This is a genomic window from Limosilactobacillus portuensis, from assembly GCF_014838735.1.
Lineage (GTDB): Bacteria > Bacillota > Bacilli > Lactobacillales > Lactobacillaceae > Limosilactobacillus > Limosilactobacillus portuensis.
Map to the genome: position 1 here is coordinate 1 of NZ_JABUXQ010000014.1, position 57,671 is coordinate 57,671.

Annotated in this window: 50 protein-coding genes, 1 other RNA gene and 1 other annotated feature (1 of these 52 running past the window's edge); of the genes, 17 read left to right on the forward strand and 34 right to left on the reverse strand. The window is 40.2% G+C overall.

What is annotated here, in order from left to right; translation table 11 throughout:
• Window positions 1-270: 270 nt before the first annotated feature.
• From HUK49_RS05810 to HUK49_RS05825, 4 genes are all read left to right on the forward strand, one after another.
• Window positions 271-1,614: a conjugated bile salt MFS transporter gene (locus HUK49_RS05810; protein WP_191913005.1), complete on the forward strand. Its 1,344-nt coding sequence runs from the start codon at window positions 271-273 to the stop codon at window positions 1,612-1,614.
• Between the two features lie 92 nt (window positions 1,615-1,706).
• Window positions 1,707-2,996 (forward strand): conjugated bile salt MFS transporter, encoded by a 1,290-nt coding sequence (locus HUK49_RS05815; RefSeq protein ID WP_191913038.1) that lies wholly within the window; start codon window positions 1,707-1,709, stop codon window positions 2,994-2,996.
• Window positions 2,997-3,010: 14 nt separating this feature from the next.
• Window positions 3,011-3,967 (forward strand): choloylglycine hydrolase, encoded by a 957-nt coding sequence (gene bsh / locus HUK49_RS05820; RefSeq protein ID WP_102169216.1) that lies wholly within the window; start codon window positions 3,011-3,013, stop codon window positions 3,965-3,967.
• Between the two features lie 103 nt (window positions 3,968-4,070).
• A complete protein-coding gene (locus tag HUK49_RS05825) occupies window positions 4,071-5,564 on the forward strand; it encodes a glycosyltransferase (protein WP_191913006.1) in 1,494 nt (497 codons plus the stop codon).
• A gap of 97 nt (window positions 5,565-5,661) precedes the next feature.
• On the opposite strand, the gene HUK49_RS05830 is transcribed toward HUK49_RS05825, so the two are convergent.
• The 5 genes from HUK49_RS05830 to HUK49_RS05850 all read right to left on the reverse strand — a co-directional run bounded on the left by HUK49_RS05830 (window position 5,662) and on the right by HUK49_RS05850 (window position 16,357).
• Window positions 5,662-11,478, reverse strand: coding sequence for an LPXTG cell wall anchor domain-containing protein (locus HUK49_RS05830; protein ID WP_191913007.1), 5,817 nt, complete (start codon window positions 11,476-11,478; stop codon window positions 5,662-5,664).
• Window positions 11,453-13,348, reverse strand: a complete 1,896-nt coding sequence (locus HUK49_RS11245; RefSeq protein ID WP_235981010.1) for a YSIRK-type signal peptide-containing protein — start codon at window positions 13,346-13,348, stop codon at window positions 11,453-11,455. The genes HUK49_RS05830 and HUK49_RS11245 overlap by 26 nt, the downstream gene beginning before the upstream one ends.
• A 203-nt stretch (window positions 13,349-13,551) precedes the next feature.
• Entirely contained in the window at window positions 13,552-15,180 is a 1,629-nt protein-coding gene (gene groL / locus HUK49_RS05840; RefSeq protein WP_102168656.1) for a chaperonin GroEL, read from the reverse strand.
• Window positions 15,181-15,235: 55 nt separating this feature from the next.
• The gene (gene groES / locus HUK49_RS05845; protein WP_102168655.1) at window positions 15,236-15,520 is read right to left on the reverse strand and encodes a co-chaperone GroES; all 285 of its coding nucleotides are present in this window, start codon (window positions 15,518-15,520) and stop codon (window positions 15,236-15,238) included.
• A 180-nt stretch (window positions 15,521-15,700) separates the two neighbouring features.
• Window positions 15,701-16,357 carry a redox-sensing transcriptional repressor Rex gene (locus HUK49_RS05850; protein ID WP_191913008.1) on the reverse strand — a complete coding sequence of 219 codons (657 nt, stop codon included), beginning with the start codon at window positions 16,355-16,357 and terminating at the stop codon, window positions 15,701-15,703.
• Between the two features lie 263 nt (window positions 16,358-16,620).
• On the opposite strand from HUK49_RS05850, the gene HUK49_RS05855 reads away from it, so the two are divergent.
• The 3 genes from HUK49_RS05855 (at window position 16,621) to HUK49_RS05865 (ending at window position 21,218) form a co-directional block, all read left to right on the forward strand.
• Window positions 16,621-18,570: an ABC-F family ATP-binding cassette domain-containing protein gene (locus tag HUK49_RS05855; protein WP_191913009.1), complete on the forward strand. Its 1,950-nt coding sequence runs from the start codon at window positions 16,621-16,623 to the stop codon at window positions 18,568-18,570.
• Between the two features lie 223 nt (window positions 18,571-18,793).
• Complete coding sequence (gene proB, locus HUK49_RS05860; protein WP_413230868.1) at window positions 18,794-19,594, forward strand: glutamate 5-kinase; 801 nt, start codon at window positions 18,794-18,796, stop codon at window positions 19,592-19,594.
• Window positions 19,595-19,976: 382 nt separating this feature from the next.
• Window positions 19,977-21,218, forward strand: a complete 1,242-nt coding sequence (locus tag HUK49_RS05865) for a glutamate-5-semialdehyde dehydrogenase (protein WP_191913011.1) — start codon at window positions 19,977-19,979, stop codon at window positions 21,216-21,218.
• A gap of 71 nt (window positions 21,219-21,289) precedes the next feature.
• On the opposite strand, the gene tsaD is transcribed toward HUK49_RS05865, so the two are convergent.
• The 19 genes from tsaD to tadA all read right to left on the reverse strand — a co-directional run bounded on the left by tsaD (window position 21,290) and on the right by tadA (window position 37,593).
• The gene (gene tsaD, locus HUK49_RS05870) at window positions 21,290-22,315 is read right to left on the reverse strand and encodes a tRNA (adenosine(37)-N6)-threonylcarbamoyltransferase complex transferase subunit TsaD (protein ID WP_191913012.1); all 1,026 of its coding nucleotides are present in this window, start codon (window positions 22,313-22,315) and stop codon (window positions 21,290-21,292) included.
• Window positions 22,316-22,336: 21 nt separating this feature from the next.
• Window positions 22,337-22,876: a ribosomal protein S18-alanine N-acetyltransferase gene (gene rimI / locus HUK49_RS05875; RefSeq protein ID WP_191913013.1), complete on the reverse strand. Its 540-nt coding sequence runs from the start codon at window positions 22,874-22,876 to the stop codon at window positions 22,337-22,339.
• Complete coding sequence (tsaB, locus tag HUK49_RS05880) at window positions 22,860-23,585, reverse strand: tRNA (adenosine(37)-N6)-threonylcarbamoyltransferase complex dimerization subunit type 1 TsaB (RefSeq protein WP_102168648.1); 726 nt, start codon at window positions 23,583-23,585, stop codon at window positions 22,860-22,862. The genes rimI and tsaB overlap by 17 nt, the downstream gene beginning before the upstream one ends.
• Window positions 23,586-23,744: 159 nt before the next feature.
• Window positions 23,745-24,740: a UDP-glucose 4-epimerase GalE gene (galE, locus tag HUK49_RS05885; RefSeq protein ID WP_191913014.1), complete on the reverse strand. Its 996-nt coding sequence runs from the start codon at window positions 24,738-24,740 to the stop codon at window positions 23,745-23,747.
• 135 nt (window positions 24,741-24,875) lie between these two features.
• Window positions 24,876-25,841 carry a Ppx/GppA family phosphatase gene (locus tag HUK49_RS05890; protein ID WP_191913015.1) on the reverse strand — a complete coding sequence of 322 codons (966 nt, stop codon included), beginning with the start codon at window positions 25,839-25,841 and terminating at the stop codon, window positions 24,876-24,878.
• Window positions 25,834-28,086 carry an RNA degradosome polyphosphate kinase gene (locus HUK49_RS05895; protein ID WP_191913016.1) on the reverse strand — a complete coding sequence of 751 codons (2,253 nt, stop codon included), beginning with the start codon at window positions 28,084-28,086 and terminating at the stop codon, window positions 25,834-25,836. The genes HUK49_RS05890 and HUK49_RS05895 overlap by 8 nt, the downstream gene beginning before the upstream one ends.
• 1 nt (window position 28,087) lies before the next feature.
• A complete protein-coding gene (locus HUK49_RS05900) occupies window positions 28,088-29,605 on the reverse strand; it encodes an exopolyphosphatase (protein WP_191913017.1) in 1,518 nt (505 codons plus the stop codon).
• A gap of 148 nt (window positions 29,606-29,753) precedes the next feature.
• Window positions 29,754-30,509 carry an acyl-[acyl-carrier-protein] thioesterase gene (locus HUK49_RS05905; protein ID WP_102168643.1) on the reverse strand — a complete coding sequence of 252 codons (756 nt, stop codon included), beginning with the start codon at window positions 30,507-30,509 and terminating at the stop codon, window positions 29,754-29,756.
• 8 nt (window positions 30,510-30,517) lie between these two features.
• Window positions 30,518-31,381, reverse strand: coding sequence for a 16S rRNA (cytidine(1402)-2'-O)-methyltransferase (gene rsmI, locus HUK49_RS05910; RefSeq protein WP_191913018.1), 864 nt, complete (start codon window positions 31,379-31,381; stop codon window positions 30,518-30,520).
• Window positions 31,382-31,391: 10 nt separating this feature from the next.
• Window positions 31,392-31,745, reverse strand: a complete 354-nt coding sequence (locus HUK49_RS05915) for a DNA replication initiation control protein YabA (protein WP_191913019.1) — start codon at window positions 31,743-31,745, stop codon at window positions 31,392-31,394.
• 13 nt (window positions 31,746-31,758) lie between these two features.
• Window positions 31,759-32,763 carry a DNA polymerase III subunit delta' gene (holB, locus tag HUK49_RS05920; protein ID WP_191913020.1) on the reverse strand — a complete coding sequence of 335 codons (1,005 nt, stop codon included), beginning with the start codon at window positions 32,761-32,763 and terminating at the stop codon, window positions 31,759-31,761.
• An 18-nt stretch (window positions 32,764-32,781) separates the two neighbouring features.
• A complete protein-coding gene (locus tag HUK49_RS05925; RefSeq protein WP_102168639.1) occupies window positions 32,782-33,105 on the reverse strand; it encodes a cyclic-di-AMP receptor in 324 nt (107 codons plus the stop codon).
• 31 nt (window positions 33,106-33,136) lie between these two features.
• Window positions 33,137-33,778 carry a dTMP kinase gene (gene tmk / locus HUK49_RS05930; RefSeq protein ID WP_102168638.1) on the reverse strand — a complete coding sequence of 214 codons (642 nt, stop codon included), beginning with the start codon at window positions 33,776-33,778 and terminating at the stop codon, window positions 33,137-33,139.
• Between the two features lie 11 nt (window positions 33,779-33,789).
• Complete coding sequence (locus HUK49_RS05935) at window positions 33,790-34,041, reverse strand: YaaL family protein (RefSeq protein ID WP_102168637.1); 252 nt, start codon at window positions 34,039-34,041, stop codon at window positions 33,790-33,792.
• A gap of 3 nt (window positions 34,042-34,044) precedes the next feature.
• On the reverse strand, window positions 34,045-34,644 hold the full coding sequence (gene recR, locus HUK49_RS05940) for a recombination mediator RecR (protein ID WP_003717549.1): 600 nt from the start codon (window positions 34,642-34,644) through the stop codon (window positions 34,045-34,047).
• Window positions 34,645-34,646: 2 nt separating this feature from the next.
• Window positions 34,647-34,955, reverse strand: coding sequence for a YbaB/EbfC family nucleoid-associated protein (locus tag HUK49_RS05945; RefSeq protein ID WP_191913021.1), 309 nt, complete (start codon window positions 34,953-34,955; stop codon window positions 34,647-34,649).
• A 16-nt stretch (window positions 34,956-34,971) separates the two neighbouring features.
• Window positions 34,972-36,798: a DNA polymerase III subunit gamma/tau gene (gene dnaX / locus HUK49_RS05950; protein WP_191913022.1), complete on the reverse strand. Its 1,827-nt coding sequence runs from the start codon at window positions 36,796-36,798 to the stop codon at window positions 34,972-34,974.
• Between the two features lie 153 nt (window positions 36,799-36,951).
• Window positions 36,952-37,049: signal recognition particle sRNA small type (gene ffs, locus HUK49_RS05955), an RNA gene on the reverse strand.
• A 22-nt stretch (window positions 37,050-37,071) separates the two neighbouring features.
• Complete coding sequence (tadA, locus tag HUK49_RS05960; RefSeq protein ID WP_102168635.1) at window positions 37,072-37,593, reverse strand: tRNA adenosine(34) deaminase TadA; 522 nt, start codon at window positions 37,591-37,593, stop codon at window positions 37,072-37,074.
• Between the two features lie 244 nt (window positions 37,594-37,837).
• On the opposite strand from tadA, the gene nrdH reads away from it, so the two are divergent.
• The 4 genes from nrdH to adhE all read left to right on the forward strand — a co-directional run bounded on the left by nrdH (window position 37,838) and on the right by adhE (window position 44,503).
• Entirely contained in the window at window positions 37,838-38,068 is a 231-nt protein-coding gene (nrdH, locus tag HUK49_RS05965; protein WP_003717545.1) for a glutaredoxin-like protein NrdH, read from the forward strand.
• Between the two features lie 143 nt (window positions 38,069-38,211).
• Complete coding sequence (nrdE, locus tag HUK49_RS05970; RefSeq protein ID WP_191913023.1) at window positions 38,212-40,383, forward strand: class 1b ribonucleoside-diphosphate reductase subunit alpha; 2,172 nt, start codon at window positions 38,212-38,214, stop codon at window positions 40,381-40,383.
• Between the two features lie 105 nt (window positions 40,384-40,488).
• Window positions 40,489-41,508 (forward strand): class 1b ribonucleoside-diphosphate reductase subunit beta, encoded by a 1,020-nt coding sequence (gene nrdF, locus HUK49_RS05975; protein ID WP_102168633.1) that lies wholly within the window; start codon window positions 40,489-40,491, stop codon window positions 41,506-41,508.
• Between the two features lie 364 nt (window positions 41,509-41,872).
• The gene (adhE, locus tag HUK49_RS05980) at window positions 41,873-44,503 is read left to right on the forward strand and encodes a bifunctional acetaldehyde-CoA/alcohol dehydrogenase (protein WP_191913024.1); all 2,631 of its coding nucleotides are present in this window, start codon (window positions 41,873-41,875) and stop codon (window positions 44,501-44,503) included.
• 65 nt (window positions 44,504-44,568) lie between these two features.
• On the opposite strand, the gene menC is transcribed toward adhE, so the two are convergent.
• From menC to HUK49_RS06000, 4 genes are read right to left on the reverse strand one after another with little or no spacing between them, the layout of a single operon-like run.
• Window positions 44,569-45,675 (reverse strand): o-succinylbenzoate synthase, encoded by a 1,107-nt coding sequence (gene menC, locus HUK49_RS05985; protein ID WP_191913025.1) that lies wholly within the window; start codon window positions 45,673-45,675, stop codon window positions 44,569-44,571.
• Between the two features lie 18 nt (window positions 45,676-45,693).
• Window positions 45,694-46,899 (reverse strand): MFS transporter, encoded by a 1,206-nt coding sequence (locus tag HUK49_RS05990; RefSeq protein WP_191913026.1) that lies wholly within the window; start codon window positions 46,897-46,899, stop codon window positions 45,694-45,696.
• An 18-nt stretch (window positions 46,900-46,917) separates the two neighbouring features.
• Window positions 46,918-47,934, reverse strand: a complete 1,017-nt coding sequence (locus tag HUK49_RS05995; RefSeq protein ID WP_191913027.1) for a M20/M25/M40 family metallo-hydrolase — start codon at window positions 47,932-47,934, stop codon at window positions 46,918-46,920.
• A 7-nt stretch (window positions 47,935-47,941) separates the two neighbouring features.
• Complete coding sequence (locus HUK49_RS06000; protein ID WP_191913028.1) at window positions 47,942-48,253, reverse strand: hypothetical protein; 312 nt, start codon at window positions 48,251-48,253, stop codon at window positions 47,942-47,944.
• A gap of 111 nt (window positions 48,254-48,364) precedes the next feature.
• On the opposite strand from HUK49_RS06000, the gene HUK49_RS06005 reads away from it, so the two are divergent.
• A complete protein-coding gene (locus HUK49_RS06005) occupies window positions 48,365-49,222 on the forward strand; it encodes a LysR family transcriptional regulator (protein ID WP_178696165.1) in 858 nt (285 codons plus the stop codon).
• Window positions 49,223-49,354: 132 nt separating this feature from the next.
• On the opposite strand, the gene HUK49_RS06010 is transcribed toward HUK49_RS06005, so the two are convergent.
• Genes HUK49_RS06010 through HUK49_RS06020 form a run of 3 tightly spaced genes read right to left on the reverse strand, consistent with a single transcriptional unit; the run spans window position 49,355 to window position 51,049 of the window.
• Entirely contained in the window at window positions 49,355-50,116 is a 762-nt protein-coding gene (locus tag HUK49_RS06010; protein ID WP_191913029.1) for a DUF4097 family beta strand repeat-containing protein, read from the reverse strand.
• Window positions 50,100-50,729, reverse strand: coding sequence for a DUF1700 domain-containing protein (locus HUK49_RS06015; protein WP_102168626.1), 630 nt, complete (start codon window positions 50,727-50,729; stop codon window positions 50,100-50,102). The genes HUK49_RS06010 and HUK49_RS06015 overlap by 17 nt, the downstream gene beginning before the upstream one ends.
• On the reverse strand, window positions 50,729-51,049 hold the full coding sequence (locus tag HUK49_RS06020; protein ID WP_102168625.1) for a PadR family transcriptional regulator: 321 nt from the start codon (window positions 51,047-51,049) through the stop codon (window positions 50,729-50,731). Before HUK49_RS06020 ends, HUK49_RS06015 begins: the two co-directional genes overlap by 1 nt.
• 173 nt (window positions 51,050-51,222) lie before the next feature.
• Here HUK49_RS06020 and mscL point away from each other — a divergent pair, with 173 nt between their 5' ends.
• Together mscL and HUK49_RS06030 are read left to right on the forward strand one after the other, a co-directional pair.
• Window positions 51,223-51,597 carry a large-conductance mechanosensitive channel protein MscL gene (gene mscL / locus HUK49_RS06025; RefSeq protein ID WP_191913030.1) on the forward strand — a complete coding sequence of 125 codons (375 nt, stop codon included), beginning with the start codon at window positions 51,223-51,225 and terminating at the stop codon, window positions 51,595-51,597.
• A 374-nt stretch (window positions 51,598-51,971) separates the two neighbouring features.
• Window positions 51,972-52,253, forward strand: coding sequence for a hypothetical protein (locus HUK49_RS06030; protein WP_102168623.1), 282 nt, complete (start codon window positions 51,972-51,974; stop codon window positions 52,251-52,253).
• A 107-nt stretch (window positions 52,254-52,360) separates the two neighbouring features.
• Here HUK49_RS06030 and HUK49_RS06035 read toward each other — a convergent pair whose 3' ends face one another.
• The 3 genes from HUK49_RS06035 to rplJ form a co-directional block, all read right to left on the reverse strand.
• On the reverse strand, window positions 52,361-53,404 hold the full coding sequence (locus tag HUK49_RS06035) for a DUF5692 family protein (RefSeq protein ID WP_191913031.1): 1,044 nt from the start codon (window positions 53,402-53,404) through the stop codon (window positions 52,361-52,363).
• A 179-nt stretch (window positions 53,405-53,583) separates the two neighbouring features.
• Window positions 53,584-53,949 (reverse strand): 50S ribosomal protein L7/L12, encoded by a 366-nt coding sequence (rplL, locus tag HUK49_RS06040; protein ID WP_191911005.1) that lies wholly within the window; start codon window positions 53,947-53,949, stop codon window positions 53,584-53,586.
• Window positions 53,950-54,012: 63 nt separating this feature from the next.
• Window positions 54,013-54,513, reverse strand: coding sequence for a 50S ribosomal protein L10 (gene rplJ, locus HUK49_RS06045; RefSeq protein WP_191913032.1), 501 nt, complete (start codon window positions 54,511-54,513; stop codon window positions 54,013-54,015).
• A 31-nt stretch (window positions 54,514-54,544) separates the two neighbouring features.
• Window positions 54,545-54,663, reverse strand: a sequence feature (ribosomal protein L10 leader region).
• A 144-nt stretch (window positions 54,664-54,807) separates the two neighbouring features.
• On the opposite strand from rplJ, the gene hemH reads away from it, so the two are divergent.
• The 3 genes in view from hemH to HUK49_RS06060 are tightly spaced (at most 10 nt apart) and all read left to right on the forward strand, a layout consistent with a single transcriptional unit that may run on beyond the window.
• Window positions 54,808-55,743, forward strand: coding sequence for a ferrochelatase (hemH, locus tag HUK49_RS06050; protein WP_191913033.1), 936 nt, complete (start codon window positions 54,808-54,810; stop codon window positions 55,741-55,743).
• Window positions 55,743-57,047, forward strand: a complete 1,305-nt coding sequence (locus HUK49_RS06055) for an Nramp family divalent metal transporter (protein WP_191913034.1) — start codon at window positions 55,743-55,745, stop codon at window positions 57,045-57,047. Before hemH ends, HUK49_RS06055 begins: the two co-directional genes overlap by 1 nt.
• Window positions 57,048-57,057: 10 nt before the next feature.
• Window positions 57,058-57,671, forward strand: the 5' portion of a protein-coding gene (locus HUK49_RS06060; protein ID WP_191913035.1) for a phosphatase PAP2 family protein. 43 nt of this gene lie beyond the right edge of the window; the window shows 614 of its 657 coding nt (coding positions 1-614); its start codon is at window positions 57,058-57,060; the stop codon falls past the right edge of the window.

A 57,671-nucleotide genomic window follows, 5' to 3' on the forward strand; every position in this document is an offset into this window, starting at 1 on the left:
AAAATAGTGGTGCCCATTAAGGTCCTTCTTTCTAATGGAATGTTGTGGTAACACCATTAAAGACCTTGATGGGTTTTTCTGTCTACTTAAATGTTCAACTTAAATTTTACAATCTGCCAAATCGAAAAAGAGCTAGATTTTTTGATAAACGTATAACTATTATTTATTTTTTGTATGATATAATACTATTTCGTTTTAATTGATTTATTTCGTACATCGTTTGATAATATAAGTGATATTTGTTGTAGATTAAGATGATGGGAGAAAAAAATGATTGATCATGCTACCAAACGATCTGATGAGATCGTTGTTAGCAAAAAGTATAAATACTTTATGGTTTTTCTTTGTATGTTAACTCAAGCTATTCCGTATGAAGTAGCACAAACAATTCAACCATTGTTTGTACACCCAATCGTTAATACTTTTCATTTTACGTTAGCTTCATACACGTTAATTTTTACCTTCGGAGCGGTTGCTGCTTCGTTTACCTCGCCATTTATTGGTAAAGGCTTAGAAAAATTCAATTTTAAGCTGATGTATCTTATCGGGATCATCTTATCAGCATTGGCTTACGTTGTTTTTGGAATCAGCACTAAGCTTCCCGAGTTTTACGCTGCTGGAATTCTCTGTATGATCGGTTTAACATTCTATTCTGGTCAAGGTGTGCCATGGGTTATTAACCACTGGTTTCCATTTGAAGGTCGTGGTGCTGCGTTAGGAGTAGCCTTTTGTGGTGGTTCAATCGGTAATATCTTCATGCAGCCAATTACCCAAAATCTTCTTAGTCACTACATGACTGGTAATGCAAAGACTGGTCACCTAATTTCCATGGCTCCATTTTTCTACTTTGCTGGAATGTTATTAATTGTTGGTTTAATTATTACTTTCTTTATTCGAACACCAAAGAAAGATGAGACAGTTGTTTCGGAAGCCGAAATTAAAGCTGGTAAAGAAGCCGCAGCAAAGAAAAAGGCCAGTGAATTTCAAGGCTGGACAAGTAAGGAAGTTATTCGGATGAAAGAATTCTGGATCTTCAGTATTGGTTTCTTGATTATCGGCCTTGGTTTAGCCTCACTTAACGAAGACTACGCTGCCTTCCTTGATACTAAGTTGACCCTTACAAAGGTTGGTCTAATTGGATCAATGTACGGTGTCGGGGGATTAATTGGTAATATCACCGGTGGGATCCTCTTTGATAAATTTGGTACCGCTAAATCAATGTCTTACGCCGGAGTAATGTATGTCCTAGCTATTTTAATGATGATTATTATTAGTTTTCTCTCCTTCGGTAATAAGATGAATATGATTGCGGGATGTGGCTATGCCATCTTCACTGGATTAGCAGTCTTTAGTTATATGTCAGGACCTGCCTTTATGGCCAAGGATCTTTTTGGTGCCAAAGAACAGGGGGTTATGCTTGGATATATTGGTTTAGCCTATGCAATTGGTTTTGCGGTTGGCGCACCTCTTTTCGGAATGATCCGTGATAGCGCTAATTTTACAGTTGCATGGTGTGTAATGATGATCTTTGTTGTTATTGGTTTCCTGCTGCTTGTTTCTGCTGCTGTCAAAATAAAGCATCGTCAGAAAGAACTTATTAACGGTAACCATTAGTTCTAATGCATAAAGGAGGAATTAAATTGCCTAGTTCATCATCAACGGCGAACCATCCTACACGGACAGTTAGTAACGCCTATAAATATTTCATGGTCTTCCTATGTATGCTAACTCAGGCCATTCCTTATGGGATTGCCCAAAATATTCAGCCACTATTTATTCACCCATTGGTTAACACATTTCACTTTACACTTGCTTCCTATACCCTAATTTTCACTTTTGGGGCGGTTGCCGCTTCAATTACCTCACCATTTATTGGTAAAGGCCTGCAAAAGTTTAACTTTCGGTTAATGTATATTATTGGGATTGCCTTATCTGCATTAGCCTACGTTATCTTTGGCTTTAGTACCAAGCTTTCTGGTTTTTATACGGCAGCGATTGTTTGTATGATTGGTTCAACGTTCTTCTCCGGTCAAGGGGTTCCGTGGGTTATTAATCACTGGTTCCCACTAAAGGGCCGGGGTGCTGCTTTAGGAATTGCCTTTTGTGGTGGCTCAATCGGTAACATTTTCTTACAGCCAATTACTCAGGGAATTTTAAAGCATTATATGACAGGAAATACTAAAACTGGTCACTTACTTTCAATGGCCCCATTCTTCTACTTCGCCATTGCTTTGCTAATTACCGGTATAATTATTGCCTGCTTTATTCGGACGCCAAAGAAAGACGAAGAAGTTGTTTCGGAAGCTGAAATCAAAGCGGGAAAAGCTGCCGCTGCCGAAAAGAAAGCCAAGGAATTTCAAGGTTGGACTGGTAAAGAAGTTCTTAAAATGAAAGAATTTTGGGTATTTAGTCTCGGCTTCTTAATTATCGGTCTCGGTTTGGCCTCATTAAATGAAGATTACGCTGCATTCCTTGATACTAAGCTTTCCCTAACTGAAGTCGGCTTAATTGGTTCAATGTACGGAATTGGCTGTCTAATCGGTAATGTTTCTGGTGGAATTCTTTTCGATAAACTCGGAACAGCAAAGTCAATGGCATACGCAGGTTGTATGTACGTTCTTTCTATTGCCATGATGATTTTCGTTAGTCATCAACCATTCGGTGCCCACATCAGTAAAGTTGCCGGAATTGCATATGCGATATTCTGTGGATTGGCTGTTTTCAGCTATATGTCAGGACCAGCATTCATGGCAAAGGATCTGTTTGGTTCTCGTGAACAAGGGGTCATGCTTGGATATATTGGTTTAGCTTATGCCATTGGATACGCTATCGTTGCTCCCCTTTTCGGCATCATCAAGGGAAAAGCCAACTTTACCGTTGCTTGGTACTTTATGATGGCATTCGTCATTATCGGCTTCATCCTCTTAGTCTTTGCCGTTGTTCGGATCAAGCGTTACCAGAAACAATATATAGCTAGTCATAAAGAAACTAATTAATGGAGGTCTTTAATATGTGTACAGGTTTAAGATTTACTGATCCAGAAGGAAATTTATATTTTGGACGAAACTTAGATGTCGGAATTGATTACGGTAAAAAGTTAATCATCACTCCTCGTAACTATCCGCTTCCGTATAAGTTCTTAGACGATAGTAAAACCGTTAAAGCCACGATCGGGATGGGAATCGTCATGGATGATTACCCACTATACTTTGACTGCTGTAATGAAGATGGATTGTGCATTGCTGGTCTGAATTTCCCTCACTATGCTCAATTTAGTGACGGTCCGGTTGATGGTAAAACTAACCTCGCTCCTTATGAACTAATGATGTGGGTCACCCAAGAATTTTCGTCAGTTGCAGAAGTTAAACAGGCGCTTAAGAACGTTAACTTGGTTAATAAAGCTCTGATTGACTCTCTTCCGGTTGCTCCACTTCACTGGCTTATCAGTGATCAGCACGAAGCCATCGTCCTTGAACAATCACGACAATATGGTTTACGTGTATTTGAAAACCATCTAGGAGTCCTCACTAACAGTCCTGACTTTGCATGGCAAATGACTAATCTTTGTAATTACACTGGCTTAACTCCTCATGATGCTAAGCCACAGACCTGGACAAAGCAAAATATCATTCCACTGGGTGTTGGGACTGGAAGCATCGGTCTCCCTGGTGACAGCGTTCCAGCATCACGGTTTGTTAAGGCTGCATATTTAAATGCTAACTATCCTACAGTTGAAGGCGAAACTGCAAACGTAGCAAAATTCTTCAACATTCTTAAAGCTGTTGCTATGGTTAAAGGAAGCGTTGTTAACGTTAAGGGAAAGTATGAGTACACCGTTTATACCGCTTGCTACTCCGCCAAGACCAAGACTTACTACTATAACCTTTACAACGACTTTAACCTTCATTCTTGCCAGCTTACTGATGATCAGGTTAACGGCAATAAGCTAGTTGTAATGGATGCCTAGTTGAATACTGGAAGTTAACTTTATTATTCGGGATGACTATTCTGAATTTAAGAGTTAACTTCCAGTTTTTTTGTTAAAATGGTCTAAAACGAAAGGCATAATTATGAATTACTTCATCACTAGCCGTGAAGACATCAAAACTTCAGCAATTGAACTAGCTCAAGTTAAGCGACTACAAATTTTTGATCACCTTCATCAACCAGCTAAAATTGTAACCATGTATTATAATTTTGCTCATCTTGACGCCGAGAACAAGCTAGGTACTAGCGGACGGGTAATTAATCTTTTCCAATTTTATCAACGACTTCCTTATCATATGGAGCCGAACTTCGATCAATCCCTTATTAAGCAAATTTTAAATGTTCCAGGCTATCAGGTAAAAGGCAACCAGGCTGAACGCAATGGAAAAGTCAGAATTAGAGTAAATCAAGATAATAACCGTCTTTACTATGTCGATTATTTAGATCAGTATGGGTTTACTGATCGACGTGATTACTATGATTGTGGCTGTAAAACTTATACCGAATTCTTTGAAGATCGCGCTCGGCTAGTTTGTCGGCAGTACTATGACCAGTCAGGAGCGGTCAAAATAACTTATCATTATCGTGGTGGTCAAGGAAACGTCCCCGTTCTTACTCTGATCCAATTAGTTGATCAGAATCAAGAATTACAATTTGATAACCAAAACGAGTTTCGCGCATACTTTCTTGACCAGTTAGTTACTGATGATCCTGACGCACTATTAATTAACGATCGTTCTGACGTGACATTAGCTGCTTTTCGGTTAATGAATACTTCTCCTCGACGCTACCAGGTTTTTCACTCTGCATTTACCGTGGACGGACAAAGCAACAGTGAGATCTCACCTGTTTACCAGCCCATTAGTGATATGCTAACTCAAGGACAACTAACCGGATTAATCTCATCAACGAAACGCGAAGCAATGGATGCCAGTCGCCGTTTCAATACCAATATGAGCTTTGATCTTCCGGTAACCTTCCTTAGTCAAGCACAACTTGAAAAAGATATTCCGGCGACCCAACGGCAGGCTGGTCATTTTATCGCTGTTGCTCGTCTTACAAAGGTTAAACAACTCGATCAACTAATTAATGTTATCATTCGCCTTCATAAGGATTTCCCTAAAGTACAATTAGAGATCTACGGCTATTCTGATGGTTGGAATAATTATCAAACAGCGAACGAACTTAAAAAGATCGTTAATCATCAAGGTGCTGACCATTACATTCATTTCTGTGGTTATCAACATGATCTAACCCGTGTTTACGAAACTGCTCAAGCTGAAATACTTACCAGCCAGTATGAAGGATTCGCCATGGCCCTATTAGAATCGCAGGGGCATGGTTGTCCAGCAATTAGTTATGATATTAATTACGGCCCCGCTGAAATTATTGATAATAATATTAGTGGCAAATTGCTTCCCGCTAATGACTGTGACGCCCTTTATCAAAGTTTGCGCCAGTTACTGGTTAACCCTAAACTATTTCACCGATACACGCAAAATGCTCAACATGCCGCCGCTAAATTTTCCTTTAATGAGGTCGCTAAAAAGTGGCAGGCTTTTCTCAAAAAAGCATAATTAAATAATTTTTCACGCAAAAAAATGCCTCCAGAGTTAAATTCTGAAGGCATTTTAATAGTTTAAAAGAAACAATTATTAGTTTCTTACTATTAAATTAATTACGCCGTTTCTGACTAATTTTACCAAGTCCAAACGCAGAGAGTAATCCCATAATTCCTAGTACTAATGCACTATGATTATTTTCATTACCGGTTTGAGGTAACTGAGCATTCTTTTGCTTGTTAGCCATTACTGGTAAGTCAGAAGCTTGGCCTTGATTAACTGCCCTTGGTTGGTCACCTGTTGTTTGTGTAACTTGCGTCGGTTGGGTAACCTGGTTTGGCTGCGTTACTTGTGTTGGTTGCGTTACCTGCGTTGGTTGCGTCACTTGCGTTGGCTGGGTGACCTGCGTTGGTTGCGTTACCTGCGTTGGCTGGGTTACCTGCGTTGGCTGGGTTACCTGCGTTGGCTGCGTCACTTGCGTCGGCTGTGTTACCTGCGTTGGCTGCGTTACTTGCGTTGGCTGCGTCACCTGCGTCGGCTGCGTTACTTGCGTTGGCTGCGTTACTTGCGTTGGTTGCGTGACCTGTGTTGGCTGCGTAACTTGCGTCGGCTGTGTTGGTTGTGGCAATTGCATGTAAACAACATAACCATCTGGCAAAGTATTGTTCTTTGGCCATTCCATCCCTGTTGGATCAACAGCAACAACACCTGTATTCTTATCCAAGGTAACTTTGTGTTGCCATTGATCATTACTTTCGCCAATAGTATCTGGCGTATCTGCTTTAGCAAACTCATACTTGCCATTGTTTTCGGTAACACCGGAATGCTCACCATCAATTATCCAAGTTTCTTTAGCAGGATTTTCGGCAGTTGGCTCAACAACGACATCGTATTGTTGACCATTAATAGTAACGGTCTTCGTATTAACACGGTTACCATCATGGTCAGTGTAGTAAGTACCAGTTAAAGTTACTTTCTGTGTAGTCGGTTCTTTCAACTCCTGACCTTGAGTTACGTCATCGCTATCATTAACAATACCAACATAGTGAATGGTCCGTTCTGCTTGCTTAGTTTCAGTTTGCTTATTAGCAACTCTCATTAAGTAAATGTATTGATCTGGTGTATCTTCAGAGAGTGGTTGTTTCCCTAATTGATCCGGCTCTGATACTAAAACATAACCATCATCTTCATAATTCTTCCATAAATCGGCAGTTCTATCAGGTTTTTCACCCACAATGCCATTAATGTTAGTAACTTCATGACCTAAATCATTACCGTCAGTTGGCTTAAAGCTATCTGTCTGACCTTTAGCTACTAAATCAGTTACATCACGGTAATGGATGCTGTAACTACCCTCTTGCTTGTAAACTAGGTAGCCGTCTTTGACTTTAAACTGACCGTCTTTACCAGTAAGCGTTCCATTCTTTAAGGCAGCTTGCCAATCAGAATCTAGGGTTTGTTCACCGTTATTCTCTTGTGATACCAAATACCAAGCATCCTTACCTTCGCCAATCACTTGTGGCGTATTGATCTCATCTAAGGAAATATTGCCATTATTAACAGTTACCTGATCGTCCTTTGCAGGGGCTACTGGGCTCCATTTGACAGCGACACTCTCGCCTTCTACACCCTTAGCAGCTTCAACTTTATTACCATCCTTATCTGCAATCGTTTCGTGCTCAGCAACTTTCTTACCCGTAACGGCATCTACCCAAACTTCTCCATTAAATTTAGCTGTTTGAGTTGTCTTGTTTTGTAGGTCTTTGCCGTCTTTCGAGTTAGCCTTGTAATATACGTCACGAGTAACAGTAACTGTTAATGTAGATGGATCAACGGCTGGTTTACCATCCTTATCTTTTGGTACATCGGTTGTCTTTGGAGTTACCTTAACCGCTTTATGCTTCAAGTAAACATAAACATCATCAGTAGGTTTGGAAATTGTACCGCTTGTTGCAGAGTCAGGAACAGCTTCCGCTAAAACATAATTATGTTTAGCATAATCCCAAAGCGTGTTGGTGTATTTATCACCATAATTCTTATCAGTAATACTTTGCAGAGTACCTGAAATTTCCGTACCATCACTAGGCTTGAAGTGACCATCAGATTCCTTGCCATTAACATCAATGTAGTGGATATTTACGTTCCCCTGCTTGTGAGTAACGTAGATAGTAAATAACCTAGGTTCAGTTTCACTAAAGTTACCATTGATCTTATCGGTTACCTTTAAATTACTACCTGCTGACGTTTTCAAAACAACATTATAGTTTGGAAATTCTTTGGCCAAATTGTCTATGATACTTTGATATTTCTGCGCTAAAGTTTCTGAACTCTTACCTGATGGATCAGACAAACTAGTAGCAATATCTTCATCTTGACCACCAACACCTAGTTTTGTGGTTGTTATTAATGGATTATCGTCAACCTTACCATTTTCGTCTTCTACAAGGACTTGATAGTTTGCTGGATATTTAGCCTGCTTCTTAAGGAATACATAGTAATTCAATGTTGCATATAAAGCTCCAGCATATCTCATCCCCGCATCATTTCCGTCATATGATCCATTACCCTGATCACTGTCTAAAACATCAAATTGATGCTTACCACGAGTTTGCTTATCACGTTGAACAACGACATATCCCTCTTTAGCTAATTTAGAGATAATATCATTATCTTTATTTGTATTATCAAAGGTTTGATCAACATTAGCTAAGTTAAAGATTGATGGTGGATTTCCTTGAGCATCTGTTTCTAATTCTTGCCCCATATAAACACCATACTTACTTGTTGAAGGATCAAGTTTATAGTTGATTCCTTGATTCTCTGGATTCAGGTGATCTACTCCAGTTACATCCACATAGTGAATTTGTACCTTCGCACCACTACCGTCCTCTGGCAATGGAATAGGAGCATAGTGTAAATTCAAAATTTGCGGACTAGGATCCTGCATCTTTTTAGCATCATATTCAGTATTATCAAAAGCCCAAGTTTGATCAGCTGGAATACTGATATACTGACGTCCCGATTCATCAGTCGATACTTTCCAATTTTCATCACCAGTAATTTTTACTTTGTATGGTGTCGTTTCTGCTGTATACCCATCTGGAGTTAAATAAAGTTTATTATCCCCACCATATTGTGAAGGGCCACTAACTAAATAATTAAGAATGGGCAGTAAAATACTATCACTAGAATAATAAAAGCCTGATAATCCTTGACTCAGATCATAATTCTTCGTCAATTCTGCAGTAAATGTAAGTTCATGCTTCTTTCCTTGAGAATCGGTGTACGCATAACTTGCTTTATCAATACGATAACCAGTACGTTGGTATACCGGTAACTGGCTTAAGTATGGGTTAGGATCATCCTGCGGTACAGATGGTGTGTGTGTAATTTGATTTCCATTTTCATCATAATCAGATTGACCATAAGAATAGTTAACTGGACTCCCGTTATTATATAAAGAATTATAAGCAGCAGTGACACCATCAGCTTTATATGGTAAAACAGTATTTCCTGTCTCACCTTGCATCTTAAAGTAATCAGTACCTGATTTATCAGCATCCTCTGTCGTTTCAGGCAAAGCAAACTTCTTTGTTACGTGATCCCTTCTATACGGATCATTATCGCTCAAGATATAGAATCCTTGTTTTCTTTCCTGAACTGGCGTATAAACTACGAAGAAATTTTGTGAATAATTTGCAAGATCATTTCCATCGACAATTGAATCATATTTCCCGTTATCTTTTAGTGCATCAGCTAAATTAGCATAAGCTGAAAGGGTTCCTTGAGCTACGCGGCTCAATAAAGATGATTGTGAGAATGAATGAACAACTTCACCTTCTGTACTTTCATAGTCTTGAGAAATAGTATATAGATTATTATCAGAATAGTAAATCTTATAGTTATAGCCATCACGCTTCAAATCAGCATCAGTTAGCTTGAACTTGATATCTGTATCACTATTCTTACCAGACGATGAATCTAATATCTGATTTGGTTTACCTAATCCTTGACCTATCAAAACCAAATTAGCGTGGTTAAGTCCATACTTAATGACGATGTTTTGATCAAATTCAAAGGTGTTTGCTGGAACTTTGTTACTAGTTACTCTTTTAACACCATTATCACTAACATTGTACATTTCACCGGGGGTATCTGAACTAATGTTATTACTATTCAAAGTATTATTAATATAAGCGGCTAATATTGAGCCTGGAACCTCAATTGTTGTCCAATTATTTTGATCTAGTTGGCCAGTTCTGGTATTAGCATTCTGGTATATTAAATCATCTAATACATCCGGAAATTCATATTTTGCTAAAGTTAACCTATCACTACTATCTGAAAGATCATTAACGGTTAATACTTTCCCTGTTAATGGGTTATATGTTCCTGAAATTTCAACCGGATCTAATTCCTTATTATCGTCTGGCTTAAGTGGTACACCAGGATTATCAATATCTTCAAATTTAACAATTCTTTTAACTATTATTTTCTTAGTAAAAGTCTCTGCCTTAACCAGATTATAAACAACCGTGTCGCCATCAAAATCATACATTACCGTTTTGCCAAATTCGGCCGGATTATTTGCACGATTGTCTGGATACTTAGCATTTGAATTTTCAATGTTAGCACCAGATTCAACATCCAATACATATCCATTCGGAATTGCATCGATCACTGCTTTAGGGATTAAAGTATAATCCTTATTCTTAACGGCATCATCAAAGTCACTATTCTTAGTTGCTTTAATAAAGTCGGCCTTTTGCATTGTATCTTTACCATCTTGGTAAGCATGACTTAATTCAGGAATAGCGATATCTGCCTGACTATTATCATTAAAGTGTAGCTTAAAGTTTACAGTTGATTGACCTGTAATTGTAACTGAAGCAGAATCCTTACTTCCGGCAGCTATTACAATTGGCTTTAGTAAATCTGTCCATACAACAGAAGAAGCATATGCCGTCTTATTATTATCACGAACAAAATTAGGGGCATAGCCATCAAGATTAAGGCCATAAACTGTATCCCCTGGAATTTCAGCAATCGTGGCCATAACGGTCTTAACCTTTGACCAGTCGTTTATTTGATCAGCACTAACAAAGTGGGCCATCAGGTCAGAGTCATCTGAATTAAGCTGAGTTAAATCTAGATTTTCTGTTGAATAATAAATTCGTACTCCCTGAGATACAGTTTGGTTAGTAGTAATGTTTTTTACTTTAGCTGAATTTCCATCCTTCAGCTTAAAATCAAATTCAGACTTTGTATCATCCGTTCCAGGAACATGAGCAATAATCACTGCATCATGTTCTGCCTTGGATTCAGAATTAACTAAAACATTAGAAAATGTCATTTCTGATGGACCCTTATCATCAGATTGACCTTGCATGGTTAAATCTTTATTTTGGTTACCTTGGGCTTGAGTTTTTGGATAAACACCTGTTGCGGCAATAACATTCCAATCACCCCAAGCAAGCTGATAGGCATTAGTAGAGTTCTCTACAAAAGGCAGCTTATCAGTGTCCGTTAAACGATCTTTATAATGAACATTTTCACCATCAGGCAATACTACATAGACCTGATAATTACTACTCAAGTTATTATGAGTAATTAAATTAGAATTATCTAGGTTGATTGTCCATTGTGTACCTGTATTTTTCTGACTAAAATCACCCACAATCTTAACAACATTCCGCCCATTAATTCTCAGTTCAGACATCTTTGTATTCTTAGGTAAGTCTGCACTATTAAAGACTGCATTAGTTGGCAGTACCACATAATAGGTCAATTTTTCTGGATCATTTAAGAGATCGCTCGCATAGGAATATATAGATCCAGCATTCTTGGTTCCAGGTTGCTTATTGGTCTGGGATCCCGATGCACTAATCTGATTGTAATGAATTTCAGGCTTTACCGGAATTTTTTTCAACAATTTTCTGATTTTGGGTAAAGGTGGCTAGCTCATCTGGTGATGCAATTCCATTGGCAGTTAAATGAAGTTCAGTATGTAAGTTATTACCTGCTTTTACTTCAGAGCCATCTTGATAGTTCTTAGCCAAAACCCCGTTTAAGCCAAAATTATTTACTGAATCAAAGGCAATTAGTTTGTCAAATACTAATTGAACTTTTTTGATCTTCTTTCCAGCAGTTGTGCTAAGTAATGTTGATAAACTACCTGTATTAAACGTCCCTGTCTGCTTACTGCCATCCTCTAAAGTAAAGGTGTAAGAGAAACTGTGTCTTGTATCATTCACCGATAAGCCACTAATATCCATTCCATCAGGAACATCAATTGTTGCCTGAACATCGGATAAGTCATAGGGACTGCTATTGATAATATCGATGTTTTTATTCAAATCATGATTAGTCTTATTTTCAATTGCCGTTACAGGCTTACTAGTATCCTGATTGCCATTTTGATCATATTCATAAGTATCCGGTTCAATGTTGCCTGAGAATATATCACCCGCTGGAATCTTATCCAATCCATGGTCTTGTCCCAGAATTATTACTGACACAGGGTTAACTATATCGCTTACACTATCATTGCTTCCTGTTTCTTGGGTTACTTTAGGATTAACATTACTTGCTAGCGGAGTATCTCCCTTGGGGACATCCATCTTAAACTGGCCAATGATCTCAAAATTTAAAGAAGATGAATATCTAATCTTTAGATTTTTTAGCTGTTCGTTAGACAATTGTGGCAAATTAATCTTTACGACATTACCATCCTGAGTTACAGAAGCATTATATGATTTTCTCAAGTCAGCAATTGCATTATTAGTAGCAGCTGTATTTAAGACAAAATGATCCGGCATCGGAATTTCCAATGTTGTTCCATGATTAAATTGCGGATAAAAAGTACTAATAACCGGTTTCCAAACATAATCAGTATTAGCCAGAATTGCCTTATTCGTTACTTCTTTACCTGCAGTTGTATATATGGCTTCATTACTAGAATATACACCGTCTTTATGTTTCCAAGCTAAACTTACATAAGTAGAAATTTTTTGATTAAATTCAACTGTCTTAAGTAATTGGTCATTCTTATACAAATAAGCCTTACGTTTAAATGTACCAGTTGAATGAAGCTTACTTGTGTCAAAAGAACTATTTGTAGACAAAATAATTGGCTGCGTATTGGCATTATCCTTAGTAAAAGTATCAGTTAGTACCCACTGTTTATTAGCTTTATCGTAAGCTAAACTTCCGTTCCCGTAATCACCTTGGAATTGACCAAAATCAACTGTATCAATTCCATTGCCATCTGAGTCGGTTGCGTCAAAGCCATCACTGGTTTCGGGGATGACAACTTTGTAAATGTCCCCAGCCTTAGCCTCATTGGTATTGAAGTTAAAGGTAATGTCATTACCTGAATTAATATCAGTCTTATCAGCCGTAAATTCAGTATGTTTTACTTGGCTATCCCCGTCTTGGTTTTTCTGTTCCTTAACCGCATCTTGCGTAAGTGGTTGTTGTGTCTGGTCTGAATTAAGGGTTGTCGTTTCCGCAGTTGACTTTGATTTCTCCGAATTCTGGGCATTATCGCCTTGCTTATTTGACAAACTAACCGTCTTTTCAGACTGAATAGCTACCGCTGAAGAGGAGGCACTTTCCGAAGAACCCGTTTCAGGCTTCACCGGCGAATTGCTATCAGCGTGAGCTACCGTACTTCCTCCAATAACAATAGTAGTTCCTAGTAAAACTGAAGCAACGCCAACTGTAAGTTTTCTTAATCCGAAACGTTGACGTTGCTTTTCCATTTTACGTAAATATTCTTGAGTATTTCTACTAGACAATGTCCATTTCCTCCCCATTAGCTAACTATCTAATAATTAAAACTATAATTTCAATCGATTTAATTAATTATACGATCAATTTAACCTATTGAAAACTAATTCCAACAAATCAAACGATAAGCAAAAAGACTGTCAGCCCCTTGTTTTTTAACGAAGGACCGACAGTCTTTTAATTAATTAAATTTAATTTGTGATTAGCGGAATTACATCATTCCACCCATTCCGGCACCTGGTTGAGGAGCTGGAGTTTGGTTATCATTTGGTTCTGGCTTGTCAGCAACAACTGCTTCAGTAGTCAACAACAATGCGGATACTGATGCAGCGTTTTGAAGTGCAGAACGGGTAACCTTGGTTGGGTCAACAATTCCGGCTTCAACCATATCTTCAAACTTGCCATCAGCAGCGTTGTAACCAATTCCTGGCTTTTCGCTCTTTAATTGGTTAACAATTACTGAGCCTTCAACACCGGCGTTTTCAGCAATTTGACGAACCGGTGCTTCCAAAGCATCCTTAACGATGTTAACACCAGTAGCTTCATCGCCAGTAGCCTTAATGTCATCTAATGCTGGAAGAACGTTTACTAAGGCAGTACCACCACCAGGAACGAAACCTTCTTGAACGGCAGCCCGGGTAGCGTTCAAAGCATCTTCAATCCGGTACTTCTTTTCCTTCAATTCGGTTTCAGTTGCGGCACCAACCTTAACAACTGCAACACCACCAGAAAGCTTTGCAAGACGTTCTTGAAGCTTTTCCTTGTCGAAGTCAGAAGTTGACTTACTGATTGCTTGCTTAATTTGGTCAACCCGTTCAGTGATTGCTTCCTTGGAACCCTTACCATCAACAATAGTAGTGCTGTCCTTAGTAACGGTTACCTTGTTAGCTTGACCAAGTTGATCAACGGTAGCGTCCTTCAAGCTCATGCCTAAGTCATCAGAAATAACAGTACCACCAGTCAAAACAGCGATATCTTGCAATTGAGCCTTCCGCCGGTCACCAAATCCAGGAGCCTTAACAGCAACAACGTTAAAGGTTCCCCGAATCTTGTTCAAGACAAGGGTTGGCAATGCTTCACCAGTAATATCATCAGCAATGATTAAGAGTGAACGACCTTCTTGAACAACTGATTGAAGAAGTGGCAAAATGTCTTGAATGTTGCTAATCTTCTTGTCAGTAATCAAAATGTATGGGTTATCCAAATCAGCTTCCATCTTGTCATTATCGGTAACCATGTATTGTGACATGTAACCGCGATCGAAGCTCATCCCTTCAACGACGTCAACACTGGTTTCAACACCACGAGAATCTTCAATAGTGATAACACCATCGTTACCAACCTTTTCCATTGCATCGGCAATCAACTTACCAACTTCTGGGTTAGCAGCTGAAATTGAAGCGATTTGTGCAATGTCATCCTTAGTCTTAACGTCATGGGACATCTTCTTTAATGCTTCAACAGCAGCTTCAGTAGCCTTGTCAATTCCCCGACGAATACCAACTGGGTTAGCACCAGAAGTAACGTTCTTCATCCCGGCATTAACAATTGCTTGGGTCAAAACGGTAGCAGTAGTAGTACCGTCACCGGCAATATCGTTAGTCTTGGAAGCTACTTCTGAAACAAGCTTAGCACCCATGTTTTCAAAATGATTTTCTAATTCAATGCTCTTGGCGATTGTAACACCATCATTAGTAATGGTTGGTGTACCATAGCTTTGTTCAAGGACAACGTTCCGTCCCTTTGGCCCCATAGTGGTCTTAACTGTGTCAGCTAACTTATCAACACCGCGAAGCATTGAGCTCCGTGCATCTTCAGAAAACTTAATTTCTTTTGCCATTTTTTAATTCACCTCATATTAATATTAATGCTGTCATTTACTAAACCTTAGTCGCTTATTCAACAATAGCAACAAGGTCCTTTTCATGAACAACGAGGTACTTTTCGCCGTCGTATTCAACTTCATTTCCGGCATACTTATCAAAGAGGACGCGATCGCCTTCCTTAACAACTGGTGCTAACTTTTCGCCATTATCTAAAGTCCGTCCAGCACCAACAGCAATTACCTTTCCTGTAGTTGGCTTTTCCTTAACGTTAGAAGCAAGAACAATGCCACCAACAGTCTTTTCTTCTTCTGTTTCTGCTTTAAGAAGAACGCGATCTCCTAATGGTTTTAACACGTTAATCCCTCCATTTTGATAAATTCTATACTCAAATTATCACTCTCATGTACCAAGTGCTAATTACATTTTCTACTATACCATTTTTAGAGTTGATTGCAACCAATATGCTCTTCAGGCGATGCTAACTAAAAAATCGCCGGTAATTACAGTTAACGTAACTACCGACGATTCTATAATTTAGTTTGTTTTTTCATCATGATTATTTTCAGCATAATTCTTGATGAAGTAAATTAACGTTTGAAGTTCATTAGTCAAGTCAATATTTTGCACTTGAACATTCTTGGGAACCGAGAGACGAACTGGCGTAAAGTTCAAAATTCCCTTTAACCCAACGCTAACTAATTGATCAGCAACCTTTTGAGAAGTTGAACTTGGAACGGTTAAGATCACGGCATCGATCTGCTGTTCCTTAATTTGCTTTTGCATCTCGCTTGCTGGATAAATCGGGATCCCGCTCTTTACGGTATTTGCTAATTCCGGCTTAGTATCGAACGCTGCGCTAATCCGTAAGTTAGTATCTTGATGGAAATTATAATTAAGGAGCGCACTTCCTAACGAGCCGACACCAACAAGGGCCACGTTAGTAAGGGTATCCTGATTTAGGATCCCTTTGAAAAAGTTCAGCAGGCTCTCAACATCATAACCATAGCCCCGCTTTCCTAATTCACCAAAATAAGAAAAGTCACGGCGAATGGTTGCGGAATCAACCTGGACCGCTTCTGAAAGCTCCGTCGATGAAACCCGTCGTTTGTTTGCACTTAATAGTACACTAAGGTAACGGTAATAAATTGGTAACCGTTTGGCCGTTGCCTTAGGAATTTTCTTGGTAACCATTCTTTGTTATTCCTCCTACGATTTTTATATTATTCAACATTAGTGAGCTTTAAATCTTTACTCAATTTTGCTAGTTTGTGAAATCCAATTCTCTTATTATTCTAGCAACAAACTCTCTCATTGTGAACACTCAAACAAAATTATTTTCAAAAAATTTTCCGTTTGCTTAATCGTTAACGTAATTTACAGGTTAATTTTTGTGAAATCAAGGTCAACCAGCGTATAATGGAAAGGTACATCTTTTGAAGAACGAGGTAAACAAAATGATTCTTTTGCAAGCCAATAATGTAATGCGTCGTTTTGGCGCGGATGTCCTCTTTCATGACATCAATCTCCAAATTCAAGAACATGGGCGAACTGCCCTTGTTGGTCGCAATGGTGCTGGAAAAACGACCCTCTTAAAAATGATTGCCGGAATCACAAGCCCCGATGAAGGAACAATCTCTAAGAGCAAGGATTTAACTATCGGTTACCTGGCTCAGGATCAAGGGTTAGACAGCCAAAATAGTATCTGGGCTGAACTTGATCTAGTATTTGCTCCCCTCCATAAAATGGAAAAGCAAATTCACCAGTTAGAAGATCAGTTAGCTTCACTTGATCCAGCAACTAAAGAATTTCAACTAACAACGGAGAAATATTCCCAACTTCAAGCTGAATTCAAGAAACGAGGCGGTTTTGAGTACGAATCGCGAATGCGGGGAATTTTAAAAGGCTTTGGGTTTGGAGAAGCTGACTACCAAACCGCGATCAACTCCCTATCTGGCGGACAAAAAACGAAGCTCGCCCTTGCTAAAATTCTTTTGCAGTCTCCTGACCTTTTGATCCTGGATGAACCAACAAACCACTTAGATATGAACGTCCTTGCATGGCTAGAAGATTATTTAAAAAGCTATCAGGGCGCTCTCCTTGTTGTTTCTCACGACCGCTACTTCCTTGACCGAGTTGTTTCCGATATTTATGATCTCGATAACCATACATTGCGGCATTATACCGGCAATTACACCCAATTTATGCAACACAAGCAGGAATGGCTTACTGCTGAATGGAAGCACTATGAACAGCAACAAAAGAAGATTGCGAAACTTGAAGACTTTGTCAACCGTAACATTGTCCGTGCGTCAACCACAAAACGTGCCCAAGCGCGCCGGAAACAATTAGAAAAAATGGAGCGGCTAAATCGTCCTGAGACTGACGATCGGTCAATCCACTTCCACTTTCACAGTGATAAGGATAGCGGTAATGAAGTTCTGGACGTTGATCACGCGGTAGTTGGTTATAATGATCAGAAGCTTGCCGGGCCATTATCTTTCTCCGTTCGTAAGCCCCAACGAGTTGGAATTATTGGACCCAACGGAATTGGTAAATCAACCCTGCTAAAGTCAATTTTGGATCGGATCCCGCTAATTAGCGGATCGATTAAGTTAGGTGCTAACCTTCAAATCGGTTACTATGATCAGGAACAGCAACAACTTCATCCCGAAAAATCAGTTTTAAATGAAGTTTGGGACGATCATCCAAACATTCCCGAAAAGGATATTCGCTCTCTCCTTGGTAGTTTTCTCTTCGTTGGTGATGATGTTTATAAACTTGTCCATGATATTTCCGGTGGCGAGAAGGCTCCTTTAGAATTAACTAAACTTTCTTTTAAACCAATTAACTTCTTAATTCTTGATGAACCAACAAACCACTTAGATATTGATAGTCGTGAAGTCCTTGAGAACGCAATTAACGAGTTTCCTGGAACGGTCCTATTTATTTCCCACGACCGGTACTTTATTAACCAGGTTGCTACGGATGTTCTTGACATGAGCGCTACCGGAATTAAGCATTATGAAGGTGACTATGATGACTACCTTGAAGCCGTCAATAAGGAATTAGCTTCAACCGCAGGGCAAGAACAACAAGACAGCTCTACAGCTAAGCCCAAGAAATCCAGCGCTCAACAGTCTTACCAGCAAAGTAAGGAAACCCAGCGTGCCCGGCGAAAGCTCCAGCGACAGGTTGACAAGTTAGAAAACCAGATGGCTTCCCTTGAGGAACAGGAACAAGCACTTCAAGAGCAGATGAGCCAACCTGAAATTGCTACGGATATTGGTAAATTGACGGACCTTCAAAAACAACTAAATAAGTTAAACGAGCAGTCTGAAGAAGTCGAATTGGAGTGGACTAGTGCAGCTGAGGAATTAGAGAAGTTCGATCAAGAAAATAGTTGACTTTTCACCAAGAAGAAAGTAAACTGCAATCAAATGATCCAAGTAGGAAGTTCCAGAGAATGGTGGTCACCGGCTGAGAGCCACTTGCATAATTCCGAATCCTAATCATTACTAATCCAACACGTAAATAATATTTTTGAAAAAGAGTAAAGCATGTCTTTGAACGAGGATGGTAACGCCGTAACTGGTGCCTCGACTTAGGCATGCTTTTTGTTTAGAAGGGATGGTTAATATGGGAAAGCAGCATCAACGCATTGTCATTAAAGTCGGGACAAGTAGTTTAATCTACCCCAATGGTCAGGTTAATTTACGAACGATTGACCGTCTTGCGTATACTCTCGCAACTTTAAATCATCAGGGGTACGAAATGGTTCTAGTCTCTTCCGGTGCGATTGGTGTTGGTCTTGCTAGCCTTGGCTTAACAAAACGACCAGCTGAAATTGCCCAGCAGCAGGCCTTGGCCGCAATTGGGCAAACCGAATTAATGCGGATCTATTCCCAACGCTTCTTGGACTACCAGACTAAGGTCGGCCAAATTTTATTAACCCGCGATGTTCTTGATTATCCGGTTAGCCGTCAGCATATTCTAAATACAATTGAGACTCTTCTTAGTGATGCAGTCGTCCCAATTATCAATGAAAACGACCCAGTTTCGGTTGATGAGCTGGATCACCACACCACTTTCAGTGATAACGATGAACTCTCTGCTCAGGTTGCCACTAAAATTAAGGCCGATCTGCTAATCGTTCTTTCTGATATTGACGCTTTCTACGATCGTGATCCGCATAAATTTACCGATGCACACCCCATTCGTCACGTTAGCGAAATGACTCCAGAATTAGAACAAGCCGCAAGTGGTAGTAGTACCCAATTTGGAACTGGCGGGATGGTCACTAAGCTCCGGGCCGCTGCCACTATTATGCAGGCTAACCAACATATGGTCCTTTGCAACGGCTGTGATCCCAAAATCATCTTCCAAATCCTCGACGGTAACGAAGAAGTAGGAACGAGGTTTGGAAAATAGAGTGTGAGCCCGTTTAAACCTTCCGGTGGCTAACGATTTCTCCACCGAACGACGTCTCGTCGTCGGAGGTGGAGGTCGTTAGCTCGAGGAAGGTTAGGGCGAACACGTTTCGACTCAGTCGCCTAGAACGTTATCTTGAGGGAGCTTAGGCTGAACGCATTTAAAAATAGAGTGCCTTCGCCCCAAAGAGTTTCCGGAAAGCTAGCAATTTCTCCTGACGAAGGCGTCTCGTGCCTAGGAAGGAGGTTGCTAGCTCTAGGAAACTCGGACGAAGCACGTTTCGACTCGGTCGCATAGAACACTATCACTAGCAAATTCCTAGCGAGCAGAGACTATATAACAATAGGAGAAAACTCAAAATTCAACCAAGGAGGACTATCTCATGACATCACTCAATCAAATCGGTAAACAAGCGCAAATAGCTGCACGACAATTAGCAATCCTTGATACTGCATCTAAAAATAAGGGTCTCATTGCAATGGCTAATGCTTTAATTGCCAACCAAGCTACTATTCTTACAGCAAATAAACAAGACTTGGCTAATGCTAATGAAATGCCAAAGAAGTTTCTTGACCGCTTAATGCTCAACGAACAGCGAATCACTGACATGGCAAATGGCCTTCGCTCTATCGCCCAGCTTTCCGATCCGACCGCGCAAATTGACCGAGGATGGATTAGTGCTGACGGATTACAAATTATTCAACGGCGAGTTCCGTTGGGCGTCATTGGGATTATTTTTGAAGCCCGACCAAACGTTACTGCCGATGCTGCTGGTCTTACTTTTAAGAGTGGTAATGCGGTAATTCTCCGTGGCGGTAAGGAAGCATTACAAACTAACCTCGCAATTGCCAAGGTTCTTCGCGAGGCTCTTACCCAATCCGGACTTCCAGCCGATGCTATTCAAATGATCGCTGATCCAAGCCATCAAAGTGCTCAGGAAATGATGAATTTAACTCAGTATATTGATGTTCTCATCCCCCGAGGCGGTCGTGGCCTTATTCAACGAGTTGTTAAAACCGCAACCGTTCCCGTAATTGAAACAGGAGCCGGTAACTGTCACGTTTACGTCGATCGTGATGCCGATCTTGAAATGGCAACTGCAATTGCGGTTAACGCCAAGGTTCAACGCCCATCCGTCTGCAACGCTGCTGAAAAGCTACTAATTCACAAAGACATCGCTAAGCAATACTTACCAACTATTGCCCATGCTTTAATCGATCATGGTGTTCAACTTCGCGGTGATGAAACGGCACGGGAAATTGTTCCCGAGATTATCCCAGCAACTGCAGAAGACTGGGACACTGAGTACAATGATCTCATCATGGCAGTTAAAGTTGTTGACAGTCTTGATGCTGCAATCACTCACATTAATGATCATAGTACCCATCACTCCGAAACAATTATCACTAATAACTTAGAACGAGGACGAAAATTCCAGGAGCAAATTGACTCCGCGTGTGTTTACGTTAACGCTTCTACCCGGTTTACGGATGGCGGAATGTTTGGCTTCGGTGCTGAAATTGGTATTAGCACCCAAAAGCTTCATGCCCGTGGACCAATGGGACTACACCAACTAACAACGATTAAGTATGAAATTACCGGTAATGGACAAGTTCGGAAATAACAAAATGTGAGCTTTAGAGTTCGGCTTTCCCGAACACTGGAGCTCACATTTTATTTTTTGCACACTTATCTTTACTTCATTCGTCCATACATTAATCCTGGCTCTGCATTCAAATCCATCCCAGCACGATCACCATGTTGGTAGCACATGTATCCAGCAGCACCGATCATTGCTGCATTATCACCACATAGTTTCAGTGGTGCCTGAAGCATCGTTACGTCTGGATGGTACTTATGCATGTCATGATCTAATCGGGAACGAAGACCATGATTAGCAGCAACCCCACCAGCCAAGATCAGTTGCTTTACCGGATAGCGGTCAAGTGCCCGCATCGTTTTTTCTGCTAGCACATCAACAACACTTTGTTGGAAGCTGGCTGCCAAATCATACTTGTTTAGTTTTTCGCCCCGTTGATCAGCATTATGAACTGTATTAATAAAGGCGCTCTTTAAGCCGCTAAAACTAAAGTCATAGTTTGCCTCTTTTTCCATTGCTCTTGGGAAGTGGAAAGTATCTTCACCCTTAGCCGCCCATTCATCGATCGTTTTTCCAGCAGGATAATTAACCCCAAGAACCCGGCCAATTTTATCATAAGCCTCTCCGGCAGCATCATCACGCGTTTCACCAATGATTTCAAATTCATGTTCGGCTTTCATGTAGACTAATTCTGTATGACCGCCTGAAACAAGCAACGCCATTTGTGGATATTTAAACTCGCCAACATACCGAGCAGCATATAAGTGACCTGTCATATGGTTTACCGGCACTAGTGGTAAATTATGTGCCCACGCAATTGCCTTAGCTGCAGTAACCCCGATTAATAATGAGCCGACAAGTCCCGGACCATAAGTAACCGCGACAGCTTTTATATCGTTATATGAAACATTAGCTTCTGCTAGTGCCTGGTCAGTGCACCGGGTAATCCATTCAATGTGGTGCCGACTAGCCACTTCCGGAACAACACCGCCAAATCGTTGGTGACTATCAATCTGGGTTGCAACAATATTTGACAAAATCTTGGTGCCATTTTCAACAACCGCGACACTTGTTTCGTCACAGCTCGTTTCAAATGCCAAAATTAACGTTCTCTCTGCCATAACTAAGTATTTTCCCCTCTATTACAATTTTACTTCCATCTCAACCGCGTCTTCACGGTTATCAATATAGTAGTGCGATTTTATGCTGGTTTGATGAAACCCAAGTTGTTCATACAGTTTTCGTGCCCTTAGGTTATGAATCCGGACTTCTAATGTCATTCGCGGATAACCATGGTTGCCAGCATAAGCTTTTAAGGTTTGAATCAAATTAGCACCGATTCCTTGATCTTGATAAGCCGGACTTACACCAATATTAGTAATGTGACTTTCATGTTTATACCAGTTAAATGAACAACCAGCATAGCCAACAACCTGTCCATCATAGACCGTTACAAGATATAAACGATCGTGATCCCGTTCTAGTTCAATTTGAAAAGCATTGGCGTTCCAGGGAGCCGTCCCGTAAATCAATTCTTCAATTCTAATAATTGAAGGGATATCAGTGAACCTTGCACGGCGAATGGTAAACTGACGCCCATTGATTAGCTTCGTTTGTTGATCAAATGTTAACTGACCTGCTTCCCGATGATGTTTAAGCCAGTTTTTAAACTTCGCGAACATAATTTTGCCTAGTCTCACCCGGATGAAGTTTTTGCCAATTAGCCTCAGCCTCTGTAATCCGTAGATAATGCGGAATCAGCGAATCAATATCTGCAACTGGCTGAGCATTTTCTCCAACAAGTGCTAACTGGTAAGTTGAAGGAATGGCAAATGGTCGTGGAGCTAACTGGATGTTAGCTGGCATTTCTCCCATTGTCTTCTCAATCCGTTCAGTTAAGTGCCCAACTAACAAAATTGGCTGCTGTAATTGATCAAGTTGCTGCAGGAGGTCCTTCATTGCTAGATGTTGATCGGGAATCCGATTAATCAATTTTCCATCTTGCCACTGGTATGCACCTGCAAAAACATTTCCGCGCCGGGCATCAAAAAATGGCACAATTACTTCTTTAGTCGTTGGAACAACATTCCGTGCTAATACTTCAAGGCTTGAGATACCGACTAACTCCTTCTTCAATGTGTCGGCGAGTACCTTGGCGGTTGAAACTGCAATCCGAATACCGGTATACGATCCCGGTCCCTGAGCAACAACGATCCTGTCAACGTCTTCTGGTTGCCACTTAACAAGTTTAAATAGCTTATCAATTGCTGGCATCAAATAAATACTATGGTTACGCACCATGTTCAATGTTTCAGTTGCCAAAAGCTGATCATCCTCAACTACCGCAACACTCATTGGATGGTTTGACGTATCAATGGCAAGTACTTTCATTTCTTCGATCATCCTTTCAATCATCTAACATCTTATCACACCAACCACTTTTTGCATTAATTTTACGCCAAAATAAAAAGTAGCGTTCAGCTAAACTCCCCCTGCTAAACGTTACTTTTTAAAGGTTTATTATTATGAGTACATTCTAGGTTTTACTAATTAGTCGCGGTCATCATAGCCCTTTGGGTGGGTTGAATGCCACTTCCATGCAGTTGCGATAATATCATGAACATCATCGTACTTTGGATCCCAGCCAAGAACGTTCCGTGCCTTGTCACTAGCGGCAACTAATGAATCAGGGTCTCCTGGACGCCGTGGAGCAATCTTTGCGGGAATTGGTTTACCAGTAACTTCCCGAGCTGCTTCAAGCATTTGCTTATTAGAGAATCCGGTTGAGGAACCAAGGTTAAAGGCATTACCTTCATTACCAGCTTCAAGGTACTTAATTGCTAGGATGTGAGCATCAGCCAAGTCCATAACATGAACATAGTCACGAACATTAGTCCCGTCTGGTGTGTTGTAGTCATCCCCAAAGATACTCAATTCGTCACGCTTACCTTGAGCAACTTGCAAGATAATTGGAACTAAGTGAGTTTCGGGACCGTGATCTTCACCAATAGTGCCGTCTGGTGCAGCACCAGCAACGTTGAAGTAACGAAGGGCAACAAACTTAATCCCGTAAGCCTTGTCAGCCCAGTGCATCATCTTTTCCATCATCAGCTTACTCAAGCCGTACGGGTTAATTGGATTTTGTGGATCCGTTTCCTTAATTGGCATATGCTCTGGAACGCCATAGGTAGCAGCGGTAGAGCTAAAGACAATGTACTTAATATTGTGGTCACGCATTGCTTCAAGCAAGGTAATCATTCCACCGGTGTTGTTATCAAAGTACTTCAATGGCTTGCTCATTGATTCAGGGACAATTGAAAAGGCAGCGAAGTGAACGACCGCTTCAATGTTTTCATTATCAAAGATCTTGTCCAAAAACTTCCGGTCGCGAATATCCCCTTCGTAAAACTTAGCTTTAGGGTTAATTGCGTCACGGTGACCTGTAGAAAGATTATCGGCAACTACAACTTCCTGACCATGTTCTACTAAATCCTTAACCATGTGAGAACCGATATAACCGGCACCACCAGCAACTAAAATTGCCATGTTGTTTCCTCCTTATCCGACAACATCTACTAATACCAGACTGTCTACTAATTCCTTGTTCAAATACGATTGTAGCACTTTTATAATTGGTCGTTTAGTAAAATTAAGTAAAATTTTAGTAAATAATGTAACCGATTACAGAGTGATTAAATTTTCTAAACTGGTTTCATGCTCAAGGTACCGAAATAGTAATCCTTCGCGAAGACCACTATCACTAAATTGAATTTGTTGAATTTGCTGCTGGCGGACAATACTCATTAATGGTAATAAGCCCCCAACAATAACATCAGCCCGTTCTTTATTAACACCACGAATTCCAGCCCGTTCACTTCGCGAGCTTCTTAATAGTTGCTGCATAATTGCGAATGCCTTATCAGGACTCATTGTTAACCCATGGACTGGCGCAACCCGACTTGAATTAACTGCTTGTTGCCAACGAAAGATCTTTGCTAATGCTCGGTTGCAACCGCCTAGTGCAACTAGTTCACCATTGCGAATTCGATTTAGCCATAATTCCTTACTTAGGACCTGATCAACCTTTACAATTGCGTTAAACAGGTTGGTAGCCTTAATTTGATCGCCAAGTTCATATCGTTGTGAAAGTAAAACTGAACCGAGTGGGATACTTACTACTTCCTCAGCCTGACCATCATTAACCAGGATAATCTCCATGCTAGCACCACCAGTATCTAGAATGGCACCATTCTTAAGAGCTAGAGTATGACTAACCCCGATATAATCAAGGTAAGCTTCTTGTTCACCAGAAATCACGTGAATTACAAAGCCAGTTTTTTTCTGCACTTGCTGTAAAAAATCACTTTGATTCTGTGCCTGACGAACCGCTGCTGTCGCCACAGCAAGGATTTTCAGATGCTTATACTGATCACAAATCTGGCGAAATTCGGTAAGAGCTCTTAGCGTTCGTTTAATTGGTTCCGGTTTTAAAATCTTTTCTGGTCCCATCTCTGACGAAAGACGAACATATCGTTTCTCGTACTGCTTTGTCTGATACGAACCATCAAGGTTAATCTGATCAATCTTTAAGCGGACTGAATTAGAACCAAGATCGATGATTACTAAGTATTGAGAATCCTTACTCATGGTGTTCACCCTTTCGTGAATCAAGGTGGAGACTTGGAACGTGGCGACTTAACGTTTCAAAGACATTTGAAAAATGACGTTTCGATTTTTCCTGACGTTTCGTTTGCTTGCTTTCAACATTTGCCCGTTGAACAAAGAATTCTTGGGCATTAAATGGCTCTTCACCATGATTATCAATTCGTTCATAGTGATCGCCAACAAGAATCCGGGCTTTGACGTTATCCTTCCACATATCGTCAAGAATTGAAATTGCCTTGGCCTTTGTATCTGCTTGTTCTACCGGATAAAGTTCCTCAACCCGCCGATTAAGGTTTCGGGTCATCATATCAGCACTTGAAAGGTAAATTTCTTCATTACCGTTACCTTCAAAGTAGTAAATCCGGGAGTGTTCAAGGAACCGACCAACAATTGAGTGAACCTCAATATTCCCGTGCAGTTCCGGTAAATCATTCCGCAAACAGGTAATTCCCCGAATAATCAGCTGAATCTTAACTCCCTTAGATGCTGCTTCATACAAGTGAGCAATAATTTGTTTATCCGAAAGTGAATTCATCTTCATTCGAATTAAGGCTGGATTGCCACTCTCAGCAATTTTAATCTGCTGATCAATCTTCTGGTTAATAAAGTTCCGAATCCCGTTTGGCGAAACCCGAATCTTATTGAAGTATGGTGGCCGAGCAAATCCAGATAACATGTTAAAGAGGTTTGTCATATCCATCCCAATTTCCTGATCACAGGTAAGAAGCCCCATGTCAGTGTAGAAATGAGCAGTCACATCATTATAGTTTCCGGTCCCAAGGTGCATGTAACGACGAAGGCCATCTTCATCCCGCCGAATAACCAGGGCAACCTTACAGTGTGTTTTAAGACCGACAAGTCCGTAAATTACGTGACAGCCCATTTGCTCTAGTCGTTGAGCCCACCGAACGTTGTTTTGTTCATCAAACCGGGCCTTAACTTCTACCAGAACAGTTACTTGTTTTCCTCGTTGGGCAGCCATCCCTAAATACTTAATAATCGGTGAATTCCCAGATACCCGGTAAAGGGTCATCTTGATCGCAAGAACCTCTGGATCAAGGGCAGCCTGGTGAATAAAGTTAACTACCGATTGGAAACTATCATACGGGTGCTGCATTAAATAGTCATGCTTCCGGATAGCAGCAAAAATATTGTGTTCCATGTCTAAAGCAGGATTTTGGTAAGCGTGGAATGGTGGGAAACGGAGATCGTCATGCCCATCAACCATCCCCGAAAGCTTCTTCAAGAAGGTTAAATCTACTGGACCATTTACCCGGTAAATTGAACGCTCATTCACGTGCAGGTTGTCAATCAACTGATCCTCTAGCCACTCATCAATTGAATTTTCTACCTCAAGCCGCATTACCTCACCATGTTCCCGTTCACGTAACTGATGCTTAACGGCTCGTAACAGGTCAGAAGTATCTTCTTCTGCCACATCTAAGTCCATATCCCGCATTACTCGGTAAGTTGCTGAAGCTAAAATTTGATAACCAGGAAATAGCTGACCAAGGAATCGTTTAATCACTTCATCAATTAAAATAAAGTTATTCTCTCCCGTCAAACGAACAAGTCGCTTATAAATAGACGGAACACGAACAGTCGCAAACTTAATATCCGATTCTCGACTATCATCGTGAGGTTCAAGCTGGCGACTCTTAACTTCCTGATCGCCTTCAAGGATTTCTTGTTCCTGAACGGCTTTCTTTTGCTTTGGATCCCGCCGTAATTGAATGGCAATGTTAAGTGAATTGTTAGCAATAAACGGGAATGGTCGTGATGTATCGTCAGCCATCGGTGTTAATACTGGCATTAGTTCATCGCTAAAGTACCGCCGAATAAATTCCTTTTGCCGATCATCTAAATCAGCTAACTGCATAATCTTAATATGGTGTTGTTTTAGGTCAGGAATAATTTGCTTGTTATAGACTTCATAACGTTCCTTTACCATCTCATGTTCTTTTTTATTAACAGCCGTCAACTGTTCCTCAGGTGTCATTCCTGATGCATCCGTCGTTGTTACATTAGCAGCTGCCAATTTATGAAGTGACGCAACCCGTACCATAAAGAATTCATCGACATTACTTTGGGTAATTCCCAAGAAGTTTGCCCGTTCAAGAAGCGGGTTACTAGTATCTGTTGCTTCTTGAAGAACCCGACCATTAAAATCGATCCAACTAAGTTCCCGGTTAACGTAATTTTGTGGTTTATAAAATTCCTTGTACATTTTACCGCCCCTCTTTTTCCTTCAACACCGGTTTAATACCAAAGACATCACCAAATAGTTGCGACTTCTGGCTAAATGACCAGCTTTCTAGCACTAGATCATCTGAGCTAGTCGCTTTGATAATTAAGCGGCCATTTTTCAGTTTCAACTGAATTCGACTAATCTTCTGCTGCCGTGAATCATCTAAGGAATCAACCAACCTTAAGATTGCTGCTAATTTAGCAACCGGCATTTGAATATCTTCATCCAGGTGACGATAGTGTGACTGGTTGATAGTTGGACTTTCCGTACTGTGATAACGGGCAACCTCGGCAATAATCAGGTTGTCTTCATCTGAAAGCCCAATCATCGGGTTAGCCTCCAAAATATATGCCGAATGACGATAGTGACCTTGCTGATTTATAAAATTCCCAATATCATCAACTTTAGTTGCCACTTCCAGCAACAACCGATAATGATTACTTAACCGATGAATTGGCCGTAATTCGTCAAAAAATTGAAGCGCATATTTCTTCACAAAGTCTGCATGAGCAAAATCAATTCCGTACCGTTTAGCAATATTATCAGCAGATGTCCGAATCATATTATTTACGGTAGCTTGAGAAACGTCATTATCTGTTGCAATCCCGTTTGCAATCCCATCCATAATTGAAAGGTTAGTAACGTAAAGGCTTGACGGGTTAATCAATTCTGACATTCGAGCAATTACCAAATAGTTCGGTAAAATATATTCATCTTGCGCCTCCGCTAGATCAATATCATTGTTGTACATATACCGATCTTGAGGAATCAGTAGGTGATTAAACGTTTCCCGAAACTTTTTCCGGTCAATTTCGCCAATTTTTTGGTGTTTCTCTACATAACGTTTTGCCAACGAAGGTGCATTCTGGACAATCATCGTTGTCTTCTGCTGTTGTGTTAGCTCAGGTGCTAAGTAACCAAGCTTACTACCGATATAATCCTGAATAATTTCTGTCGGATTGGTCGTTGTTTGTCGTAGCTGGTTAACTAAGCGATGGATTTGAGCACCACCAAGATCAATTTCCCATGAAGTTTCAAAGTTGCCATGGTGGAAAAATGCCAATGTTGAGCTATCTAAACCAATACTCAAAATATACAAACAGTGTTTACTTAGCTTCTTAAATTCTGGTAACTGATCAACAATATAGCTCATTGACTGGGCCATTAACTGATTATTATTCAGCCATTCAATCTTCAGCCCAGTACGAACCTTTAGCTGGTCCGCAACATAACTAGCAGTAACGCTATCCATATCTTCATAAGCACCGTAGAACCTAATATTATCAACTTGATAATCACTGATCAGTTCCTTAAATCCTTCTATATTATCGGTAATTGCCGCCATATTTTTTCGATAATTAGCGGTTTTATCATCTTCACCGATATCAAATAACCCTGATCGGACGTCATTAATTACCTTAAGGCTTGGGAGCTCAATAATCCGTAAGAAAATCTGGTCCGGTTGTAAATAAATTACTGCCGTCAACGAATTTTTCATTCTAATCACCCCTCAATGTTTTTCCACTTTAAGTCTACCATTAATGAACAAAAAGAGAGTGCTAAAAAGGGTTCAGAAAAAAACAAAATGTCTTTTCTGAACCCTTTTTAGTACAGTAGTTTTTGAACATCTTAAATTCGATAATTTTTTAACTCAACCAGCTAAACTCAGCCCTCGTACAAAGGGTACCGTTATTTTTAATCTGGTGAAGACTAGTATGCGAATCTACCATCATGAACTCACTAGTAATGTCGTGGTCGGCACGAACCTCTTGCTGATATTGAATTGAAAAGGACTTTAACTGATGAGTCGTTAAAAATTCTTCACCAAGCGGATCCAAGAGCCAATCAAAGTAACGAGCATTATTGACATGGTGATTAGCATCTAAGTCAAAGTAGCGAACATGGTATTGTTTCCCTGATAAGGTTGCGTCTTCTGGGATTTGCTTAGGTCGCTGCCCGCGTGGCACCCGTTTAACTTGTGGTGCCTGGTAAGCTGCAATTACCTTTTCAGGAATCTGCTCCATCTTTCGACTAGTTAAATTCATAAATACTAGTAACGCTTTTACATGGGCATATTCTTTTTGACCATCCTTATCACGAACCCAAAACTCACGGGTAGCAAAAAAACGGTTATACCCTGTTGCTCGTGTCCCCAGAATAACAGTGTCACCACTTCTCAAAGATTGAAGATCAAGCTCCCCTTCAAAATTCACAAAGACCCACGAACCACCTGTCGATTGAACGACTTCCCGATTTAATCCTAGTTTGTTGCTTTGTTCATCTGCAACAACAGAGAGCATACTCATTACCATACTCAAAGTAGGGTGATCTAATTCATCACACTCATAATAAGTTAGTTGATGCGGAATTTCATATTCTTGTGCTGATTGTTTTAATTCCATTTTTACTCCTAAATATTATGGTACTGCTTATAGAGTTCCTGACGGTTTAGCTTATTTTTCTTAGCAACTAGTTTAATCGCCTCATTAGTAGACAATCCCTCACTGATTGCCTGATCAATTTGTTCAACCGGGGTACCAGTTTCTTCTTCCTCTTCTTCATCAGGATGAGGATTTCCCGCAACTAACACAACGTATTCCCCTCGTGGCTGGTGTTCATCATAAAAAGCAATTATCTCAGCTAAACTTCCCCGACTAAACTCCTCATACCGTTTAGTCAATTCACGAGCTAAAACTGCCTGCCGATCGTCACCAAAAACTTCAGCCATCACTTTAAGAGTTTTTTTCAAGCGATGAGGTGCTTCATAGAAGATCATGGTCTCTGAACGATTCCGCAATTGTTCTAATTCCTGAACTTGTTGCTGGTGCTTCCGTTCAAGAAAACCATAAAAGTAAAACGGCTGGGGAACGAGGCCAGAGGCAATTAATGCTGTCAAACCAGCGTTAGCACCTGGTAATGGAACAACCGGGATTCCCTCTTTTACTGCTGCCGCAACTAATTCTTTTCCGGGATCAGAAATTGATGGCATCCCCGCATCACTACATTGAGCAATCGTAATTCCGGCTTTTAATTTACCAATTAATTCTGGAATTCGTTGTTCCGTATTATGTTCGTGGAAACTAATCTCAGGCGTGTGAATATCAAAGTGATTTAATAATTGTTGAGTATGCCGCGTATCCTCAGCTGCAATCAAGTCAGCTTCCGTTAGCACTTTAACTGCTCGAAATGTCATATCGTCTAAGTTGCCGATCGGTGTTGGTACAAGGTATAACGTTCCCGAATCCTGATTTTGAAAACTACTAACTTGTTGCATTTTCCTCTCCCTACTTAATTGTTGGCTGATCATGACCGAAAATCGTATCTAAACAAAAAGTACACGATTCATTCTGTTCAAGCCGCTTCCCAAAGTATTCACTGCAAACATGAAAGCCTTGCTGGTACAACTTTTTTAAATTTTCCCGTGAACCGGAAAGGTGATCATCATCATGCTTTTGCTGATGCATCTTCTTTAACATCGTTCGTAAATGGTCATTTTCAATTGAAAGTTCAGCATTAGTTTCCATTAATTCTGTCATCTGGGCCTGGAGTTGTTCCATATTAGCAACTAGGTCATGCGTTTGCTTAGTTACCTGAGCGAAGCGATCATAAATATTACTTGGATTACTATGTTCACTCATTGTGATTATCCTCCTATGCCGAAAGTGCTTGGGCAATTTTGATGGTTAACTGTTCCGTAACGTTCTGAAATGCCATGTTTTGGTCCAAAAGATGTCGACTAGCCAATGTTTCCTGACTAATTTCCAACAATGTCTGTACAGAATATTGTTGAGCAGTTGTAGTTAGGAGTTCTTGATCCTGTAAAAAGTGCAGATCCTCTTCAGCAGTCATTCCGTTGGCAATCAATAACGTATCTCGCCAAATCAATGCCATGAGATCGAGAATCAACTGCTGCTTTTGACGATCAGTTGCTAGCTTAACGATCTCTGTTTGAACATCAACGAAGCCTAGCATGTTTGCATTACTGATATGCCGATACCACAGCGAGATTGCTGCAATCGCCTGCTTTAACCAGTCATCTTTTCGCCATTCCAGAATCTCGCTTACGGAATCGGTTAACCCAATAGCAACGCTTCGTTCTGTTCGTGGAATTTCCTGCTTAGCTAATGCTTTTTCAAGTTCAACCCGCGCTAAAGGACGCAACTCAATCACTTGTGTCCGTGAGCGAATTGTTGGTAACACGGCACTCTTATTAGTGGTTAACATCAAAATGTAAATTCCTGGGCCCGGTTCTTCAATAAATTTTAACAAGCTATTGGCAGCATTATTCGTCATCTTTTCGGCATCATGAATCACAAAGAGCTTTTTATTGCCTTCAACAGCACTTTTGGTAAATTCATCCTTCAAGTGACGGATCTCATCAACTTTTATTTGCCGTCCTTCCGGTTTAGCAACGACCACATCAGGATGGTTGCCGCTTAAAATTCGCTGGCATTCCGGACAGGTAAGATCAGGCTCACCATTTTGTAAATGAAGGCAGAAAAGTCGTAGTGCTAACCACATGGCCAATTGACTTTTTCCTGAGCCGGTTGGACCAACAAAGAGGTACGCATGCGCTAATTCATGATTTTTTATTACCGTTTGCAATTGCTTAACAATTAAAGGCTGCAAACGCTCTGCCTGCAATTGGTCAGCCACTTCTTTTCACCTACTCAACTAAAACTTATGGAACTGTTCTACTGGCATTACAAAGACAGTTGCTCCGCCAATTTGAACATTAACCGGAAAGGCAGAACCGCCTTCAACATCCATGTGCATTTGCGACGTAACATATTGTTCACGAGATTTAGCGTTCTTCTTAATAATATCAAGAACGTCTTGAACGCGCTCATCTTCAATTCCAATCAAAAACGTTGCGTTTCCTTCACGAAGAAAGCCACCGGTTGTAGAAAGTTGAGTCATCTGGATATGGTTGTTGGCAAATGCCTTCCGAAGCCGATTACTGTCCTTGGATTGAACAATCGCAATTATCATTTTCATAATAAATCACCTTTCTTTAAATGCCACTAACTTAAAATAAATCGTTAAACTTTGCGTGAATCGTTTGTTTAACATCGCTAATTACTTTAGGCAGTGACTGACTAGCATCAATCAACTTAATTCTTTCTGGATTTTCTCGTTGAAGACGAAGAAATGCTTCACGAACAGTTTTATGGAAACTTAACTGTTCTTCGTCTAACCGGTTAACTTGGTCAGCCCGGTGTTTAGCAATTCGCTGCAACCCCAACTTTGACTCAACGTCCAAATAAATAGTTAAATCAGGCAGCAGCCCATCAATTGCGTACTGGTTAATTTGCCAAATTTTCTGCTCACCAAGGTGGCGACCAGCTCCCTGATAAGCAATTGAACTATCGACATAACGATCACAAAGAATTACTTTACCTGCCTTTAAGGCTGGTAAAATCTCTGAAACGATGTGCTGACGACGGGCAGCTGCGAATAATAGCGCCTCCGTCCGGCCATCCATATCAGTGTTATGCTCGTCAAATAAAACTCGGCGAATTTGCTCAGAAATATGGTTGCCTCCTGGTTCACGCGTATACATTACCCGTTCTTTACCAAGCTGTTGCTCTAACTCAGTTTGAATTGCGGCAATTACACTTGTTTTCCCAGCACCATCTGGTCCTTCAAATGAAATAAATTTTCCTACCATTAATCTTCTTCCTAACGATCAATTACGCTCTGGTTTAGTTCACCATGTACTTTAAATTTGCGTGCAATTCGGTAAAGGTACAAATATTTTTGTTCTTGCAAGCGACTTCGATAATGAAGTTCCGTACTTGCATTTGCCTCGTAAACGGCCCGCTCTGTTTCCTTTGCGTGATCCCAACTTGCCTTTGTTTCATAAATTAAATTCAGTAGTCGCTGGTCACGCTCTTGCTTTACCTCTTCTTGATTCCGATGATGAAAAAGCATTTGTTACATCTCCGTTCGTCCTTGAACAGCCTTAAACAGGGTTACTTCATCCGCATAGTCGATATCAGCCCCGACAGAAAGTCCATGGGCTAACCGCGTAACTTTGATTCCGGCAGGTTTAATTAATTTTGCAAGGTAACTAGCAGTTAACTCGCCATCCGACGAAGCGTTAGTTGCAATAATCACTTCTTTTATCTCATCGTCTTTTTTCAAGCGATCTAATAAGCTAGTAATATTAATATCCTCTGGACCAGTTCCCGCAACGGGTGAAATCACACCATTTAAGACGTGGTACAAGCCATGATACTCATGCATTCGTTCCATTGCCATAACATCCTGTGATTGCTCAACCACAAGGATTTGTGAACGATCACGAGTCTTATCTTGGCAAATTGGGCAAGGATCATCTTCCGTAATGTTGCCACAAATACTACAACTATGGAGATCACGCTTAGCTGACAATAATGATTTAGCAAAGTTCGTAACGTCATCGCCTTGCATCGTCAGTGTATAAAAAGCTAGCCGGGTAGCCGTCTTTTGACCGATACCCGGTAGTTTTGTGTAGCTTTCAATTAGCTTTGCTAGCGGTTCAGGATACTGCACTCTTACATCCCCAAGCCACGAGTGTACTTACCCAAGGTGCTTTGGGTAGCATCGTTGACCTTCTTCATTCCATCATTAACAGCTGCCAGTACAAGATCTGAAAGCATATCAATATCATCTGGATCAACAGCTTCTGGCTTAATTTCCAGATTAACTAACTTATTGTCGCCAGTAAAGGTTGCGGTTACCATGCCATTTGGTGCTTGGCCAACGAATTGTTGCTTAGCAAGTTCTTCGTGTTCAGCCATCATTTTCTTTTGCATTTCTTTAGCTTGTTTTACCATTTGTTGCATGTTCATACCGTTCATCATAATTTATCATTCCCCTTTAATTATTTTCTACCTTAACAATATCACTACCGAACAGCTCTTGGGCAGTCGTAACCAAATCTTTTTGCTCGTCTGCCTTTGGTTGTGGTTCTTGAACCGCTACCGGCGCAGTTGAAGCCGGCTCCTCTGCTGGCGCTTCAGCACTTGCTGTCGTAGGTTGAGAGTTATCACCAGCGGGACGGGAAAACCCTTTTCCTAAGCCATGACTTTGAATATACTCTTTCCGTATTTGCGGCCACTGATCCTTAGGGACAAACACAACTCTTCGTTGATCACCACTCAGGCGTTGCAGTCCATCTTCCATCGCTTGAATTAAAGCTTGATCATCAGTTGCCTGCTGAAAAAGAAATGCATAGTCAAATGCCACGATAATCCCATCCGGGCTGGCAGCTACAGGTTGAGAAACGTGTAGGAGAGAGCGCTGAGGGACGCTAAGCATATTAAGCATATCTCCCCAGAGTTCCTTCATTTTAGCAAGATCCTGACGCGTAGCAGCCCTAAGAACCGGATAAATCTGGTGCAAATTGACCCGATTACTTCGTGATTTAACACGTGGCTGCCCTTTAACTGCTTTAGAAGAACTTTTAGCAACCGGCTTAACAGTTGGGGTCTCTTGTTGCTGAAGCTCTTTAACAGTTTGCTGCAGAGCTTGAATCTGCGCTTGAAGTTTATTAACTTCCGCTTGATTTGCTTCTTGATTAGCTTGGGTTGGCTTTGACACGCTAGCAACAGGCTGATCTGCTTCCGGCTGGGATAACTTAACGGTTAAAACCTCTAAATAGACATCCGGATGGGTCGTAAACCGCATTTCCATCTGAATATTATTTAGATCATCAATCATTCGGTATAACGTTGTTGATGAAGCTGCTTTACTTAGTTCCGTAAAGTCCTCATCTTTTAACCCCGTGCTCTCAACCTTTATCAAATCAGGCGATTCTTGATACAAAAGGACATCTCGAATAAATGAGATTAAATCTTCAATAAATCGCTGACCATCTTTACCCTCGCCGAGAATCTGCTTCATTGTTTCCAGCGCAGAAGCACTTTGACTTTGACAAACTTCCAGGAAGTACTTCTTTAGCAGTTGCTTAGTAACACTCCCAGTTACTAAAAGGGCATCATCAAGCTTAACCTGGTTATCACTGAAGGAAAGAACCTGATCCAGAATACTTAATGCATCCCGCATCCCACCTTCTGCAGCATTTGCGATTACCCATAATGCCTTTTCATCATACTCCACCTTTTTCTGATCCAAAATGTACTTCATGCGTTCAAATGAATCAGTAGCTGAAATACGACGGAAATCAAACCGCTGAACCCGAGAAATAATTGTAAGCGGGATCTTATGCGGCTCAGTTGTTGCCAAAATAAAGATTACATTGGCAGGTGGTTCTTCCAGCGTCTTAAGCAAAGCATTAAACGCCCCTGTTGAAAGCATGTGAACTTCATCAATAATGTAAACTTTATAGTCCGCTTGCGTTGGTGCATACTTCGCCTTATCGCGAATATCACGAATCTCCTCCACACCGTTATTCGATGCAGCATCAATTTCAATAACATCATTTAATTGACCATTAGTAATTGCTTTACAAGTATCACATTCATTACATGGCTCACCATCTTGAGAATGATGACAATTAACAGCCTTGGCGAAAATCTTAGCCGCAGAAGTCTTCCCAGTCCCCCGTGGCCCAGCGAAGAGGTAGGCATGACTAATTTGGTGAGTAATAATGGCGTTTTTGAGTGTCCGGGTAACAACTTGTTGACCAACCATATCGTCAAACCGTTGTGGACGCCATACACGATATAATGCCTGGTAACTCATTAATCAGCTTCCTTTCCGTAATTTTAATGCTGCTTAATATTATACTAGCTTTTATCAAAAGAAAAATCATTTGAACTGAATTTAAGACAAATAAAATTTTCAATTATAAAATTAAAGAGGCCAGGAAATAAAATCCCAGCCTCACGGTTAATTTCTTAAAAAACTTAGAGCACAAGATACATCAAACTTAGTGCTGCTTCCTTCCGGACCTGACACGGTTCGTAAGCATACCCTTGCTCTAAGGCCTTACGGCAAATATCATCATACAACATTTTATTTAGAATTACTAGTCTTTTTCTTTTTTCGGGCAAGTTTGCGTTTTTTTCTCACTGCCCGGAAAAAATCCTTTAACATTTGACTACACTGTTCACCAAGAACACCAGCGGTCACGTAAACCTGATGATTCAATCGCTCATCACCAAGCAAATGATACAAACTATCAACCGTTCCTGCTTTAGGATCAGTCGCCCCGTAAAAAACATTTCTGATTCGCGCATTTACAATTGCTCCGCTACACATCATGCACGGCTCAAGAGTAACGTATAGGTCACAATCTTCAAGGCGCCAACTATGAAGGTAGGAACAAGCTTCCATAATTGCTAGCATTTCTGCATGATAAGTCACGTCTTGAAATTTTTCCCGCATGTTATGACCACGACCTATAATCTTACCTTGATAGGTCACTACCGCACCAATGGGAACCTCGTTTAACAACGCTGCTTTTTTTGCTTCAGTAATGGCCGCTCGCATAAACTTTGCTTGTTCTTCTCGGGGAACTGTTACTCTTTCCCTCATCGTAAAAATTCTCCTTTAATTCATGTTAAATTTCTCTTTTCAGTGTATAATATTAATTTGTTGATCAATCTATCATTTATCAAGAAATAAATCAAAAAGTTTCACATACATAATTGCCCACCTCATGTGCTATATATTGTGTTTCACTATTTAAAGTCACACAATATATAGCACTTTTTCATTGATTTTTTACATAAGATCGCTATACTAGAAAACATCAAATAAGACGAGTGAGGGGATCAAAATGGTTACTGTGTTTTCCAAAAATAACTGCATCCAATGCAAAATGACGAAGAAATTTTTAAAAGCCCACAACATTAATTTCGTTGAACATAATATTGATGAACAACCAGAATTCATTAACAGTTTAAAGTCAGAAGGCTTCATGGCAACTCCAGTCGTTAAATTACCAAATGGTAATGCCTTTTCTGGTTTCCGTCCTGACGAATTAAATAAATTAACTCAAGCTATTTAATCTAATCGCAAGGACTATTCAAAAATCATCAACCCATACCGAAATTTGATGATTTTAGAGTGGTTAGTGATAGAAAGTATTTTTTATCGCAGCCACTTTTTTTATTCGCTATTTTTAATGAATAATAGAAAGTGAGAAAAAACATGGCACTGTCTGATATTGATTTAACACAAGTTAAGTACTATGACCTTAATAATGAAGTTAATATTCCCAAGGATGGCAAGATCCAATTAGACAAGGATCAAGCTGCCCTCAAAGACTTTATTGAGAATAATGTAAAGCCTAATACCAAGCAATTTGCTTCGGTAACCGCTCGCTATAAGTGGTTAGAAGACAATGACTATATTGAAGACGGTTTTATGGACAAGTATAGCGATGCTTTTATTGAAAAGTTATACGACTACTTGAAGCAACAAGATTTTCATTTTCATTCATTTATGGCTGCTTATAAATTCTACGCTCAATATGCTCTGCGAACTAATGACAAGGAATATTACCTTGAAAATTATATTGACCGGGTTGCAATGAACGCCCTTTACTTAGCAAACGGGGATGAAGATCTAGCAATGATCTTAGCCGATGAAATCATTCACCAGCGCTACCAGCCAGCTACCCCAACCTTCTTAAATGTTGGACGGAAGCGGCGGGGAGAGTTCGTTTCATGCTTTGCCATTCAGCCAACAGATAACATGAACACAATTGGTCGAACAATCAATTCCGCACTCCAGCTCTCTAAGATTGGTGGCGGTGTAGGAATTAATTTAAGCAACCTTCGTGAAGCTGGTGCCCCAATTAAGAAAATTGAACATGCTGCTAGCGGGGTTGTCCCAGTAATGAAATTGTTAGAAGATAGTTTTTCCTATTCTAACCAGCTGGGACAGCGTCAAGGTGCCGGAGTTGTTTACCTTAGCGTCTTCCATCCGGATATTATTGAATTCCTAGGTGCCAAGAAGGAAAATGCTGACGAAAAGATTCGGTTAAAGACTCTCTCACTTGGAATTACCGTTCCTGATAAGTTCTATGAATTGGTTGAAAAAGACGAAGATATGTACCTGTTCAGCCCTTACGATGTGGAACGAGTTTACGGCAAGCCATTCTCCTACGTTGATATTACTGAAGAATACGACAATATGGTTGCTAACGATGAGATTCATAAAAAGAAAGTGAATGCCCGTGACCTCGAAGATGAAATCAGTAAGCTTCAACAAGAATCTGGCTATCCCTACATTATCAACATCGATACCGTTAACCGTGATAATCCAATTGACGGCAAAATCGTGATGAGTAACCTCTGTTCTGAAATTGCTCAGGTTCAGACCCCATCTGTTGTTGCCGATGATCAAAGTTATGAAACGCTTGGTACTGATATTAGCTGTAATTTAGGTTCTACTAATATTGCTAACATGATGAATACCCCAGATTTTGGTCGTTCAATTCGCGCAATCGTTCGTGGCCTAACCCGGATCAGTGACGTTGAAAGTCTCGACGTGGTTCCTTCAATCAAAAAAGGGAACGAGCTTAGCCACTCAATTGGGCTTGGAGCAATGGGTCTTCATGGCTACTTAGCAAAGAATCATATTCAATACGGAAGCCCAGTTGCTGTTGAATTCACTAGCGTTTACTTCATGTTGCTTAATTACTGGTCATTAGTTGCATCGAATGAAATTGCAAAGGAACGCCACGAAACGTTCCATAATTTTGAAAAGAGCAAGTACGCTGATGGTTCATATTTTGACAAATACGTAAGTAAGGATTGGGGACCCAAGTCTGACCTTGTTAAGAAGCTCTTTGCAAACATCCATATTCCAACAATTGACGACTGGAAGAAGCTAAAGGATGACGTTATGGCTGATGGATTATACAATGAATACCGGTTAGCGGTTGCGCCAAATGGTTCCACTTCCTACATTAACGATTCAACCGCAAGTTTGACACCAATTATTAATCGGATTGAAGAACGTCAAGAGAAGATGATTGGGAAGATTTACTACCCTGCTCCATACCTTTCCAATGACACAATGCCATATTACCGTTCTGCATATGATATGGATATGCGGACAGTAATTGATACTTACGCAGCTGCTCAACTGCACGTTGATCAATCACTATCGCTCACCCTCTTCGTTCGTTCAACCATGCCAGAGGGCCTCTATGAATGGAAAAATGGTCGAACAAATAAAATGACCACTCGTGATCTCAACATTCTGCGGCACTACGCTTACAAGAAAGGGATCAAGTCAATTTACTACGTCCGGACATTTACCGACGACAATGATGAAATTGGTGCAAACCAATGTGAAAGCTGTGTTATCTAAGCGGGATTAAATTGATTTTCAGATCGATGCTTGCTAAACTTAAAAATATATGAATTTTAAAAATTCACGTCTTAAAATGGTGATTATGAATAAGGAGCCTAATAAATGAAGCTTGAAGAATATAAACCTTTGACAGAATACAAAGCGATTAATTGGAATGAAGTTTCCGATATGATCGACAAAGCAACTTGGGAGAAACTGACAGAACAGTTCTGGCTCGATACGCGAATTCCTGTTTCAAATGACTTAGATGATTGGCGAGAGCTTGATACCGATCATCAGTGGACTGTTGGTCACGTTTTCGGGGGATTAACCCTTCTGGATACTGTTCAATCTGAAGCTGGTTTAACTGCCTTAAAACAAGACGTTAAGACACAGCACGAAACAGCAGTTTTAAATAATATCCAATTTATGGAATCTGTTCACGCTAAGAGTTACTCAACAATTTTCTCAACATTAAATACCCCTGAAGAGATTAACGAAATTTTTGACTGGTCAGATTCTGAAGAGTTCTTGCAAAACAAGGCGGTTCAAATTGCTAATATTTACCGTAATCCAGAAGAAGATCCATTAAAGAAGAAGGTTGCCAACGTTTTCCTTGAAACTTTCCTCTTCTATTCTGGTTTTTATACCCCACTTTATTATCTAGGACATAACAAGTTGAACAACGTTGCCGAAATTATTAAGTTAATTTTACGGGACGAGTCAGTTCACGGAACTTACATTGGTTACAAGTTCCAAGTGGGAATGCATGACCGGACAGAAAAGCAACAACAAGATATGAAGGATTGGATGTATAACTTCCTTTACGAATTATATGATAACGAAGAAAAGTACACCCACTTGCTTTATGATCAGGTTGGCTGGACCGAAGACGTCTTAACCTTTATTCGTTACAATGCCAATAAGGCCCTGATGAACCTCGGACAAGACCCACTCTTCCCCGATACCGCTTCAGATGTTAATCCAGTTGTTATGAACGGGATTTCCACATCAACTGCAAATCATGACTTCTTTAGTCAAGTAGGTAATGGCTACCGTTTAGGGGCTGTTGAAGCGATGAACGATGACGATTACAACGTTGCTGATCCAAACGCTTCAAAAGATAAGAACGATAAAGAGTAAAATTAAATATCCTAATAAAAACTGCAAGATAATCACTATTTGAGATTATCTTGCAGTTTTTGTTTAGCCTGTTCAGCTAAGAACATAGCTATCAAATATGCACTAAATATTTTTATTATAAGATTGTGAACTACATTTTAATCAATAATAAATAAAAGATCCTTCATTAGTGGACTAGTCCAAAAATAATACCAATATTTTTATTGTTTTCTCAGTCATTGAAGTAATAATATTGGAAACGCTAACACGACTTTTTACCATTGTTCATTCAATCACATAGCTATTTACTTTTTCAAAAAATATAGTATATTTATTTATGTTCAATGATTAACAAAAACTAAAAATATTAAAGGAGCTTATTCTCATGGCTAAAGATAAGAAAAATCTTGAAACTACAACAACTGTTGATAAAGAACAAGAAGCTCAAACTATGATTAATGACTTAGTAGAACGTAGTCAAAAGGCTTTTGACAAATTACGTTACTACAGCCAAGAACAAGTTGATAAGATCTGTCAAGCAATGGCATTGGCAGCCGAAGAACACCACATGGACTTAGCAGTAGATGCTGCCAACGAAACTGGCCGTGGTGTTGCTGAAGATAAGGCAATTAAAAACATTTATGCCAGTGAATACATTTGGAATAACATTCGTCACGATAAGACTGTTGGTATTATCAAAGATGATGATGAAGATCAAACAATTACAATCGCCGATCCACTGGGAATCATTGCCGGTGTTGTTCCAGTTACTAACCCAACTTCAACTACAATTTTCAAATCCATTATTTCTGCTAAGACACGGAACACCATCATTTTCTCCTTCCACCCTCAAGCTTTAAAGTCATCAATTAAGACTGCAAAGATTCTTCAGGAGGCTGCTGAAAAAGCCGGTGCTCCTAAGGACATGATTCAATGGATTCCACAATGTAGTCTCGAAGCTACTAATGCATTACTCCGTCACCCTAATATTGCTACTATTTTGGCAACTGGTGGTCCTGCATTAGTTAAGGCTGCTTACAGTTCAGGTAATCCTGCATTAGGTGTTGGTCCTGGTAACGGTCCTGCTTACATTGAAAAAACTGCTAACATTGCTCGTTCCGTTTACGACATTGCTTTATCCAAGACCTTTGATAACGGTATGATTTGTGCTACTGAAAACTCAGTAGTTGTTGATGACGAAATTTATGACCAAGTAAAAGAAGAATTCAAGAAGTGGAATTGTTACTTCGTTAAGCCAAATGAGTTAGATACCTTCACTGAAGGATTTATTGACACTAAGCGGCACCAAGTACGTGGCCCAATTGCCGGTCGTTCTGCTAACGCAATTGCTGAAATGTGTGGTTTGAAAGACGTTCCTGAACACACTAAGGTAATTATTGCTGAATACGAAGGTGTCGGTGACGATTATCCACTTTCAGCTGAAAAGCTTTCTCCAGTTCTGACCATGTACCGGGCAACTTCTCACGAAAACGCCTTTGATATTTGTCGTCAATTACTTCACTACGGTGGTGAAGGACACACTGCTGCTATCCATACACTTGATGATGATTTAGCTACTAAGTACGGCCTTGAAATGCGTGCTTCCCGGATCATCGTTAACTCACCATCTGGTATCGGTGGTATTGGTAACATCTACAACAACATGACCCCATCCCTTACTCTTGGTACCGGTTCATACGGTGGTAACTCAGTATCACACAACGTTACTGACTGGGATCTGTTAAACATTAAGGTTATTGCTAAGCGTCGTGAAAACCGTCAATGGGTTAAGATTCCCCCAAAAGTATATTTTCAACGCAACTCACTAAAAGAATTGCGCGACATTCCTAACATCGACCGTGCTTTTATCGTTACTGGTCCGGGAATGAGCAAGCGTGGTTACGTTCAACGAGTAATTGATGAATTACGTCTTCGTCAAAACGAAACTGCTTTCTTAGTTTTTGATGATGTTGAAGAAGATCCATCAACTAACACCGTTGAAAAGGGTGTTGCCATGATGAACGACTTTAAGCCGGACACTATTATTGCTCTTGGTGGTGGTTCACCAATGGACGCTGCCAAAGCAATGTGGATGTTCTACGAGCACCCAGAAACTTCCTGGTACGGTGTTATGCAAAAGTACCTTGATATTCGTAAGCGTGCTTACCAAATCAAGAAGCCTACTAAGTCACAATTAATTGGGATTCCAACTACTTCAGGAACTGGTTCAGAAGTTACCCCGTTTGCCGTAATTACTGATTCCAAGACCCACGTTAAGTACCCACTTGCTGACTACGCATTAACTCCAAACATTGCGATTGTCGATTCACAATTCGTTGAAACTGTTCCTCCCAAGACCACTGCTTACACGGGTTTGGACGTCCTTTGTCACGCTACTGAATCATATGTTTCAGTAATGGCAACTGATTATACTCGTGGTTGGTCACTTCAAACCATCAAAGGGGTTATGGAATACCTTCCTAACTCTGTAAAGGGTGACAAGCTTGCTCGGCGAAAGATGCACGACTTCTCAACCATGGCTGGGATGGCATTCGGTCAAGCATTCCTTGGAATTAACCACTCTCTTGCCCACAAGATGGGTGGAGCATTTGGCCTTCCTCACGGTTTGTTGATTGCAATCGCCCTTCCACAAGTTATCCGGTTCAACGCTAAGCGACCACAAAAGCTTGCTCTCTGGCCTCACTACGAGACTTACCACGCAACTAAGGATTATGCTGACATTGCTCGTTTCATCGGCCTTCAAGGAAACTCTGATGAAGAATTAGCTGAAGCATACGCCAAGAAAGTAATTGAACTTGCTCACAAGTGTGGTGTTAAGTTAAGCCTTAAAGATAATGGTGTTAGCCGGGAAGACTTTGACAAAGTTGTTGATAAGCTTGCCGTTCTTGCCTATGAAGATCAATGTACAACTACTAACCCAGTTGAACCACTCGTTAGCCAGCTTAAGGAACTCCTTGAACGTTGCTACGAAGGTACTGGTGTAGAAAACGACTAATCAACTGATTAAATTCAAAAAGAAGATCGAGTTTTCTCGGTCTTCTTTTTTGCTACTTAAATTCCTTACTTTAATACCAGTTCCGCTTTACAAAATTTTCTCATATTGTCCCAATCAATTTCGTAGCCTAGCCCGGGGCGATGAGAAACATTGACGTAAGTTCCATCTAGCTCAACTACTGGTTTGATAATATCTTGATTATAATAACGAGTTGAGGCAGCAATATCATTAGGAAGTGTATATCCTTGAAGAGTAGCAATTGCAACATTTTCCGCCCTTGCCACTCCAGAATCTAACATTCCGCCACACCAACATTGAATACCATGCTTACTTGCATATTCCTGAATTTGTTTTGCTGCTCCTAGTCCACCAACCCGAGCAACTTTAATATTAATAATACGACCACTACCTAATTGAATCATTTTCTTAGTATCAGCCAAAGAAAGAATACTTTCATCCAGACAAATTGCTGTCTTTAATTTGGATTGAAGTTGTGCATGATCAACTAAATCGCCCGGCTCCAACGGCTGTTCAATCATGATTAACCCTAATTCGTCAAGCCGTTGTAACATTGGTAGATCTTTTAAGCGGTATGCCGAATTGGCATCAGCCATGAGCATTGCTTCTGGGAACTCGTTTCGGACAGCTTTAATGAACTGATAATCGGCTCCCGGTTTTATTTTCATTTTTATTCGCCGATAGCCATCATCGAGATAGCCACGAACTGTTTCAACTAATTTCTCCGGTGAGGATTGAACACCAATACTAACCCCAACCTCAACTTTTTGTTTGTCTCCGCCCAGCGCTTTTGCTAACGGCAGCTGAAGCCGTTTAGAATATAAATCCCAGAGTGCGCAATTTACACATGCCTTACTCATATTATTTCGCCGAATATGACTAAATAGTTGATAAATATCATCTGGATGATTAATGTCATGGCCAACAACTTTGGGCAATAATTGTTCTTTTAATAGGTCCCATGCTCCTGAGCGAAATTCTTCATTATAAAACGGAACATCAAAAGCTGAACACTCTGAATATCCACAATTGCCATCCTGATCCGTCAACTCTAAGATAATCGTGCGCTTATACTTAATTACGCCGAAGCTAACTTCAAAAGCGTTCCTTAAGGGTAAATCAATTTTAAATAATCGTGCTTTTTCAATTTTCATCTCATCACTTTCTCCCTACTAGTTTGCCTTTTTACCATGGATAGTTAATGAAGCAACAAATGCCAGTAATGCAAAGAACGTTAATACCAAGAAGGCTGCAGTATAGCTATGAGTACCTTGGATAACAAGGCCAATTAAAATTGGTGCTAAGAAGCCCGCAAGTTGTCCACCAAAATTAACTACCCCAATTGATGCCCCGTAATTTGTTTTTGCAACTAATTGTGCCACAAACGCATAGGAGGCAGCGAAACCAATTGATTTAGTAAAGTAGGCCAATACTTCAAAGGTAATCACTCCGGTCAAGCTCAATGAATGGAACATTCCATACATGAATACCATAGTCACTAACGCTGAAAGAGAAATTAACCACTTCTCATGACCGGTAAAGAACTTAACCATGATGAATCCGGCAATAAATGATCCAATCCCTGCCGTAATGGAAGGAAGGGGAACTAACCAAGCAATTCCTTTTAGATTAATATGGCGTGCTTGAAGAAGATAAGTAGGCATCCAAGTATCTAATCCCTTTGTAATCACGCTAAAGCCAAACACAACTACCGAAAAGCTTAATACTCGCCAGTCAAACTTTCCTTTAACCTTTTGATCTCCTGTATCATAATCTGGAATTTCGCGATTTAATGGTCGTTCGAAGAAGTAATAGAACGCCAAATAAACAAAGCCTAACACTCCAACAACATGAAACGCGCCACGCCAACTTAACAGGGCAATCAAGGGAGCCACAATAAACGGTGCTAGTGCGTTCCCAATATAATTAGATGAAATAGCAACCGCGGATGCTTGGCCACGTTTATTTTCCGGGAATGCCAAGCGAACCTGTTTCATTGCTGCTGACGGATATGATCCTTCACCAATTCCAAACAGAACCCTAATAATAATCAGCGAAGTAAATGACCAGGCAAATCCTGTCATCACAGTAAATACTGACCAGGCCAAAAGCGAGAGTACCGTCATCCATTTAGTGCCAAACCGGTCAACAAGCCAACCACCTGGAACCTGCATTAATGAATAACTAAAGAAAAACGCAGAGCCGACTACTCCTAATTGAGCCGGAGCCAACGTAAAGCTTTTTCCAACATAAGCAAGCGCAATATTCATTGCAGAACGATCAATAAAGCAAACAATAAATCCCAAGAAAACCAATACTAGTGTTCGATATGACTTTGGCCTTTCATTCTGGCCCATTAACTGTTGTGATTCATCCATAAGGTAACCTTCTTTCCACTATTTAGAATTTAAATTTCGACAGAGGTAAGTAATTATTTTTATTCCATCAAGAAAAGCATCAATTGTTATATTCTCATTTGGTGCATGGTTATGCTGATCATAATTTGCCAATGGAATAGTAAATGGCGGAATCCCGACAATATCTTTCCAAATATAATTGGGAACACTGCCAGGCATTACTGGCTCAATCAGTGCTTTACCGGTAGCTTCTGTAATTGTCGAAACCAGCCGAGGGATTAATGGGTTGCTTGCTGCAATTTTTACAGGATCAAGTTTAACCAAGTACTTAATTTGGATTCGTTCTTCATTTAATTCCGCTTTAAGCGTGTTGTTAATTAATTTAATTACCTCATCACATGTCTGGTTAGCAACCAAGCGGCAGTCAATAATTGCAGTTGCTTTACCAGGAATAATTGTCTTTACCCCGTCACCCTCATAACCGCTACTCAAACCATTAATTGTCATTGATGGTTGAAACATTAGCCGATAATAATAATCAAATTTATCCTTATAAATTGGTGCTGGAATATTGTACGGACTTGGCAGAGAACTTAGCCACTCTCGCTCTTGACTGCTTGGCTCAGCCACTTCTTTATAAAATTCCTTAATTCTACATTGACCAGTTAGTGGGTTAATTAACTTATTTAAAACCCGCATAAGCTCAACAGCCGCATTCTTACTAACATTTCCAAAATTCCCTGAATGCAGGTCGTTTCCGTTAGTCCTTACTCCTAATCTAAACGATAAGACACCCCGATTCCCTAATCGTAAAACATGGTCTCCTGATTGGCTCATTGATCCATCCATTACAAAAACTGCTGAAAGGTTATTTAAGTATGGATCTTTCAAGGTACGAACTGTTTGAAGAAGGTGCGGACTCCCAATCTCCTCTTCACCCTCAATGAGAATTTTGGCTGTAAAAGGTAACTCCCCATATAATTGCTGATAAACATAAAAGCCACATATTTGTGCCATTAATTGGCCCTTATTATCGCCAGTACCGCGACCATACAAACGGCCGTCACGCTGAGTTAATTTGAATGGCTTTTACTTTCCATTCAGCCAATTTTCCTGGCAACTGAACATCATAATGCCCATAAAACAAGTATTCATTATCCTTCCCTGGAGAAAGGGTTGCGATAATAATTGGATTACCAGCCGTTTCAATAATCTCAACTTTCGCATGAATGAATTGTTCTAAAAGTTCTTTCAAGAATTTAATCGTTGCTTGGATTCCTTCTCCTGTTTGACTAAGGCTTTTTTGACTTACAAAGTTAGCTAATAGATTAATAAACTGCTGCTGATTTTTCCTAACATAGTCATCAATCGTCATTTCATCACCTCCAAAATTATAATATAATTAGAATATTCTCATCTATTTTTAAAATCCAATATTACTTTTTATGTAGTTAATAACAAAATTGCTATGAAAGAGGTAACAAAGATGAACTTAACGCAATTAAAATACTTTACCGAAGTCGTCAAAACAATGAATATGACAAAGGCAGCAACTAAATTACATGTTGCTCAACCATCTATTAGTCGCAGTATTCGGGAATTAGAGAACGAATTGGGCGTTTCGCTATTTATTCGTCAAGGGAAAAAGTTAATCTTAACCGCTCAAGGTAATTATTTCTTTACGGTAGTTAATCGGTCATTCAATCAACTACGGTTAGCAAAGGAAAATGTAAAGGCAATTCACTCACTTAACAATAAAAAGATCACTATTAAGATGTGTGAAACTACTCCCTTACTGGTTTCATTTCTCAAAATCATTCATCACAAATATCCCCAAATTAACCTCCAATTTATCCAAAGTAAGATCGACAACGATCCTCGGCATTATGATTTTCAGCTTGTGCCTCTACCGGTCCCCGAGCAACATAACGAATTGTTACTATCCGAAGAAGTCTTTTTGGCGACGAGTAAGGAAAATTCACAGTCAACATTTCAATTGGAAAAAATTAACCAACTACCCCTAATTGAAATGAACGAGTCACCATTTGCCGACTTTATCCAACGATTTCTTTCTGCACAAAGAATAGATCCTCAAGTTGTCTTGCGAACAGGCGATCGTAATCTCATGATTAATTTAGTAGCTCAGGGCTATGCTTCATGCTTTGTTCCTGAGTTATCCTGGAACTGTACAACTAACCTTGAAAAGATTTCATTACATAGAATTGGGAAGAATGGCTTTCATAGAAGGATTTATCTCTCCTATCCCTATGGGCCAAGGACAAGCATCCAAGAGCAAGTTGCAACGCTCCTTCTTAATTACTGTCATTCCTTAAAAAAGGCATAGTTAAGCCCCCCCTTTGCATTCTCAGAGCAATTCATAATGAATGAGGAACTCACCTCAAGTGATCGTTTGAATAAAATAAATACAAAAAGTCCTTAGTACTAAGAATTTCCTAATACTAAGGACCATTTTTACTTATTGGACCGCTTTAATATTAATTACCGAATTATCACCGTCATTTGCCTCCAAGCGAAGAAGGTTCGCTGCTGATTCATTTTGCTGAAGATCTTCAGCTCCATGGTCAACCCCATCGAGTTTATTATCCCCATCATCAGTATGGAGAATAAAACCATCGGCATGCGAAGCAATCACCTTATTGTCCCCGTCATCAGTTTTCACCGTATAGTGCCCCTTAAAGATGACTCTATTACTGGTGAAATCACCGTCACCAAGAGTTGTCTTTCCTCCAGTTACAGTGAGATTGTTATAAACAACGTTACCATCAGCAACGTTAACATCCATGTTCTCCAAATCAACATTCGTAATACTCAAATCGCCATCAGCAACATCAAGTTTCCCGGCTAATTTAGTTCCCTTAGGTACTGTAATAATAATGGTATCGTCACCATTATTGTAGGAAAAGAATGTCCCATAAGCCTCACCTTGATGAATGGTTGCAGACTGATTAGTTACCGTAACCTTAGGAAGTCGTGCATTACTTCCCGGGTAACTAATTGAGAATTTTGAACCTGTCTTGATTAAAACGTTAGCACTTGAGCTAGTAAGATTAACTCTATTAAATTTAGCCGTACTTAATTTTTTAGTAACTTGTTTCTCAATTACTGGGGTAGCTCCCTTAAAACTAACATTTTTCATTCCGTGACCAGCAAAGCCAACTACCATTAAAACAATCCCAATAACCAGTATTCCTAGACCGATCTTAAATGTTTTTTTCATGCTTCTCAGCCTTCCTTTGAAGTAATTTTTGGTAAATATACTTAGCTAAATTAGCAATTGCCTGTGCTAACCAGCGAATAATCCAATATCCTACGGGGATACATAAGAGTAAGACACCAATCATTGTTACCCCAATTCCGGCATAGAGGATTCCCGTCATTGGAGCAGCAGCAAGAACTCCAATTCCTGAATAGATCATTAACCCACTACCAAAAATCAAGCCAACTAGGGATCCTAATATTCCCACACTAACCCCAAAGACAGCTGCCAGGGCACAAATAAGAACGATTAACGCTCCCAGACTCAACACAAACGTAATTGGTGATGTAATAATTGCAATAACTACTAACCAAAAGACCCGCCAGTTGGAACGAGGTGATGCTGTATGACTGTTCTTAATTTCCTCATTATTAGCCTTAATTGAGTAATCAGCTAGAATCTTGTGACTTAGTTGTCGTGGATTTCCCAGTTCCTTAATAATTTGCTGGTAATTATCATAACCAGCATCCTCAATATATTCATTATAAAAATCTAACGCGTCCGTTCTTTCTTCAGCAGTTAATGGCGCTAAAAAGCTTTTCAATTCTGAAATATACTTTTGGCGAGCATCCATTATTTTTCTCCACCCTTCTGATAAAAAATCTGATCCAAGTTTTGCTTATACCCTTCCCATATTCGTAAGATTTCCTGTAATCTTTGTTCACCAATTTCTGTTATGTGGTAATAACGTCGGTTTCTCCCTTGAAATGGCTTATCATAAGTTGTCAAATCGCCATTCTTTTTTAAACGGCGAAGGACCGGATACATTGTCGACTCTGAAACATCAATCACATTTTTCACCTTTTGCGTTAATGCATAGCCGTAATAATCGTCTTGTTTCAGAATCGCTAAAACCAGTCCATCAAGGAGTTCAGCTGTTATTTGAATCTTCATTTATTCTTCCTCCTTAATACATCCAATATTATATAAGATATAATATTGGATGTAAATATAATAATGAATATTTTTAAATTTGATTAAATTCATCACTGATTATCAGATGCACGATAATCTTGTTTGATAAAATATAACTTACCTAATAAGTAGTTAATAAGAAGGAGGCCCATATGATAAAAGAATTTAAGGACTTTATTGCGCGCGGAAACGTTGTCGATATGGCAGTCGGCATTATTGTCGGTGCTGCGTTTACATCGATCGTAAAATCATTAGTAGATAACCTTATTAATCCATTACTCGGTATCTTTATCGGTAAGATTGATCTCTCAAACCTTACCTGGACAGTTGGTGAAGCTCAATTTAAGTATGGGAGCTTTCTCAATGCAGTCATTAATTTTCTGATCATCTCCTTTGTGGTTTTCCTGATGGTCAAAGCAATTAATCGTTTTCGCATAAAGAAAGATGAAGCGCCTGCTGAGCCAAGCGAAGAAGTTCAGTACCTGAAAGAAATCACTGAACTACTAAAGAAGAAAGAACAGAACTAAACTAAATCCTGTCGGTGAAATTATAACTTTCATTGACAGGATTTATTATTTTTATTATTTACTTATCATTGGATTTGCAGCATTTTTCCTGTTAATATAACTTAAAGGGGGTAGTAATAAGTGAGGTGATTATTGGCAGAACTTCTGAAGATCTACCTATATCGTTAACTGCAAAGGAATCCGTACTACCCACGTTGACTTACTAATTAAATATCAGCAATTATTTTCTAAGGTTGGCTCTTATTAAATAAAGGCATTTAATTAGTATTCACCTATTCCCTTCACTAACCGGTATTGGCTAAAATTTTGTTCTTGTTTAACATGTAACTGCTAGTCTTGTTTCATTCGCATGAATTGTAAAGGAGAGATGCATTATGTTTAACACAATTTTTTGGATTTTAGCTATTTGGTTCGTTGTTAACGTTATTTGGATGTGGTTCCAACTCGACAACCAAACCCTTCAAAAGACATTTGCTTGGATTAATGTCTGTGCTGTCTTCATTGGATTCTGGGTTTACTATGGAGTAACCCACGATGCCAGCATGCTAAATGGCTGGTTCGTTGCCTTGAATTGGATCAACATCGTTCTTGCCGCTATTCAATTCTACTTTGGCTACCGGATTGTTACTACTCACCACACTCACCCGGCAAACTAGTTTAATTGATGGCACGGCGATTAGCTGATTTGTTCACTAAAAAGGACGTAACGAGGAAATTTTCCCTGGTTGCGTCCCTTTTCTTGAGCTTAAATAAGTAGTAATCACTACTTTTGTGCCCGAGCCATCGCTTCTTCATAATCTTTAGTTCCAACAAAGACTTCATGGGTGTAAGGGTTGATTCCCATACTAGTAGCCCGTTTCCAAATAATGGCAAAGACCACAACGTTAATTGCAAGCGATAGGATCGCAATTACCCCCATCATCGTCGGATCAGCAGCTCCTGGATGAACTGCCGGATTCATTACGCCGTTCTTGTACAGAACAGGTAAAACTGAAAATCTGCCACTATCCTGAAATTCTGGAATGACTTGAGCAAACATACACCAGATTGCTAGCGTATTTGCCCGGTTTTGAATCCAGCCACCCTTGTTCCAAATTGCGGCCGCAAACGTTGGTGCAAGCAAAAGAGCAACACCACAGTACCATGAATGGGTCGGAAGATTACTATAAGTATACTCAAAGTTCCAAACGTCATATGCCAGAATAAATAGCCAAATCATATCAGGCCACAGCATGTCGTCCTCGTTCTTTGAGGAATAAATTCCCCACCAACCAGTCATACAAAAAACATTAATAATCCCGGCAATACCATTAAGGACGTTCCACCAGCCACCGTAAAGCCAAACACCCTCAGAAGAAAGCCACCACTGACTTCCGGTAGTTTGTAACGCGTTCATTCCCCGAATAGCTGATTCAAAGTCGCTTCCCACAGCGATAAAAATATTAATTGCAACAATTACAAACGGGAAGCACTTAAACCAGTATGCTTTTCCTAATTTACCCCAATGATACTTAAGGATCATAAAACCAATACAGCCAAATGTCGCAGCGTATAGCTTCGCATAGTGAAACCAGCTATTCATATGGATATAGGTCTGGTTATGCAATGCCCATGCCTGTCCTTGAGCAGCACCAATATAAATTGCTGTGAAGTAAATCGTCAATGCAATCGGTAAGACAACGAAGAAAAACAGGCCACCAGCTCTACTACGCCGTGCTATTTCATTTGTGATAATCAAACAAGCAAATACTAATACCCAACCGAATAATTGCCAACCTGATTGGCTACCATAAATTTGAAATAACATACTATCTCCTCCCTATAGTGTATGTTAGCGGTTACATAGAACCTACTTTTATTTTATAAAAGGATAATAGAGATAGCAAACTCATTTTGGGATATTTGTCTTATAAGACGACATTTTTAAACAAAAAGAGAGGTTGAACATAATTGTTCAACCTCTCTTTTTGTTTATTTGAAGTTAGACTACTTAAGGGTAACAGTAGCACCAGCGGCTTCAAGCTTTTCCTTGATGTCGTTAGCTTCGTCTTCCTTAACGTCTTCCTTGATTGCTGAAGGAGCACCGTCAACAAGGTCCTTAGCATCCTTAAGGCCAACACCAGTGATGTCCTTAACAGCCTTGATAACCTTAACCTTAGCAGCACCTGGTTCAGTCAATTCAACAGTGAAGCTGTCCTTAGCAGCAGCAGCGCCACCAGCAGCACCTGCAGCTGCAACTGGAGCAGCAGCAGAAACGTCGAATTCTTCTTCGATAGCCTTAACAAGATCGTTAAGGTCAGAAATTGATGCTTCCTTTAATGAAGCAATGATAGCATCCTTATCAAAAGCCATGATTATATTCCTCCAATATTTAGGTAATTAATTTTGATTTGATAATATATGGTAATACGACAATTATGCGGCTTCGTCTTCCTTGTCGGCAACGGCCTTGACTGCACGAGCAATCTTCCGCATTGGGTCTTGCAATGCAGATGCAAGCATTGACAACAGATCTTCACGACTAGGCATAGTAGCGTATTCGTTAATTTCATTGAGAGTCTTAACTTTCTTTTCGATGAAACCACCCTTGATTTCAAGAGCGTCGTGGTCATCGGCAAAGTTCTTCAAGATCTTTACTGGAGCAATTGGGTCTTCGTCAGAGAAGGCAACAGCAGTTGGGCCAACAAAAGTGCTCTTAAGATCTTCGTAGTCAGTACCTTCAACGGCACGGTCAAGAATCTTGTTCTTGATAACTGACATCTTAACACCGGCGTCACGAAGTTGCTTACGTAAATCAGTAACTTCAGCAACAGTTAAACCACGGTAGTCAACAACGATAGCTGATTCGGCATTGTTAAGTAATTCAACAGTTTGCTTAACAACTTCAGCCTTTTTAGCAATAGCTGCTTCACTCATGAATTTTCACCTCCTACAATGTAGTTTGACTGGATTTATAAAAAAATCCCTATGACCGCAGACATAGAGAAGGAACTTAATTTCTTCCTCGGCAGGCTATATAATTAAGGCTTTCGCCACCTGAGTCTTAGGCAGAGTCATATTTAATCAACTGTTGTAGTATAACATTTCCCTTAATCCTTGTAAAGAACTATTTGGCTTTATTCATTAGGAACCGGAAATTATTCCCAAACGCGCCAGATTAGTTTTGTTGTACAATTAACTTACTAACTTACTTCAAGGAGTGCTAGATGCATGAAAGACTATGGCCTATTACTTGTTAACCTTGGTTCACCTGCTGAACCAACAACACCTGCTGTTAAGGAATATCTTCGTCAGTTTCTCGGGGATCGCAACGTTGTGGAAATGCCACCGGCGCTTTGGAAGCCGCTCTTAAATGGCATTATCTTACCAACGCGATCATGGCGTTCCGCAACATTTTACCGTGATTGCTGGTTAAAAAATGGTTCGCCATTAATTGTTAATACTAAAAAGCTAACGGCAAAAGTTCAACAAATACTTCCTGAGTGGTCGGTTAAAATGGCAATGACTTACGGCAAGCCCAGTATCAGTGATACTCTTCAGCAAATGAAACAGGAATGTAAACACATTATTGTTCTTTCTCTCTTTCCCCATTTCACTAAGAGTACAACCCAGTCCATTATTGAGCAGGTCCAAGCTGTTGATCCAACTTTACCAATTATTGATCGTTTCGCTGACGATCCACGATACCTCACTGTTCTTAGTCAGCACATTCAAGAAGCTTGGGACAACGGGAATTACGACATGTTGATTATTTCTTATCATGGTATTCCCGTTTCAATGGTTAAACACGGCGATCCATATCAGGATGAAACTGAACGAACTACAATTGAACTAAAAAAGCGGCTTACTATTCCCGAAAACCAGATTGAAATGGCTTACCAATCTAAATTTGGCCCAATGCCATGGTTAAAGCCTTATTTAAAAAATCGCCTGCTCCAATTAGTTCAACTTGGTAAGCGGAATATCTTAATCGTTGCTCCATCATTTGTTACCGACTGCTTAGAGACGATCGAAGAAAATTCAGTCCAAAACTATCAAACATTCCGTGAAAGTGGCGGCAATACCCTTGATGTTGTCTCATCCCTCAACGATGACTCCCGCTTTGCTGAGTTTATCGCTGATCTCGCTAAGGAGCGACTAAGTTAATGAAGAAGAAAAGTTTAGATGAAATCAACGGAAGCGTCAACGTCCCTACCGTCTACGAATCAGCATTTTGGCAAAAATTCCTTGCGTATAGCGGTCCGGGTGCCCTAGTTGCCGTTGGTTATATGGATCCAGGTAATTGGCTAACTTCACTGGCTGGTGGCGGACAGTATGGCTACACGTTACTAAGTGTCCTCTTCGTGTCAATCATCGTTGCCATGATCATGCAGTCACTCTCAATTCGCCTCGGTGTTGTTACAAGGACTGATTTAGCTCAAGCAATCGCTCAACGGGTCCCTAAACCGGTACGGATTGGTTTATGGTTACTAAATGAACTTGCCATGATGGCAACAGACTTAACCGGAGTAGTTGGAACTTCGATTGCCCTCTACCTCCTTTTCCACCTTCCGTTAATTGTCGGTATCTTCCTAACCGTTGCGGACGTCCTGATTGTTCTTGTTTTTTTACGGTTTGGTATTCGCCGGGTTGAATTCATTGTCCTGACAACGATTCTTGTCGTCGGCACGATCTTTACAATTGAAGTTTGTCGAGCACACCCGAGTTGGCTTGCAATCTTCAATGGCATTATTCCGCAATCAAGGATTATCACTAACCATTCGGAATTACTTATGAGCCTCGGTATCATCGGAGCAACAATTATGCCCCATAACATTTACCTTCATTCGGCCTTAGCACAAAGTCGACGTTACGATGAACATGACCCGGCACAAGTTACTGAGACACTTAAATTTGCTAATTGTGATTCAGTCATCCACCTGATTGCCGCCCTAATTGTTAATGCGCTCCTTCTCATTCTTGGTGGGACCCTCTTCTTCCACACTGCAGCATTAAATAGTTTGGCAGATGTCTTCTATGGACTGAAAAATCCCCATATTGTTGGTCCACTATCTAGTCCCGTTATGAGTTGGCTATTTGGCTTTGCTCTCCTTATTACGGGGCTGATCTCGTCAATCACCAGCACTTTAGCTGGTCAAATCGTTATGGAGGGGTACATCAACATCCGTCTCCCGTTATGGAAACGCCGCTTGCTTACCCGTTTTGTAACCCTAATCCCGATCGTTATCATCGGTTGTCTAATCCGCTTTAACGAGCAGCAATTTGAGCAATTAATCATCTATGCCCAAATAGTTCTCAGCATTGCACTCCCTTTTACCCTGTTCCCACTTGTTGCCATCACGAGTGATCAAAAGTTAATGGGAAACCATGCTAGTCCTACTTGGCAAACAATTATTGAATATGCCCTTGTCCTCCTATTAACTGGCTTAAATATCACAGCATTGTTCTAAGGAGAAAGTAATGAAGAAAAAAACGTTAACATTAATCAGTGGGATCGTCTGTTGGTTACTATTTGGGATATTTCTAGCTGGTGTTATCCAGAATGCACACTGGATTAATCAAGTGGATCGTTTTGGTTATCAGTTAACCCAGCCCACCTACCATTTAAAAACGCAAATCATGATTGCCCTAACATACTTTGGAGATCCAATCATCATTCAAGTTCTTACCATTTTCCTTGCTCTCTACCTCTGGTGGCAAGACAGGTTCAACGAGAGCTTATGGTATGTACTTCTTCAATTTATTGGTTATTCACTAGTTATTTTGACTAAGTATAACGTTCTCCGTGCTCGTCCAAGTAATAAGCTTTTCCCGGCTAACGGCTATAGTTTTCCTAGTGGGCACACTTTCGCTACAGCAATCTTTGTTTTTACTCTACTTGCCGTGATTCTTCCTTACCTTCACTTTCAAGGAGCAAGAATTGGGGTAACCTTAATATTCTTCCTCTGGATTATTATAATTATGGTTACTCGGGTTTATCTCCGTGACCATTTTACAAGCGATGTCATTGGCGGCTTCTTACTGGCAAGTGGCTGGTGGCTAATCACCAAGACGTTTCGTCACCAACTTTCTCA

Excerpts from the sequence above, each read along its gene's own strand:
- HUK49_RS06010 (WP_191913029.1), bottom strand. The coding sequence starts at position 50,116 with ATGAAAAAAACATTTAAGATCGGTCTAGGAATACTGGTTATTGGGATT.
- HUK49_RS05890 (WP_191913015.1), bottom strand. The coding sequence starts at position 25,841 with ATGAGTAAGGATTCTCAATACTTAGTAATCATCGATCTTGGTTCTAAT.
- HUK49_RS05865 (WP_191913011.1), top strand. The coding sequence starts at position 19,977 with ATGACATCACTCAATCAAATCGGTAAACAAGCGCAAATAGCTGCACGA.
- HUK49_RS05855 (WP_191913009.1), top strand. The coding sequence starts at position 16,621 with ATGATTCTTTTGCAAGCCAATAATGTAATGCGTCGTTTTGGCGCGGAT.
- proB (WP_413230868.1), top strand. The coding sequence starts at position 18,794 with ATGGTTAATATGGGAAAGCAGCATCAACGCATTGTCATTAAAGTCGGG.
- HUK49_RS06035 (WP_191913031.1), bottom strand. The coding sequence starts at position 53,404 with ATGTTATTTCAAATTTATGGTAGCCAATCAGGTTGGCAATTATTCGGT.
- HUK49_RS06000 (WP_191913028.1), bottom strand. The coding sequence starts at position 48,253 with ATGACGATTGATGACTATGTTAGGAAAAATCAGCAGCAGTTTATTAAT.
- nrdE (WP_191913023.1), top strand. The coding sequence starts at position 38,212 with ATGGCACTGTCTGATATTGATTTAACACAAGTTAAGTACTATGACCTT.
- HUK49_RS05895 (WP_191913016.1), bottom strand. The coding sequence starts at position 28,086 with ATGTACAAGGAATTTTATAAACCACAAAATTACGTTAACCGGGAACTT.
- mscL (WP_191913030.1), top strand. The coding sequence starts at position 51,223 with ATGATAAAAGAATTTAAGGACTTTATTGCGCGCGGAAACGTTGTCGAT.
- menC (WP_191913025.1), bottom strand. The coding sequence starts at position 45,675 with ATGAAAATTGAAAAAGCACGATTATTTAAAATTGATTTACCCTTAAGG.
- HUK49_RS05850 (WP_191913008.1), bottom strand. The coding sequence starts at position 16,357 with ATGGTTACCAAGAAAATTCCTAAGGCAACGGCCAAACGGTTACCAATT.
- HUK49_RS05900 (WP_191913017.1), bottom strand. The coding sequence starts at position 29,605 with ATGAAAAATTCGTTGACGGCAGTAATTTATTTACAACCGGACCAGATT.
- groL (WP_102168656.1), bottom strand. The coding sequence starts at position 15,180 with ATGGCAAAAGAAATTAAGTTTTCTGAAGATGCACGGAGCTCAATGCTT.
- HUK49_RS06055 (WP_191913034.1), top strand. The coding sequence starts at position 55,743 with ATGAAGAAGAAAAGTTTAGATGAAATCAACGGAAGCGTCAACGTCCCT.
- rsmI (WP_191913018.1), bottom strand. The coding sequence starts at position 31,381 with ATGCAACAAGTTAGTAGTTTTCAAAATCAGGATTCGGGAACGTTATAC.
- HUK49_RS06015 (WP_102168626.1), bottom strand. The coding sequence starts at position 50,729 with ATGGATGCTCGCCAAAAGTATATTTCAGAATTGAAAAGCTTTTTAGCG.
- nrdH (WP_003717545.1), top strand. The coding sequence starts at position 37,838 with ATGGTTACTGTGTTTTCCAAAAATAACTGCATCCAATGCAAAATGACG.
- rimI (WP_191913013.1), bottom strand. The coding sequence starts at position 22,876 with ATGTTCGCGAAGTTTAAAAACTGGCTTAAACATCATCGGGAAGCAGGT.
- tsaB (WP_102168648.1), bottom strand. The coding sequence starts at position 23,585 with ATGAAAGTACTTGCCATTGATACGTCAAACCATCCAATGAGTGTTGCG.
- HUK49_RS06030 (WP_102168623.1), top strand. The coding sequence starts at position 51,972 with ATGTTTAACACAATTTTTTGGATTTTAGCTATTTGGTTCGTTGTTAAC.
- hemH (WP_191913033.1), top strand. The coding sequence starts at position 54,808 with ATGAAAGACTATGGCCTATTACTTGTTAACCTTGGTTCACCTGCTGAA.
- HUK49_RS05945 (WP_191913021.1), bottom strand. The coding sequence starts at position 34,955 with ATGATGAACGGTATGAACATGCAACAAATGGTAAAACAAGCTAAAGAA.
- HUK49_RS05815 (WP_191913038.1), top strand. The coding sequence starts at position 1,707 with ATGGTCTTCCTATGTATGCTAACTCAGGCCATTCCTTATGGGATTGCC.
- galE (WP_191913014.1), bottom strand. The coding sequence starts at position 24,740 with ATGGCAATTTTAGTTGCTGGTGGTGCCGGTTATATCGGTTCTCACATG.
- HUK49_RS05925 (WP_102168639.1), bottom strand. The coding sequence starts at position 33,105 with ATGAAAATGATAATTGCGATTGTTCAATCCAAGGACAGTAATCGGCTT.
- adhE (WP_191913024.1), top strand. The coding sequence starts at position 41,873 with ATGGCTAAAGATAAGAAAAATCTTGAAACTACAACAACTGTTGATAAA.
- nrdF (WP_102168633.1), top strand. The coding sequence starts at position 40,489 with ATGAAGCTTGAAGAATATAAACCTTTGACAGAATACAAAGCGATTAAT.
- HUK49_RS05825 (WP_191913006.1), top strand. The coding sequence starts at position 4,071 with ATGAATTACTTCATCACTAGCCGTGAAGACATCAAAACTTCAGCAATT.
- HUK49_RS05990 (WP_191913026.1), bottom strand. The coding sequence starts at position 46,899 with ATGGATGAATCACAACAGTTAATGGGCCAGAATGAAAGGCCAAAGTCA.
- HUK49_RS06005 (WP_178696165.1), top strand. The coding sequence starts at position 48,365 with ATGAACTTAACGCAATTAAAATACTTTACCGAAGTCGTCAAAACAATG.
- tmk (WP_102168638.1), bottom strand. The coding sequence starts at position 33,778 with ATGGTAGGAAAATTTATTTCATTTGAAGGACCAGATGGTGCTGGGAAA.
- rplJ (WP_191913032.1), bottom strand. The coding sequence starts at position 54,513 with ATGAGTGAAGCAGCTATTGCTAAAAAGGCTGAAGTTGTTAAGCAAACT.
- rplL (WP_191911005.1), bottom strand. The coding sequence starts at position 53,949 with ATGGCTTTTGATAAGGATGCTATCATTGCTTCATTAAAGGAAGCATCA.
- tadA (WP_102168635.1), bottom strand. The coding sequence starts at position 37,593 with ATGAGGGAAAGAGTAACAGTTCCCCGAGAAGAACAAGCAAAGTTTATG.
- HUK49_RS05905 (WP_102168643.1), bottom strand. The coding sequence starts at position 30,509 with ATGGAATTAAAACAATCAGCACAAGAATATGAAATTCCGCATCAACTA.
- HUK49_RS05935 (WP_102168637.1), bottom strand. The coding sequence starts at position 34,041 with ATGCTTTTTCATCATCGGAATCAAGAAGAGGTAAAGCAAGAGCGTGAC.
- HUK49_RS06020 (WP_102168625.1), bottom strand. The coding sequence starts at position 51,049 with ATGAAGATTCAAATAACAGCTGAACTCCTTGATGGACTGGTTTTAGCG.
- HUK49_RS05915 (WP_191913019.1), bottom strand. The coding sequence starts at position 31,745 with ATGAGTGAACATAGTAATCCAAGTAATATTTATGATCGCTTCGCTCAG.
- HUK49_RS05810 (WP_191913005.1), top strand. The coding sequence starts at position 271 with ATGATTGATCATGCTACCAAACGATCTGATGAGATCGTTGTTAGCAAA.
- bsh (WP_102169216.1), top strand. The coding sequence starts at position 3,011 with ATGTGTACAGGTTTAAGATTTACTGATCCAGAAGGAAATTTATATTTT.
- dnaX (WP_191913022.1), bottom strand. The coding sequence starts at position 36,798 with ATGAGTTACCAGGCATTATATCGTGTATGGCGTCCACAACGGTTTGAC.
- tsaD (WP_191913012.1), bottom strand. The coding sequence starts at position 22,315 with ATGGCAGAGAGAACGTTAATTTTGGCATTTGAAACGAGCTGTGACGAA.